The sequence below is a fragment of the Zoogloea sp. genome (genome assembly GCF_028693495.1).
GTDB lineage: Bacteria > Pseudomonadota > Gammaproteobacteria > Burkholderiales > Rhodocyclaceae > Zoogloea.
In genome coordinates, this window is sequence record NZ_JAQUVG010000017.1 from 1 (window position 1) to 40,396 (window position 40,396).

Here is a 40,396-nt window from a genome sequence, read left to right on the forward strand (position 1 = left end):
GCCTGACCTTCGTGTGGTTTTCGGCTCCCGACCTGGCGCTGACCCAGCTTGCCGTGGAGGTGGTCACCGCAGTCCTCATCCTGCTCGGCCTGCGCTGGCTACCCCGGCGGGACGAACGGTTCCGGGAAGGAAGGCCCGAACCCCTGCGCTTCCATCTGCGTCGCCTCCGCGATCTGCTGGTTTCGATCACAGGGGGGGCCGGCATCGCCGCACTGACCTACGCCGTGCTGAGCCGGCCCGACATCGACGGCATCTCACCCTTCTTCATCCGGGAATCCCTGCCCCAGGGAGGAGGGCTGAACGTGGTCAATGTGATCCTTGTGGACTTCCGAGGCTTCGATACCTTCGGCGAGATCACCGTGGTCGCCATCGTCGCCCTGACCGTATTCGCCCTGCTGCGCCGTTTCCGCCCGGCCCCGGAGAGTATTCCCCTTCCAAGCCAGCAACAGGAACAGGAATCCCCTGCCGCCGATACCGAGGCCCCGTTGCCCTCCGGTTATCTCATGCTGCCCGCCGTTCTGGTACGCCTGCTGCTTCCGCTGGCCATGCTCATCTCCCTGTTCTTCCTGCTTCGCGGACATAACGCCCCCGGTGGTGGATTCGTCGGCGGACTGATTTTTGCCACCGCAATCATCCTGCAGTACATCGTGGGGGGCACCCTGTGGGTCGAGTCGCGACTGCGCATCCATCCGGTGTACTGGATGGCAGGGGGCCTGCTGCTGGCCGCCGGAGCCGGCATCCTGGGGAGTTTCAACGGAGAACCCTTCCTGTCCAGCCAGGCAGTGCACGCCAGCCTGCCGGTGGTCGGCGAGATCCATCTTTCCACCGTGCTGCTCTTTGACCTCGGCGTGTACATGCTGGTGGTCGGAGCCACCGTGCTCATGCTGGTCGCGATTGCCCACCAGTCCCTGCGCAGCCAGACCCGCAGGAGCAACACGACCGGAGGACGCGCATGGAACTGATCCTCTCCCTCGCCATCGGAATCATGGCGGGCTCAGGCATCTACCTGATCCTGCGCCCCCGCACCTTCCAGGTGATCATCGGCCTGTCCCTGCTCTCCTACGCGGTCAACCTGTTCATCTTCGGGATGGGACGCCTGCGGGTCGGGGCGCCGCCCATCATCAATCCGGTCCTGGGCAGCAATCCAGCCCTCTACACCGATCCGGTTCCCCAGGCGCTGGTGCTGACCGCCATCGTCATCGGCTTTGCGACGACGGCCCTGTTCCTGGTCGTACTGCTCGCCTCCCGCGGCCTCAGCGGAACAGACCATGTGGATGGCGTGGAGCCGGACAACGAGTAACAACGACCCGAACGACCATGAATCCCTGGCTGAACCACCTGCCGATCCTGCCGGTACTCCTGCCGATGCTCACCGGGACCGTGCTGCTGCTGTCCAGCGACAGCCGCCACGGACCGCGAACCGCCCTGGCCCTGTTCGCCACCCTGGCCCAGCTGGTGGTGGCCCTCGCGCTGCTCGCCCTGACCGATGGCCAGCTGGACGGCTGGCCTGGCGGGGTGGGCTTGTACGCCCTGGGCAACTGGGCGGCCCCCTTCGGCATCGTGCTGGTGGTGGACCGGCTCGCCGCAGTGATGCTCACCCTCACGGCCACCCTCGGCCTGGCCGCACTGGTGTATTCGCTGGCTCGCTGGGAGAAGGCGGGCGTGCATTTCCTGCCCTTGTTCCAATTCCTGCTGATGGGCCTGAATGGCACCTTCCTGACCGGCGACCTGTTCAACCTGTTCGTCTTCTTCGAGGTGATGCTGGCGGCCTCCTATGGCCTGGTCCTGCACGGTTCGGGAGGACCCCGGGTCAATGCGGGCCTGCACTACATCGTGGTCAACCTGGTGGCGTCCCTGCTGTTCCTCGTCGCCGCCGCACTGATCTACGGCATGACGGGCACCCTCAACCTGGCGGAGCTGCCGGTACGGGTAGCATCCCTCACGGCCGGCGATCGCCAGCTGTTCGACCTGGGGGCAGCCCTTCTGGGCATCGTGTTCCTCACCAAGGCTGGAGCCTGGCCGCTCAACTTCTGGCTTCCTGCGGCGTACGGGATCGCGGTTCCCCCGGTGGGTGCCATCTTCGCCATCCTGACCAAAGTCGGTGTGTATGCACTCCTGCGCATCAGCGTACTCCTGCAGGATGGCGGCGTGGCACCGGCGCCCTTCGGTGGAGACTGGCTTTTTTATTGCGGACTCGCCACCCTCGGCGTGGGTACCCTGGGCCTGTTCAGTGCCCAAAAGCTGAGCAAGCTGGCCGCCTTCCTGGTGATCGTGTCATCCGGCACCCTACTGACCGCCTTCGGCTTCACCGGCACCCTGCTCACCGGCCCTGCCCTGTATTACCTGATCAGCTCGGTGCTGGGCAGCGGCGCCTTCTTCATGCTGGTGGAAATGGCGGAACGCAACCGCACCCAGGTAGCCGATCTGCTGGCGATCAGCTTTGAGGCCTTCGGCGTGGAGTCACGCCATGACTCCGAGCATCCGGACGCCATGGTCGGCGTGGCCATTCCTGCGGCCATGGCCTTCCTGGGCCTGTCCTTCGTTTCCTGCGGGCTGCTCCTCACCGGCCTGCCTCCCCTCTCGGGATTCGTCGGAAAATTTGCGCTGCTCGGTGCCTCCCTCGACTCCCTGCCCAATGCGCCCGTCCTGCATGTGGGGCTGTTCATCGGGGCACTCCTCCTGTCGGGCCTGGCCGGGATCGTCGCCCTCTCGCGCCTGGGCATCCGCGTTTTCTGGGACGTAGCCCGCCCGACACCCCATCTCCAGTGGCTGGAGGCAGGCCCTGTCGCGGCCCTGCTGCTGATCTGCGTATGGCTGGCCGCCAATCCGGAGCCTGCCATGGCTTATCTGGCCTCCACGTCGGACTCCCTTTACGACGTCAATGCCTACGTCCGGACAGTCCTTCCGATTCCACAGACCAGTACGCCATGAAACAGCACTTCCAACCCATGCTGCCTGTGGTGCTCCTCGGCCTGTGGCTGCTCCTCAACGACTCGCTGGCATGGCACCAGTGGCTGATCGGCGCAGCCCTCGCCCTGGCCATCCCAAAACTGGCCAACACCCTGCGTCCACTTCCGGCCCGCCCACGGCGGCTGGTGGTGGCCATCGGACTTGTCTGGCACGTGCTGCTCGACGTAATCCGTTCCAACATCGCCGTAGGGCGGATCATCCTCGGCACCGTGAGACAGCAGCCGCAGGTCGGTTTCCTGAAGATTCCCCTCGACATGCGGACCCCCCATGGCCTGGCGGTGCTCAGCATCATCATCACGGCAACGCCCGGCACGGTCTGGGCCGGCCATGATCAGGACAGCAACGAGTTGACCCTGCATGTGCTCGACCTGCAGGACGAAGAGGTCTGGCTACGGACGATCAAGGAACGTTATGAGCGCCCTCTGATGGAGATATTCGGATGAACGGAATTCTGGACTGGGCCATGCACTTCGCCCTCGCCTGCTTTGCCACAGGCATGGTCTGCGCAGCACTTCGCCTGCTGCGCGGGCCTTCCGCCCAGGACCGCATACTGGCCCTGGACACCCTCTACATCAACGGGATGCTGTCCATCCTGTGCCTGGGCATCGGGGTCGGCGCAGCCATCTACTTCGACATTGCACTACTGATCGCCCTGTTCGGTTTCGTCGGCTCGACCGCCATGGCCAAGTTCCTGCTGCGCGGCGAGGTGATCGAACCATGACCCCAGCAGAGCTTCCCCTCTGGGCCGCCTTACCCGCATCCCTGTTGCTCGTGACCGGTGGCCTGCTGGCCCTGCTCGGCTCCATCGGCCTGCTGCGCTTCAACAACTTTTATGCACGCATTCACGCACCAACCCTGGCCAATACCCTGGGCGCGGGTTGCGTGCTGCTCGCATCCATGCTGATCTCCTCGGTGAACGCAGGACGGCCGGTGATCCACGAAATATTGATCACCCTGTTTCTGGTGCTCACCTCCCCCGTGACCACCATGCTGCTGATGCGGGCTGCCATGTTCCGTCGTGCGACCGGCCGGGATCACAAGGGGACCGAAGCCCCTCCCCCAGCCCCGGAGACTGACCGGCCATAGATGGTCAGCCCTGCTCAAGGCGCTTGTCCACCAGCCGATCCAGGACCGCCATCACCTCCAGGCTGCCGTTTGCCATCCTCCAGACCGGCGACGATCTTCTGCTGGATCAAGTCACAGCCATGAATACTCCCCTTGCCGACACGGTCAGCGCCTCTCCTCCACGACACTCCCCCTGGTCCGAGTACGCGGTCCTGGTGGTGGACGACGAGACCGGCGTACGCAACTTCCTGGAACGGGCCTTACGCGCCCGCGGGTGTAGGGTGGATGTGGCCGGATCCGCCGAGGAAGGCGCCCTGCGCCTGCAGGAGCATCACTTCGACGCCATTGTCCTCGACATCGCGCTGCCGGGCCGTTCGGGCATGGAATGGCTCAAGAATCTCCGGAACGGGGGCTTCGGCGGCGACGTCATCCTGATCACGGCCTTCGCGGACATAGAAACCGCCATCGATGCCCTGCGCGCAGGCGCCTCTGACTTCATCCTCAAGCCCTTCCGGGTGGACCAGATCATCAACTCGCTCCAGCGCTGCTTCGAACGGGCCCGCCTGGACCGGGAAAATTTCGTGCTCCAGCGGCAGCTCGCCGGCCTGGGGGGACAGGTTGAGGGCCTGATCGGGCGTTCCGTGGCCATGCTCCAGTTATCCGACCTGATCCGGCGGGTAGCACCAACACCCGCCACGGTCCTGATCCTCGGGGAATCCGGCGTGGGCAAGGAAGTCACCGCCCGCGCCCTGCACCGGGAGAGCCCGCGGGCCGAGCGCTCCTTTGTCGCCCTCAACTGCGCGGCAGTCTCGGCCGAACTGATCGAGAGCGAGCTGTTCGGCCATGTCCGGGGCGCCTTCACCGGCGCCCGGGAAGCCCGTCGGGGCCTGTTCCATTACGCCAACGGGGGAACCCTCTTCCTGGACGAAGTGGGAGAACTACCGCTTCCCATGCAGACCAAGCTTCTGCGGGTGCTGGAGGAGCGTCGTATCCGGCCGGTGGGCAGCGAAGCTGAAATGCCGGTGGACGTCCGGGTCGTGGCCGCCACCAACCGGGATCTGAAGGCCGAAGTGACCGCCGGGCGATTCCGCCAGGATCTCTTTTACCGGCTGGAAGTCGTCACCCTGACCATTCCCCCCCTGCGACAGCGCCCCGAGGACGTGGCGGATCTGGTCCTCCATTTCAACGAGCAGCTGGCAAGCCGTCTGGGGCTGCCTCCCCTAACCATCACCCAGGGAGATCTCGCCCGCCTGGCGGCCTACGCCTGGCCGGGCAACGTACGCGAACTGCGCAACCTGATAGAACGCTCCCTGATCCTGGGCAGCCTTCCGGTGAACAACCAGGTTCAAGGCATGGCCGACCCCCTGCCGCTCTCCCTCGCGGAAGTGGAGAAACGCCACATCCTGACCGTGCTCGAACAATGTGGCGGCAACAAGACCCGGGCAGCAACCCTCCTTGGCGTCTCGCGCAAGACCCTCGAGCGCAAGGCCGTGGAATGGGGCCTGGGTTGAACCGGTGGCCTTGATACCCGCGTTCCCCCAGCGTATCGCCTGCTCGGTCCGAAGCAAGCTGCTCGCCATGGTGCTGGCCCCCCTGCTGCTGGGGGTGCCGATCCTCCTCAGCCTGGTGTGGATATGGGGAAACGAAGGCTACCACCGGCTGATGAGCTACAAGGTCGGCTCGGATCTGGTCACGGCCCACGAATACTTTGCCCGGATGCGCAACAACGTGGCGGTGGATATCGGGGCCCTGGCCGGCTCACGCTCCCTCGCCCAGGCCCTGGACAGCCGTGATCCAGAACAGTTGCAGAACTACCTGGAACAGGCCCGCAGGGAAACGGGCCTGGACTTCCTGTTCCTGCTCGACACCCGGGGCGAGCTCCAGGCTCCCCGGATCTCCCCATCCCACGCCCGGCGCACCCACTGGCCGGTGGTCGTGAGCGCCCTTGCCGGCGAGGCGAGCACCGCCATCGACGTATTCGACGCTGACCATCTGGCCGCCATCAATCCCGTTCTGCGGCAGCGTAGCCGCCTGCCCCTGGTCCCGACTCCCAACGCCGCCCCCACCCCCGACCGGGAAGAAACCCGCGGCCTGCTGATCCACTCGGCCATTCCGGTGCGGGACGAGCACAAGCGCCTGCTGGGCGTTCTTGAAGGCGGTGTGCTCCTGAATGGCAACAGTCAGCTGGTGGACCAGCTCAACGCCATCCTCTACCGGGAGGGCACCCTTCCCCTGGGCAGCCAGGGCACCGCCACCCTCTTTCTCGGCGATGCCCGGATCGCCACCAATGTCCGCCTGTTCCGTGGAGAGAGAGCCCTGGGGACTCGTGCCTCCCAGGTCGTCCGCGACCATGTGCTGGGCGCCGGCCACACCTGGCTGGACAGCGCCTTCGTGGTGAATGACCATTACGTGTCGGGCTATGAACCGGTCGTGGACAGTTTCGGCAAGCGGATCGGCATGCTCTACGTGGGTTTTCTGGAAGCCCCGTTCCGGGGTGCCCTGTACGGAGCCATGTTCGTCCTGTTCGCGGTATTCGTGGCGATCAGTGTGGCGGGCTGCGTACTGTCCCTGCGCTGGGCCCGAAGCATCTTCAAACCCCTGGAACAGGTGGATGCCACGATTCGGAGGATCGCCAGCGGAGAAGCGGATGCCCGGGTCGGCCCGGTGGCGAGCCAGGATGAAATCGGCCAGTTGTCCGCCGCCTTCGACAAGCTTCTCGACACCCTGGCCGCCCGCCGGGCGGAGCTGCAACGCTGGGGAGATGAACTGGATCACAAGGTGGCGGAACGCACTCTGGCGCTGGAAGATGCCCACGCGACCCTGGAAAAGGCCCAGCGGCATCTGGCCATGACCGAGAAGCTGGCTGCCATCGGGGAGCTCACGGCAGGCGTGGCCCATGAGATCAACAATCCGGTGGCCGTGATCCAGGGCAATCTGGACGTGCTGAAGGAAATCCTGGGTCCCGACGCCGAACCAGTGAAGGAAGAGATCCGGCTGATCCATGAACAGACCCACCGGATCTGGCTGATCGTCACCAAGCTGCTGCAGTTTGCCCGACCCGGCGAGTTTGCCGGCTACACGGAAGGCGTCGATCCCAGTGCAGCCATTGCCGACTGCCTGGTCCTCACCCGCCATAACCTGGAGCGGCGGAACATCGAGGTCCGGACCGACTACCGGGCCCAGCAACGGGTCGAAGTGAACACCAGTGAACTCCAGCAGGTGCTGATCAACCTGATCGTCAATGGGATCCAGGCCATGCCCGACGGTGGCATCCTGTGCCTGAACAGCATCGACTGGGAGGAGGGTGGCCAGCCCATCGGCGCCATCATCGAGGTATGCGATACCGGCCAGGGGATTGCCGAGGACGACCTGTCACGGATCTTCGACCCCTTCTTCACCACCAAGAAGGGGGCAGGCACCGGGCTCGGGCTGTCGATCAGCTATGCCATCATCGAACGTTACGGAGGCAAGATCACGGTACGCAGCCAGCCGGGCGAGGGCGCCTGCTTCACCATCCACCTGCGCAGCGAAGCCTGCTATCAGGCCAGCCCCAGCGCCCCGGGCTTCGCAGCACGCTGGATCGAGGGCCCCAGCCGGACATGACCGGAGCGAACCATGGCGTTATGATGAAGCGGCACCGCTATCCCTCCCCTTCACAGAGCATGTCATGCGGACCCTTCTTCAGCACGCACTGTCCGGCCTCCCTGCACTGGCCCTTTGCCTGACGGTCGGCCTTGTCCTGCCGGGCACCGCCCTGGCAACACCGCAGCTGCTCTGCACGGTGAGCCAGAGCGGTACGGAGCGAACCCTTTCCGCTACGCCGACCCGGAATCCCTATGGCGTGCCTGCGACCGACATCCAGGGGCACTTTCGCTTCAAACCCGTCGTGGTCGGCGATGCGAACTCCATCGAATACGTCAGCATCCAGACCTACGTCCAGACCCCCAGGGGTCCGGTGCTTCTCCATCAGGTAGGCTACACCCACCCACCTCTCCCGGAAGGGCCGGATTCAACACTTCCCCTCGGCGGTATCCATGCCGTCTACGCCCCCGGACTCGGCCGCGAGCTGCGCTATGCCTGCATCCTGCGGGAGGCAAAACCATGAGGCAGCTCCTCCTTGCCCTGACGACCGGCCTGATGTGCTGGGCCGGCGGAGCGGCCCACGCCGGGCATCCCCTCCCCGAGGGACACGTCTCCCTGGTATTCGTGGGGGATATCCTGCTGGCCGAGACCCCAGGACGGCTGGTCCGGACCGGGCGGGACCCCTTCGCACCCTTTGCACGGCTGTTGGACGCCGCCGACGTACGGATCGGCAACCTGGAATGCGTTGTGGCTACCCGGGGTACACCGGAACCGGGCAAACCCTACACCTTCCGGGCACATCCACGGGTCCTCCAATCCCTCGGACGCCACTTCGACGTGGTAGGACTGGCCAACAACCATTCCGGTGACTACGGGTCCGACGCCTTCACGGAAATGCTGACCCGCCTCGACCGGGCCGGTATCGCCTATTTCGGCGGGGGACGCACCCTGGAAGAAGCCCATCGGCCCCGGATCATCGAGCGCAAGGGGCTGCGCATCGCCTTGCTGGGCTACAACGAGTTCTTTCCGCGGGCCTTCGAAGCGGACTTCGACAAGCCAGGCGTGGCCTGGAGCGAAGACGAACAGGTCCGCCACGACATCCTCCAGGCACGCAGCATCCACCGCGCCGATCTGGTGATCCCCGTGATGCACTGGGGCTGGGAACACGAACCCGTGGCCAGCCCCCGACAACGGCAGCTTGCCCGGCTGATGATCGATGCAGGTGCCGACGCGGTGATCGGCGGTCATCCCCACGTGGTTCAGGACACAGAACACTACCGGGGCAAGCCGATCCTCTACAGCCTCGGCAACTTCCTGTTCGACGGCTTCACGGACAAGGCCAGCACTACCGGCTGGCTTGTCCGCCTGGAAATGGACCGGGATGGGGTGCGGCACTGGCGCAGCTTCACCGCCCGGATCGACCACCAGGGCGTCCCCCATCCGGCCCCCGGCAGCGACGGCATGTGCTGGAACCGGGGCGAGGAAGACGCACGTCCCTGCCCTAACGCCCCTGCGCCACGTTCAAAAACCGTGCGTTAGACAAGACCTCACCCCGCCGCTGACACCCGCTTGCTCCGGCGGTAGTCCCACGGCGCCACGGGACGGGGATCGGACCACAAGCCCCGGCGTGCCTGCCGGGCCCGCAGTTCGTCCAGGGCATAGACAGTCCAATCCACCAGCGTCTGATCCCGGCCGTAGGCCCGGTAATGCCAGGCCAGACCCGCCGCCACCTGAGCCTGGTTCACATCGACCCCGTCGAGCTCGATGCGGCACAACCAGCGCTGGTAACGATCCCGCTTGAGACAGCGGGCAGTGACTTCCTTGCCCATCGTCCGGCGGGCCAGATGTTCCCGGGAGACACGACCGAACGCCTGTGCCCGCTCCGGCGCATCGATGCCCAGGAGACGGATCTTGTACTGGCTGTACCTGCGATCGAGCAGGGTCAGGGTATCACCGTCGGCCACCGCAACGACCTGGCCGGCAAGGGTCCGCGGCCGTGCCTTGGCATCCGCGTCCTCAGCGGACAGCAGGAACACGGTCATGATCAGCAGGAAAAAAGGCTTCATCGCTTGAAGAGACAAAAAAGGGCGTCATTGTGCCGCAATGCAGCATCCGTCGGCCCTGACTTCTGGAAATGGAGACATTTTGTCCATCCACCAGACGAAATGTCTCACCCTCTCCCAAGCCGGCTCTCCAAGGCATTGATTTCACTCGCCGTGCTCCCTGGCGCGGGGATTGCATGAAAGCAAGACGCTCCCTATCCATTACAAACCCAGGAGGAAGAGTCACCATGCAACTCTCACGGCGCCAGTTCTTCAAGGTGGCCGCCGGGGGCTTGACCGGATCGAGCCTGGCTGCGATGGGCTTCTCGCCCACCGCAGCCCTCGCCGAAGTCCGGACCTTCAAGCTCGCGCGCACCACGGAAACGCGCAACACCTGCCCGTACTGTTCGGTCGGGTGCGGCATCATCCTGTACAGCCTGGGCGACAGGGCCAAGAACGCCCACGCCGAGATCATCCATATCGAAGGGGATCCGGACCATCCGGTGAACCGTGGCAGCCTGTGCCCCAAGGGCGCTGGCCTGCTCGATTTCGTGCATAGCAAGAACCGCCTCAAGTATCCCGAGATCCGGGAACCCGGCAGCAAGGAATGGAAGCGCATCAGCTGGGACGAGGCCTACAGCCGGATCGCCAAGCTGATGAAGGAAGACCGGGACGCCAACTTCATTGCAAGGAACGCCGACGGCGTGACGGTGAACCGCTGGCTGACCACCGGCTTCCTCGCAGCCTCGGCCTCCAGCAACGAGGCCGGCTACATCACCCACAAGGTGGTACGCACTCTGGGAATGCTCGCATTCGACAACCAGGCACGTGTCTGACACGGCCCGACGGTGGCAAGTCTTGCCCCGACGTATGGCCGCGGCGCGATGACCAATCACTGGTCCGACATCAAGAATGCGGACGTGATCCTGATCATGGGCGGTAATGCCGCCGAAGCCCACCCCTGTGGGTTCAAATGGGTGACCGAAGCGAAGGCGAAGAACAAGGCCCGCCTCGTGGTCGTGGATCCGCGCTTCACGCGATCCGCCGCGATGGCCGACCTCTACGCGCCCATCCGCACTGGCACCGACATCGCCTTCCTGGGCGGGGTGATTCATTATCTGATCACCAACAACAAGGTGCACATGGACTACATCAAGTCCTACACCGACATGACCTTCCTCGTGAAGGAGGAGTTCGCCTTTGTGGACGGCTTCTTCTCGGGCTACGACGTGGAGAAACGCAAGTACGACAAATCCACCTGGGAATACCAGATGGGCGAGGACGGCTACGTCAGGACCGATCCCAGCCTGGAAAACCCGCGCTGCGTGTGGAACCTGATGAAGGCCCACTTCAGCCGCTACACACCTGAGGTCGTGGAGAACATCTGCGGGACACCAAAGAAAACGTTCCTGCAGGTAGCCGAGCTGCTGGCCTCGAGCCACACGCCGGACCGGGTGATGACCATCCTGTATGCCCTCGGCTGGACCCAGCACTCCACGGGCTCCCAGATCATCCGCACCGCCGCGATGGTGCAGCTCCTGCTGGGCAACATCGGGCGGGCAGGTGGCGGGGTGAACGCCCTGCGCGGCCATTCCAACATCCAGGGCCTCACCGACCTGGGCCTCCTCTCCAACCTGCTCCCCGGCTACATGAGCCTGCCCGGCGAGAAGGAGACCGACTACGACACCTACATCGCCAAGCGGGCACCCAAGCCCATGCGGCCGGGCCAGATGTCCTACTGGCAGAACTACGGCAAGTTCCATGTCAGCCTGATGAAGGCCTGGTATGGCGCAGCTGCGACGAAGGAGAACAACTGGGCCTTCGACTACCTGCCCAAGCTGGACAAGACCTACGACGTCCTGCAGGTCTTCGAGCTGATGCACCAGGGCAAGATGAATGGCTATGTGGCCCAGGGCTTCAACCCCCTCAACTCTTTCCCCAACAAGGCGAAGGTGAGCGCGGCCCTGTCCAAGCTGAAGTTCCTGGTCATCATGGACCCACTGGCCACCGAAACATCCGAGTTCTGGCAGAACTACGGCGAGTTCAACGATGTGGATCCGGCCCAGATCCAGACCACCGTGTTCCGCCTGCCCACCACCTGCTTTGCCGAGGAGGACGGAGCCATCGTCAACTCAGGCCGCTGGCTGCAATGGCACTGGAAGGGTGCCGAACCCCCCGGTGAAGCCAAGCCCGACACAGAAATCATGGCGGGCCTGTTCCTGAAACTGCGGGAGCTGTACAGGAAGGACGGCGGCGCCTTCCCCGACCCACTCCTGAACCTGGCCTGGAACTACAAGCTTCCCCACGAACCCTCGTCGGAGGAACTGGCCAAGGAGTACAACGGGAAAGCCGTGGTGGATCTGCTGGATCCAAAGGATCCCACCAAGGTCATCAAGAAGGCCGGCGAACTGCTCGACGGCTTTGCCCAGCTCCGGGACGATGGTTCGACCGCCTGTGGCTGCTGGATTTTCTCGGGCGCCTGGACCGAGAAGGGCAACATGATGGCCCGGCGCGACAACGCCGACCCCTGGCACAATGGCCAGACCCTGGGCTGGGCCTTCGCCTGGCCAGCCAACCGGCGCATCCTGTACAACCGGGCCTCGGCCGATCCAGCCGGCAAACCCTGGGACGCCCGGCGCAAGCAGGTGTGGTGGGACGCAGCCAGCAGCAAGTGGGTGGGTTCGGACATCCCCGACTTCAAGGCCGACTCGGCCCCCGAAGAGGGTATGGGTCCCTTCATCATGACCCCCGAGGGTGTAGCACGCTTCTTTGCCCGCGGCATGATGAACGAAGGCCCCTTCCCAGAGCACTACGAGCCCTTCGAGACACCCATCGGTGTGAACCCCATGCACCGCAACAACCCCAAGGCCACGTCCAACCCGGCCGCACGGGTGTTCAAGGGTGACATGGAAGCCTTCGGCACAGCCAAGGAGTTCCCCTACGCCGCCACAACGTATCGGCTCACCGAGCACTTCCACTACTGGACCAAGCACGTGCAGTCCAATGCCGTGATCCAGCCGGAACAGTTCGTGGAGATCGGGGAGGCCCTGGCTGCAGAAAAGGGCATCCAGGCCGGCGACAGGGTCAAGGTAAGTTCCAACCGGGGCTATATCAAGGCCGTGGCCGTGGTGACCAAGCGCATCAAACCCCTGCAGGTCGACGGAAAGACGGTGCACCACGTCGGGATCCCGCTCCACTGGGGCTTCAAGGGGGTGGCCAAGAACGGCTTCATCACCAACACCCTGACGCCTTTTGTCGGAGACGGGAACACCCAGACGCCGGAGTTCAAGTCCTTCCTGGTCAACGTCGAGAAAGCCTGAGGAAATCACCATGGCACTGCAATCACTAGATATCGCCAAGCGCTCGGCCACGACCACCGAGCCGCCCCAGGCGCGTCAGACCCTGGAAGTCGCCAAGCTCATCGACGTCTCCAAGTGCATCGGCTGCAAGGCCTGCCAGGTGGCGTGCATCCAGTGGAACGACCTGAAGGAAGAGGTCGGGAACTGTGGTGGCACCTACGACAACCCCACCGACATGACCGCCAACTCCTGGACGGTCATGCGCTACGCTGAGGTGGAATCGGAGGAACGGGGCCTCGAGTGGCTGATCCGCAAGGACGGCTGCATGCATTGCGAGGACCCGGGCTGCCTGAAGGCCTGTCCATCGCCGGGCGCCATCATCAAGTACGCCAACGGGATTGTGGATTTCCATCAGGAAAACTGCATCGGCTGCGGCTACTGCGTGACTGGTTGTCCCTTCAACGTGCCGCGCATCTCCAAAAAGGACAGCAAGGCCTACAAATGCACCCTCTGCTCAGACCGTGTCGCGGTCGGCCTGGAGCCGGCCTGCGTCAAGGTCTGCCCCACCGGCTCCATCACCTTCGGCTCGAAGGAGGACATGCAGGCGCTGGCCGACGAACGCATCACCGAGCTCAAGGAACGGGGTTTCAAAAATGCCGGCCTGTACGACCCGGCCGGCGTGGGCGGCACCCACGTCATGTACGTGCTCAACCACGCCGATAAACCGAGCCTGTACAGCGGCCTGCCCGCCGACCCGACGATCGCCCCCACCGTCTCCCTGTGGAAAGGCTTCACCAAGCCCCTGGCCATGGCTGGCATTGCCGCTGCAGCCCTGGGCGGCCTCTTCCACTACGTGATGAAGGGTCCGAACGAAGTGTCCAAGGAAATCGAGGCCGAAGTCGAAAAAGAACTGGAGGCTGAAAAATGATCCGCGATCCAAATGACCTGCAACGCTACACCGCGTCCGAAAGGGCCAACCACTGGGTCGTGGGCATCTGCTTCATCCTGCTCGGACTCTCCGGCCTGGCCCTGTTCCACCCGGCCCTCTTCCCGCTGACCCAACTGTTTGGCGGCGGTGTGTGGACCCGGATCCTCCACCCCTTCATTGGGGTAGTGATGATGCTGTTCTTCGTGGTGATGTTCTTCCGTTTCCAGCGCCTCAACCACATGAGCCCAACCGACTGGGAATGGGTCAGGCGGGCTCGGGAAATGGTGAACGGAGATGACCACACCATGCCGGAGATGGGCAAGTACAACGGAGGGCAGAAGCTGCTGTTCTGGTTCCTCGGCCTATCCATGCTGGTCCTGTTCGCATCCGGCATCGTGATCTGGCGGGCCTACTTCTCCCAGTACTTCCCCATCGGCGTGATCCGCATCGGGGCCCTGGCCCACGCGGCCTTCGGTGCGCTGATGATCATTGCGATCATCGTCCATGTGTACGCTGCCCTCTGGGTCCGGGGCACCATCCGGGCCATGCTCTACGGTACCGTGACCCGCGCCTGGGCCAAGCAGCACCATCGGGCCTGGTACCGCCAGATGACCGGCAAGTAAGCCCCACCGGGGCCGGGTTCCCCGGCCCCTCCCACAGCCCGCTCCCGATTTCCCAGACGCCATGCAGAACCTCCTCTCTCCCGAAGAAATCGCCACCCAAGCCGGGGGCGAGACCAGTCCCAACCGCCTGCCAGAGAGCCGCCTTTTCGCCCACCGGGGCCAGCGCCTGGGCACCCTGGCCGAAGGCCATGCCATGGGTGATTTCCTCCGCTTTGCCGCCGGCCTCTGCCATGCCCAGCAGCAGCGCCTGGACAGCCTTCCCCTGGCCAGGCGTCCCGACCTGGCCTTACTGACCCGCTGCCGCCAGCACGGCATGCCTCCCCTGGATGCCCCGGGTGGCGATCTCCCCGACGCCTGGCAGGACACCCTGCGGACCCTTGCCGCCACGGTGTCCGGTCTGGCACCAGCCAGCCTGCAGGACACTCTTGCCACACTATCTGACATTCCGGCCCAGCGCCTCGATACCCTGGCACGGTCCATCCTGAGGGCAGAGGAGGACCTCTCCGACCCGCTGGAGCTGGCCCTTGCTCCCTTGATCGGAGCCAGCCTCCAGGTGCTGTGGACCCACCGGCTGAGCTCCCTTCAGGCGGAAGACATCCCCACCGGCTTCGAGGGCAGCCTGTGCCCCGCCTGCGGCTCCCACCCGATGGCCTCTTTCGTGCGCATCGGAGATGCCGGCCACGGCGTCCGCTATGCCACCTGCAGTCTGTGCGCCTGTGAATGGCACGTGACCCGCATCAAGTGCGTGTCCTGCCACAACACCCGTGGCATCACCTACGAAGGTCTGCAAGGCGAGAGCGGTGACCTGCACAAGGGAGTGAAGGCCGAAACATGTCCCGAGTGCCACGCCAGCCTCAAGATCATCTCCATGGAAAAGGATCCGCTGGTGGACGCCTTTGCCGACGATCTGGCCACGCTTGCCCTGGACATGCTGGTGGATGAGGCCGGCTTCCACAGGGCCGGCCGCAACCTCTTCCTGTTCATGCCCTGACCCTGCTCCAGAAACAATCGCCCCCAATACCCCTTTACCGGAGATTCCCCACGATGGCGTCCATGGTCCATGGCACCTCGTCCGACGACAGCATCGCTTACCGCGCCCTGCCCAGTCTCGACCGACTTCTCACCGCCGCTGCCAGCCTCATCCGCACCTACGGACGGGACGAAACCATCCGGGGCCTCCGCCAGGGGCTGGCCGACGCCCGATCCCGGATCGCCCAGGGTCAGCCTGCACCGGATTCGCCCACCTTGCTCGCGGCAGCAGAAAGCCTTCTGGCCGACCGGAACAGGCCCCGACTGCAACGGGTGTTCAATCTCACGGGTACCGTGCTGCACACCAACCTGGGCCGCGCCGTGCTCCCCGAAGAAGCCATCACGGCCATCGTGGATGCAGCACGCTCCCCCTGCGCGCTGGAATACGACGTGATCACCGGGGGCCGGGGCGACCGGGACGACGTGGTGAATGAACTGCTCCAGGAGCTGACCGGCGCCGAAGCAGCCACCGTGGTGAACAACAACGCAGCGGCGGTCTTCCTCCTCCTCAACACCCTCGCCCAGCGCAAGGAGGTCATCGTCTCCCGCGGCGAACTGGTGGAGATCGGTGGCGCCTTCCGCGTTCCGGACATCATGAAGCGGGCTGGTGCCAAACTGGTCGAAGTCGGCTGCACCAACCGCACCCACCCACGGGATTTCGAGGAAGCCATCAGACCCCGCACGGGCCTGCTGATGAAGATCCACACCAGCAACTACGCCGTCGAGGGGTTCACCGCCAGTGTCGGCCAGACCGACATGGCACGCATCGCCCACGCCCAGGGCCTGCCCTTTGTCGAAGACCTGGGCAGCGGCACACTGACCGAGCTGGAACGCTGGGGGCTGCCCCACGAACCGACGCCACGGGAGGCCATCGCCAACGGCGCCGACCTCGTCACCTTCTCTGGCGACAAGCTCCTGGGCGGCCCTCAGGCCGGCATCCTGGTCGGCCGCAAGGACCTGATCGGCAAGATCAAGAAGAATCCCCTCAAACGCGCACTGCGTGTCGGCAAGATCACCCTTGCTGGGCTGGAAGCGGTGCTGCGCCTCTACCGGGATCCGGACACGCTAGCCGAACGACTGACCACGCTGCGCCTCCTGACCCGTTCCCGGGACGGAATCCTGGCCCAGGCCGAGCGCCTCCAACCTACCATCGCCCAAGCCCTGGCTCACTGGCCGCTGACGGTGAGCATCGCACCCATGCTCTCGCAGATCGGCTCCGGCAGCCTGCCGGTGGACCGCCTGCCATCGGCCGGTCTGGTATTCCATCCACAAGGACGCAAGGGCGGAGCGCTCCATCGCCTCGAAGCCGCCCTGCGCGGCCTGCCGCTGCCAGTCATCGGGCGCATCGCGGACAACGCGCTGCACCTGGACCTGCGCTGCCTGCCCGAACGGGATGAAGCCACCTTCCTCAGCCAATTCCGCCAGGGGTTCAAGTCATGTTGATTGGCACTGCCGGCCACATCGACCATGGCAAGACAACCCTCGTCCGCGCCCTCACCGGCGTGGACACCGACCGCCTGCCTGAGGAAAAGCGCCGGGGGATCACCATCGAACTGGGTTATGCCTACCTCCCGGTCTCAAGCCCCACCACCGGGGGGGACGAGGTGATCGGCTTCGTGGATGTACCGGGTCATGAGAAGTTCATTCCCACCATGCTGGCGGGCGCCAGCGGCGTAGATTTTGCCCTGCTGGTGGTGGCAGCCGATGATGGTCCCATGCCTCAGACCCGGGAACACCTGCAGATCCTCCAGTTGCTGGGCTTGACCCGGGGCGCGGTCGCCCTGACCAAGGTAGACCGGGTGGATGGAGAGCGACTTTCCGAGGTCACGGCCCAAGTCCATGCCCTGCTAGCCACCACCGGCCTTGCCGGCGCGCCCGTCTTTCCCGTCTGCGCCCTGAACGGCACGGGAGTCGCAGATCTGCGCCAGTACCTGCAGGCCGTCGCCTGCCAGCAGATTCGCCACACTGCCCCCCACGAATCATTCCGACTCGCGGTGGACCGGGTCTTCACCCTACCGGGGGTGGGAACCATCGTTGCCGGAAGCATCCACACCGGACAGGTGCGCGTAGGGGACACGGTTCACCTCGCTCCCGGTGGTCAGGGCGCCCGGGTCAGGAATCTCCATGTCCAGAACCGCAAGGCCGGGCAGGGCCATGCCGGACAACGTTGCGCCCTCAACCTGGCAGGCCTTGGCGTGGACGAGGCAAAGCGCGGCGACTGGCTCACCAGCGAACCGGCGCTACCCTCCACCCAGCGCCTGGACATGGACCTGACGCTCTCCGGCGATGCCTCCCGTCCGCTCGTTCACGGGGCGGCCATCCAGCTTCACCATGGCACGCGCCACCTGCTGGGCCGGGTCGCCCTGCTCGATGCGAGGCTGGAGAAGAGCGGCCTGGCACCCGGCCAGCGCGGTCTCGCCCAGATCGTTGTGGACAGTCCCATGCACGCCTGCCGGGGCGATCTGGTGGTGCTGCGGGACGGTCATGGCCAGCACACCCTGGGGGGCGGTCATATCCTCGATCCTTTCGGTCCCTCCCGTCACCGCCGCTCTCCGGAACGGCTGGCCCAACTCTCGGCCCAGGCCATCCCCGATGCGACGGAACGACTCCCCAAGGTGTTGGCCCTGGCGCCTTTTGGACTTGAACTCAGTCGGCTGGCCGCCGCCGAAAACCTGGCCAGCAACAACCTCCTGGCCCTGCTGCCGGACAGCCGTTCCCATGCACAGGCGGACTGGATCATCTCTTCCGCTTGCCTGGAAGATCTGGCCGTCCGGGTAGAAAAACGTCTGACCGAGCATCACGAGAACAACGGGGACGAACGTGGTCTGGAACGGGATCGCCTACGCCGTATGATCGCTCCGGCCCTCCCCCCTGCTGCCTTTGCGGAATGGCTGGAAGAATGGCTGGCCAAAGGTCGCCTGGAGCGCAGTGGCAGCGCCTGGCATCTCCCGGGCCATCGGGTTGAACTGGAAGGTCGGGATCGTCTGAGGGCCGACCGGCTTCTACCCTGGCTGCTGGACGCCCCCTTCGACCCTCCCTGGGTACGGGACATCGCTGCCCGGCTTGGAGAACAGGAAGCCCAGACCCGGGAACTGCTCAAGCGCCTTGCAGCACAGGGGGAGGTCTGTCAGGTGGTCCGCGATCTTTTCTATGCCCCTGCTGCCATACGCAACCTGGGCCAGATCGCCTCCGGACTGATGACCGAGGAAGGCTGCATCCGTGCAGCAGCCTTCCGGGATCGCAGCGGCCTGGGCCGCAAGCGGGCAATCCAGATTCTCGAATACTTCGACCGCATCGGGTTCACCCGGAAGGTCGGGCGGGGTCACGAAGAAAATCACCGAATAAGAGGCGATCTTCCGGTAAATTGACAATAAATTGCGATAAAATAAAAAATCCGGATTTATCATGAAATTCGGTAAACCATGGAAGGGATGCGTCCCCCGGTGGGGCGACTGGTCTTCAAAACCAGGAGGAGCCGTCAAGCGGCTCCTGGTGGGTTCGACTCCCATTCCCTTCCGCCACTTTTTCGGCGAGTACCCGTGATGCCCCAGTTGCGCGGCTGCGAATTTCCGGAACACCTTCTTTACCACGCGGAGAGCCACCTGTGGTTTGCGCCGCTGGGCGAGGGGCGCTTCCGGGTAGGCGTGAGCCAGTTCGGTATCGCCCTATCCGGGGAAATCCTGCTGTTCACCCCCAAACCCGTGGGAGTGGAACTGGATGCCGGGCGAGGCTTCGGCCTGCTGGAGGCTGGCAAGACGGTCTTTCCGGTCAAGACCCCCTTTCCTGCGCGCCTGCTGAAAACCAACGAGGGCCTGGACCCCTCCGCCCGGGCCATGAATCACCAGCCCTTCGATGCCTGGCTGGTAGAGTTGCAGGCCCTCACCCCTCCCATACCCCGCCTGCTTCTCCCCTGGACGGAAGCGGAGGGGGAGATCCTGAAGATCATGGAACGGCATGCCTTCCGGGATCTGGCCGACTTCACGACGCCCCTCTTCCATGAGGACGACCGTGAGTTCTGATCGCCCCACCGAACAGCTCGCCATCCTGGTCTGGGCTGCCGACCCCAGTCGGCCGGAACTCTGTGCCACACCCTTCTACTTTGCCGCAGCAGCTGCGGCGATGGACGTGAACGTGGAAATGTATTTCACCGCCCGGTCGGTGGAATTGTTGCGCGAGGGCACGGCCGAAAGCCTCGAAGCAGCCAGGAACCGCGGCAAGTCGGTCGCCGAGTTCAGGGAGGAAGCCCTGGCCATGGGCGTACGCATGTTTGCCTGCCCCACGGCACTGATCAGTCATGACATCCCGGCCGGAGAACTGATCCCCCGGCTGGCAGGCCAAGCCGGGGCTGCAGCCTACCTGGGACGGGCCCTGGACCCAGCCTGGCGGACACTGGGCTTCTGAACATGGAGACCCGCCAGATCACCGGACTCCTGCTGGCAGGTGGCCTGGGCACCCGCATGGGAGGACGGGACAAGGGGCTGGTTCCGCTTGAGGGCCGCCCTCTGGCGGCACAGGTACTGGAACGGCTGTCTTCCCAAGTCGGATCGCTCCTGATCAACGCCAACCGAAATGCTGACCGCTACGGCCAGCTGGGGCCGGCAAGCGTGATTCCCGATCGCCTCCCCGGCTTCCTGGGACCCCTGGCCGGGCTGGATGCGGCGTTTCACTGCCCCCAGTGGCATGGGGAGTGGATCCTGACCAGCCCTTGCGATACACCCCGTCTGCCTGCCGATCTGGCCCATCGGCTGCTCGCTGCGGCCCTGGCAGAGCAGGCCGACCTGGCGCTGCCGGCGGTCCATGGACAACTGGAACCTGCATTCCTGCTTGCTCATCGGCGCCTGGCCCCGTCCCTCGCCCGCTATCTGAAAGAAGGAGGGCGACGGATCCAGGGCTGGACAGGAAGCACAAGGCATGTGATCGTGGATTTTTCCGATCAGCCCGGCGCCTTCATCAACATCAACACACCGGCAGAACTCGACGCCCCCTGATACCGGCTCAGGAAGCCACCTTTCGACTGCGCCGCCGCCCCGTCTTGGGAGGTTCAACAGCGGCCGTTTCCACAGGCTCTGCGTCCGCGCTGCCCTCACGTACCTCCACTTTCTTGCGGGGGCTGCGTTTGCGGGGTTCGGGCACAGCCTCGGTACGGACTTCGGCTGAAGGAACAGACTCCACAGGCGCCTCGGTCTTGCGGCTGCGCTTGCGAGGCTTCTTGACGGCACCGGTGTCACCCGATTCGACGGGGTCTTCCCGCTTCTCATTTCCGGGGAGGAGAGCAACGACCGGCATATCCATCGGCTCCGGAACGGATACTTCTCCTTCAGTCTCCGGCAATGACAGACCAGGCTGTTCCTGGGGAAGCGCGGCATCGACACGGCTCTTGCGGCCATTGCGACGACGACTCCCCCGGCGGTTGTCCCCTTCGTCACTGGCGAGAACCTCCTGCACAGGCACTTCCAGTGCTGGCAGCGTCTCCAGTGGGAAAGCCCCTTCTGCACGGTTTTCACCCCGCACCTGAGCACTGCGCATCACGAAGGTACCGGATTTGTCATCCCGACCCACTTCCAGGAAGCCCCGGGTCTGGGCTTCATCCAGCAGGTTGCCAAAGGCCTTGAAACCGTAGCGGGTCTCGCTGAAATCGGGCTTGCGGCGCTTGACCGCCTCCTTCAGCACGGAGGCCCAGATCTTGCCGGTATCTCCCCGCTCGGCCAGCAGAGCCTCGAAGGTTTCCGCGACGATATCCACCGCACGGCTGCGTCGGGCATCCTGCTCTTCCCTGCGACGCTTCTCTTCCTCGGGCGTACGGCGCTGGGCCTGCTGGGTTTCGCGGGGCTCCCGTTTGGCTGCGGTCTGGCGGGTTTCACGCACAAGATCGTCGTAGAAGATGAACTCATCACAGTTGGCGACGAGGAGATCAGAGGTGGACTGTTTGACGCCGACTCCGATTACCTGCTTGGCATTTTCCCGCAACTTGGACACCAGGGGCGAAAAATCCGAATCACCCGAGATGATCACGAAGGTATCCACGTGGCTCTTGGTGTAACAGAGGTCGAGGGCATCCACGACGAGCCGGATGTCCGCCGAGTTCTTGCCAGACTGGCGCACATGGGGAATCTCGATAAGCTCGAAATTGGCCTCGTGCATGGCCGCCTTGAAGCCCTTGTAACGGTCCCAGTCACAGTAGGCTTTCTTGACGACGATGCTGCCCTTGAGCAGAAGGCGCTCAAGAACCAGCTTGATGTCGAATTTTTCGAATTTGGCGTCGCGCACACCCAGGGCCACGTTCTCGAAATCGCAGAACAGGGCCATGCTGACGTTATCGGGGGATGAGGCCATCAGGGGCTCCAGCAAAACAGGATAAGGGCGGCTTGGCCGCGGATGCCCGGCAGGGTACGCCCAAACCGTACCCGTGGGAAAGAGCTTCAGGCTTCCCGCTCACTTTCAGCCGGAGGGGCTACCTTGACGACTTCCTCCAGCGTGGTCAGGCCCGCCGCCACCTTGAGTGCCCCAGACAACCGGAGGGGTTTCATGCCCTCGCGCATCGCCTGCTCCCGAACCCTCGCCAGGTCCGCTTCCCCAGTGATGGTCCGACGCAGCTCAGGGGACATCAGCAAAATCTCATAGAGGCCAATTCGCCCCATGTAACCGGTCATCCGGCATTCCAGGCACCCCACGGCCCGGTGGAGGGTAGCAGGGCGAGGGGCTTTCCAGGGGCTGACAAGATGATCCCAGATAATCTCCTGCTCGGGACTCGGTGGGTGGGCCTCCTTACAGTGTGGGCACAGGATCCGCACCAGCCGCTGGGCCATGATGCCCAGCAGCGTGGCATTGAGAAGATAGGCCGGCACCCCCAGATCAAGGAGCCGGGTGATCGCCGATGGGGCATCGTTGGTATGCAGGGTAGACAGCACCAGATGTCCGGTAAGGGCGGCCTGGATGGCCATTTCAGCCGTTTCAAGATCACGGATCTCGCCCACCATGATGATGTCCGGATCCTGGCGCATCAAAGCCCGGACCCCATCGGCAAACCCCAGATCGATGGCCTGATGAACCTGCATCTGGTTGAAACTGGGCTCCACCATCTCGATGGGATCCTCGATGGTGCACACATTCACCTCAGGGGTCGCAAGCTGCTTGAGGGTGGAATACAGGGTGGTGGTCTTTCCTGAACCGGTCGGACCGGTAACCAGCACGATGCCATGGGGTCTGGCCATCATCGATCGCCAGCGGGTCTCGTCCTGCTCGGAAAATCCCAGCTCAACCAGATTGCGGACAAGTACCTCCGGATCGAAAATCCGCATCACCAGTTTTTCGCCAAAGGCAGTGGGCAAGGTGGACAGGCGCAGCTCGACCTCCTTGCCGCTGGCCACCCCGGTCTTGATCCGGCCATCCTGGGGCCGGCGCTTCTCCACCACGTCCATCCGGCCGAGAATCTTGATCCGGCTCGTCATGGCAGTCAAAACCGGCATCGGCATCTGGTACACCTGATGCAGCACCCCATCGATCCGGAAACGCACGAGACCCAGGTCGCGCCGGGGCTCGATGTGGATATCGCTGGCCCTTTGCTCAAAGGCGTACTGCCACAACCAGTCCACGATGTTGACGATATGACGGTCGTTGGCATCAAGCTGACGATGGGTCTGGCCCAGTTCCACCAACTGCTCGAAACTGGAAGGCCCTCCTCCCTGGGTGGTGGAACGGACCGCGTTCTTGACGGACCGGGCCAGATTGTAGAACTCAACCAGGTAGCGGGCCACATCAGCCGGGTTGGCAATCACCCGGCGAATCTCCTTCTTCAGGATGCCGGCCACTTCCTTTTCCCATTCACGCAGGTAAGGCTGGGTAGTGGCCACCACGACCTCCCGCGGACCCACCTGGACCGGCAGCACACCGAAACGGGTGGCATAGGCCGAAGACATCACCGCAGTCACCGCAGCAAAATCGATCCGGAGAGGATCGATCCGGTAATACTCGAGTCCCACCCTGCCCGCCAGCCACTCGGTGAGCTCTTCAAGGCTGAGCACGCGCTGGCCAGGCAGGCGATCCAGCCATTTCTGGCTGGCGATGATGATCAGGGGATGGGTGTCAGAGGGTTTCCGGGCATTGCTCAAGCGCAGGAAATCAGCATCCACCGCATTCACCCGTCCGTCCAGGACCAGCAAATCCAGCACCTCCGCCAGGTTCAGGCGGTGTTCGCGGACGGCATCGGCAGGCGGAGCATGAAACATGTATGCAGGCCGTCCCTGGGACCGGCCACGGTTGTTCTTCGCAGACCTTGAGAATAAGCGCAAACGCGTGCCGCCACGACCCCTTTTAGCGGTGTCCCCATCCCCTGCGGTGATCCCCACCCCAACCAGATCCCGGTCCGGGCACTGGCGGAACCCCCATCATCGGAGGTGCCACGTAGGGATGATGGGCACGCCCATAGCCGCCGTGATGATTCGCTGGCAGGACAATGCAGCCCCCCAGGGTGATGGACAACAGGACAAGGGACATCCAACGCTTCATGACAGCTGCTCCAGACGGGTCTGGCTGTTCTAACGCAGCAGCCTGAACTCGGGTGGTCAGACAATTGTCTCGAGATGTTGCAACATTCGTTGACAATGACAATTGGCTTAACTATTAATTACATTGTCATCACACCCGGAGACATCACCATGAAACACATCCTGTCCTTCCTCGGCCTCTCCATCGCCGGCATCCAGCTTGCACTGGCCGCAGTCAACATCAATACGGCAACCCAGTCCGACCTCGACGGCGTCAAGGGGATCGGGCCCTCCAAAGCCCAGGCCATCATCGAATATCGAACCAAGAACGGTCCCTTCAAGAACCTGGATGACCTGAAGAACGTGAAAGGCTTCGGGGAGAAAAGCATCGATAAGCTCAAGGGTGAGCTGACCGTGAGCGGAGGGGACAGCAAAAAATAGGTATTCCGGAAAATCAGGGCTTCTCCCGGGGATTCTTCACCCGGGGCAAGCCCTGATCCACAACACCGGATAAAACACAGGATCCCCCGGCACCACCATGAAACCGGGAAATCTCCAGGCTTCGACTTCAGCCGTGCAGCAAGGACTCCAGGGCAGCCAGGCACAGGGTAATGTTGGCCTGCCTGCTGGAATGCCCCATCAGGCCAATCCGCCAGACCCTTCCGGCCAGAGCGCCCAGACCTGCACCAATCTCGATGCCGAACTCCTGGAGAAGACGGGTTCGGACAGCCGCCTCATCCACACCGTCCGGCACCCAGACGGTATTGAGCTGGGGTAGCCGGGCATTTTCCCGGACCACAAAACTCAGGCCAAGAGCTTCCAGGCCACTCCGCAAACGCAGGTGGTTGTCCCGATGACGCTGCCAGGCGTTCTCCAGACCTTCTTCGGCCAGCATCACCAGAGACTCATGAAGGCCATACAGGGGATTGACCGGTGCTGTGTGGTGATAGGTCCGCTTGGCTCCGCTCCAGTAACCGAGCACCAGTCCCAGATCCTGGAACCAGCTGGGACAGGGCACCTTACGGGCCTTGATGCGCTCGACCGCGGCCACCGAGAAGCTTACCGGCGACAGACCCGGAGTGCAGGAAAGACACTTCTGGCTCCCAGAATAGGCAGCATCAATGCCCCACTCATCCAGCAGCACCGGCACCCCCCCCAGGGAGGTGACGCAATCCATGATGGTCAAAGCACCGAAACGACGGGCAATCGCCGCCAGACTAGCGGCATCGGACAGGGCACCCGTAGATGTTTCTGCATGCACAAAGGCCAGGATTACCGCATCCGGATGAGCCTTGAAAGCCTCCTCGACCTTGGCCGGGTCCACCGGATCTCCCCAGCGATCTTCAACGATCACTGGAGTACCGCCACATCGACGTACATTCTCGGCCATGCGCTGACCGAAAACACCATTGATACAGACGACGACCTTGTCCCCAGGGCTCACCAGGTTTACGAAACAGGTTTCCATGCCCACTGAACCGGGGGCAGAAACGGCAAAGGTCAGCTCGTTACCGGTCTGGAAAGCATAGCGGAGCAAGCCTTTCAATTCATCCATCATGCCAACGAAAGCCGGGTCCAGATGCCCGATCGTCGGACGGGCCAGGGCACTCAGAACCCGGGGATGAACATCAGACGGCCCTGGGCCCATCAAAGTCCGGATAGGAGGCTGAAAAGAAGAAATCTCGGGTTTTGCAACCAGCATGGTGTCTCCTGAATTTTTCTGGATAAGGGCCCAGGCTGACCTACTGAGGCCGACCATTGAGGGCGATCATACGAATAGCACGGGCGGTGTCCAGATCCGACTGCCGGTAAGCTGACTTGACGAATTCCGAGACCTGCACCCCCTCATTGCTGGTAATCCCCTCCGGCAGGGAGGTCTCATAGGTAAACCGCAGAAAGATCTGCCCATCCTCCGGCTCTTCGATCCGGATGGTGAGTTGACCACCAGCGTGCTCCCCGTTGGCAGCCGACTCGAAGCACAACCAGACCTGCTCCATGAAGGTCACCGTATCGCGGATACTCACCTGCCCGAAATGCAGAAGACGCTCTACCCGGGCAGCAGACGAGGAAAGGATCTCGCACCGTTCAAGACCTGGCAGAAAAATGCCAGGTTCATGCACCCGGTAAAACAACGCATCCCATACCTGACGGCGGTTGAGGGTCTCGATCAGCGGATTATGGGGATCATTGATCTCGATGAGATGTTCAAAATGCAAGGCGTACTCCAGCGCTAGGCCCCGCAGTCTAGCGTTTCTTGAAGCCAGTCGTCAGCCAGATGCCACTCAGAATCAGCCCAATCCCGAAAAAATGATAGATCCGGGGGATTTCATCCAGGAAAAACATGGCCAGGAGGGTACTGAAAGCGGGCATCAGGTGAATGAAGAGCCCGGCAGTGGAGGGTCCCACTTCTCCCACCGCCCGATTGTAAAAAACGTATCCCAGGAAAGCAGGGAAAACACCCGTGTAGACCACACCGGCGACTGCGCCAGGTGTTAACTGGACAGGTCGTCCCTCCATCAGCTCCCAGACGCACAGAGGCGCCAGGAGCATCAGGCCGATCGCCGTAAGCACCGCAAGCAGGGCCATTGGGTGTAAGCCAGCTGGCCGCCATCGTAGCCCGATTGTGTAAAGCGCCCAGGACAGGACGGCTGCCAGCATCCACAAATCCCCCGCGTTCAGGCTGAGTCCTGCCAGAACGGTCATATCTCCCCGGCTGATGATGGTCATCACTCCGGCAAACGACAAGGTAACGCCAATGGACTCCAGGGCGCTCGCCCGATGTCCCATGAACCAGCTGATGGCAATGATGGCGATGGGGATGAAGGAGTTCAACAGGGCGGCATTGGTTGCCGTGGTATGAACCAGGGCAATGTAGGCCAGGGTGTTGTAGGCACCGACACCAAGTACGCCCAGCACCATCAGGATGGTCCACTTGCTCCTCGACAGGCCTTTCAGTGTGTGGAGATGGGGCCAGGCGAAAGGAAGGGTCAGCAGGAAGGCCAGAATCCACCGCCCGAGGGCCAGTGTCATGGGAGGTACGACTTCCCTGAGTCCTCGCCCCACAACCATGTTCCCTGACCAGAACAGTACGGTGAGGGTTAACAGTAAGTAAGGATGAGTCAGGAAACGAGGATGGCAACGTTCGGACATGACAGAGCCTGAAGGCTGGATGGCTCTTGATTATGGCCGAGCATGCTTGTCTTTGATCTTGGGAGCAACCCTTATGGCGGACCTGCCCGTGGCATCCATCTGTTTCAGCTTGTTTTGTATATGTTTTTATTTATATATATAAGACTATGTTAACTATGCACCTGACTTTTCTGTGGATAACTACTTAAATTTCTTTTAATTCAATAGCTTAATAACTGTAAAAAGCTCTGGAAAAGGATCGGGACAAGCTTGGGAGGAAATGGGGAGGATTTTTTGCCCAGGTGCTGAAACGACAGTTGTCCACATTTTGCTGGACAGTAAACGAGCGGCTTATGCACAGATTCAGTTTCAGCAGAATGTTGGCAGAAGTGTCTTTGCAACGGGATCGGGGTATTCCTGCCTGGTGTGTGAAGAGATCAGTTCAGACCTTTTCAGGGTTTCTGGGGCCCGTCATTGATTCAATGTGTTTGTGTACTTCTTTTATGTATACATAAATACTGTTAACAACAATGCTCGGGCTGTTTCTGTGGATAAGTAGTTTTTTTTAAATAAAATCAATTGTTTAAATCGTTGATAAGGCTGTCGGAAAAGGGTGGGACTGGATGTGTGTGATTTGTTGAGGAAATTTTGCCTCGTCTAAAACAGGGGCTTTGTGCACAATTTGAGTGCTTTCTTTTCCCAGATTTATCCCCAGACGTGTCATTCCTCCGGTCATCCTTGCCTCCCGTGATGTCCTTGCAACCCCGTTGGGACATTTTTTGTCCGGTAGTGGATAATTTTGGCGACGTAGGTGTCTGCTGGCGCCTGGCGCGTCAGCTGGCCCGGGAAGAAGGGATTGCACCGCGCCTGTGGGTCGATGATCTGGCCAGTGCCCGTCGTCTGATTCCCTCGCTGCCTTCCAATGCCCTCTGTCATCTGGTGGAAGGGGTGGAAATCCGCAGCTGGCAGACCTGCTTTCCCCTTGTGGAGCCGGGTCCAGTGGTCATTGCCGCTTTTGCGGCGACGCTTCCGGAGGGTTTCCTGGAGGCCATGGCGGGCTGTGTACCGCCGCCCCGCTGGATCAATCTGGAATACCTGAGCGCCGAGGATTGGGTTGCCGGTTGCCATCGTTTGCCCTCTCCCCACCCTCGGCTGCCTTTGGTGCAGCACTTTTTCTTTCCAGGTTTCGATCGTTTCACCGGTGGCTTGCTGAGGGAAGGGGACTACGCCTGGAGACGTTCGGCCTTCCAGGAGAGTGTTTTTCTAAAGGCTGGGGGCATTCCCTCACGTCAGCCTGGTGAACTCTTCATTTCATTGTTTTGTTATGAAAATCCTGCTCTTCAGGGGCTGCTTTCAGCCTGGGGCCAGGGGCCAGGGCGGGTCACCTGCCTGGTCCCCGAGGGGCGCGCCCTGCCAGATATTTGCGACTTTTTTGGTATCAGTGCTCTGAAGGCTGGGGACAGGCTCACGAAAGACCATCTTGTGGTTCATGTCCTGCCCTTTGTCGAACAGACCCGATACGACGAGTTGTTATGGGCCTGCGACCTGAATTTCGTGCGTGGTGAGGATTCCTTTGTGCGTGCCCAGTGGGCTGAAAAGCCCTTTGTCTGGCACATTTATCGCCAGGAAGACGAGGCCCACCTGAAAAAGCTGGCTGCTTTCCTGTCCCGGTTCTGCGCAGGGCTTGACCCGGAAGTGCGTTCAGTACTGCAAACCTTCTGGGTAGCCTGGAATCAGGGGGACGGGCAGGCCGTGGTTGCATCCTGGCCTGCCTTCAGGAAAGCCTTGGCTGCTCTTGCCGCTCATGGAGAAGCCTGGTCGGCCCGTCTTCAGCTTATGGAAAGCCTCTCTGCTCAGCTGGTGCGTTTTTGCAAAGATGGGATAGAATGAGAAGTTAACTATTTACCGTGGCACGTGCCGCGCAATCAACAGCTCAGCAGGAAAAAGCATGAAAACCGCAATGGAACTCCGCTCCGGCAACGTGATCATGGTGGGTAGCGATGCCCTCGTGGTGCAGAAGGCCGAATACAACAAATCCGGCCGTAACGCTGCCGTCGTCAAGATGAAGCTCAAGAACCTGCTTACCGGTGCGCCGTCCGAGTCGGTTTATAAGGCTGATGACAAGTTCGAAGTTGTGGTTCTCGATCGCAAGGAAGTGACTTACTCCTACTTTGCTGACCCGATGTATGTGTTCATGGATGCCGACTACGAGCAGTACGAAGTCGAGGCCGAAAACATGACCGATGCCCTCAAGTACCTGATTGACGGGATGCCTTGCGAAGTGGTGTTCTTCAACGGCAAGGCCATCTCTGTAGAGTTGCCTAATTCGGTGGTCCGCGAAGTGGAATACACTGAACCTGCAGTCAAGGGTGACACGTCTGGCAAGGTTCTGAAGCCTGCCCGCATTGCCCCGAGTGGCTTCGAGCTTTCCGTCCCGGCTTTCGTCGAAATTGGTGACAAGATCGAGATCGACACCCGCACTGACGAGTACCGGAACCGCGTCAAGTAAGCTGTTTCCTGTCTGCTGGCACCTGAAGGGCCCTCATCGGGCCCTTCAGATTTTTGGGTTTGTCATCTTTCCTTATCCCGTCTGCGTTACTGTAAGACGACCATTCCCCACTTTTTCAGGAGATTTCCCAGATGACTACCCGTGTTCTCGTCCTTGCTGCCCTCATCGCCCTTGGTGTAACTGCCTGCTCCAAGAAGGAAGAAGCGCCTGCTGCAGTACCCGCTCCGGTTGTCGATGCGGTCAAGGAAGCAGCCAGCAAAGCTCAGGAAGCTGCTGAGGCAACCAAGGAAGCCGCGGGTGCAGCTACTGAAGCAGGCAAGGAGGTTGCAGCCGAGAAGGCTGAAGTGGCAAAAGAAGCTGCCCAGGATGCTGTCGCCGCTGCCAAGGAAGCGGGCAAGGAGGCAGTTGCTGCCGCGGCAGATGCCACCAAGGAAGCCGCAGAAAAAGCCAAGGCAGCCGTCGGCAAGTAAAATCCGGCTGGCCTGCTCTGTAATCCGGGCCTCTGGCCCGGTTTTTCGTTCACTGACCGGATTTCACCCATGGCTCTTAAATCCACCATTTTCCGTGCCACTCTTGCTGTTTCCGACCTGGATCGCGGCTATTTTGGCGAGCACGTGCTGACGATTGCCCGTCATCCCTCGGAAACCGACGAACGGATGATGATCCGGGTACTGGCTTTCGCCCTGCACGCAGCCGAGTATCTGGAGTTTGGTAAGGGAATCTCGTCTGAAGACGAGCCAGCCCTGTGGCAAAAGGATGATACCGGCCGGATCCTCCGGTGGATCGAGGTGGGTCTGCCCGATGAAAGACTCCTGAGGCGGGCAGCAGGGCGGGCCGACGAGGTCTTCGTACTGGCCTATGGGGGGCGGGTTGTGGATATCTGGTGGCAGAAGGATGCCGCCACTCTGGCCAGGCTCGGTAACCTCAGGATCATGTCGATCAGCCAGGAGGATTCGCGGGCTCTGGCTGCCCTGGCTGAGCGCAACATGAGCCTCAGTTGCACCATTCAGGATGGTCAGATCTGGTTTTCAGCCGGGGAGACCACCCTCAGCCTGACCCTGCAAACGGTGTATCCGCCTGCCTGAGTTTCCTTTTGCTTCCGCGTGAGCGGCATCGTTTATTTTCACTTGCCCCGCAGTTCTGTCACCCGGGTCTGGAGTATCTCCAGGCTGACGGTTGAAGGATTCAGGGCAGGTCCGCCGATCAGTTCGATCTGGTTAAGCAGACCACACCTCGGCAACCGCCTGGAGGCTGAGCCGTCCCCTCGGGAAAGCGTGCTGCGCCACAGGCCGCGCAGTGCCAGGGGCACGACAGGCACCGGGTTGGCCTTCAGTATCCGGGTGATACCCGGCTGAAAAGGGCCGATTTTCCCATCGGAAGTGATCCTCCCTTCCGGAAAAATCCCTACCAGTTCGCCTGCAGCCAGAGCTGAGGATGCTTCGGTGAAGGCGGCTTTCATCATTGCCGGGTCTTCCTTGGCCGGGGCGATGGGTATGACACGGCTGTGGCGGAAGAAAAAAGCAAGTATTGGCCAGCGGAAGATCCTGTGGCTCATCACGAAGCGGATTGGCCGGGGGCAGGCTGCGGTGATCACCAAGGCATCCACGAAGCTCACGTGATTGCACACCAGGATGGCGGGTCCCTCCGCCGGGATATGTTCGAGGCCCCGGGTGCGCAGACGGTACACGCTGTGGATAAGTAGCCAGACAATGAAGCGCAGCAGGAATTCAGGGGCCTGTCTGTAAATGTACAGGGCCACGGCGGCGTTCATCAGGGCTGCTATCCCGAACAGTATCGGCAGTGAAAGACCGGCGCTCAGCAGGCTTCCTGCTGCCAGGGCTCCAGCGACCATGAACAGTGCGTTCAGGATGTTGTTGGCGGCAATGATCCGGGCCCGCTGTTCAGGGGCAGAGCGGCTCTGCATCATGGCGTAAAGTGGGACGATGAAGAATCCTCCGAAAACTCCCAGCATCATCAGGGCAACCAGAATCCGGAGTGTTCCAGGCCCGGCGAGTACATCCCCGATGGCCATGGAAGTGACGCTGGGTATGACCGTGGGGGATGCCCACGCCAGATCCAGTCCGAACAAGGTCAGCCCGATGGAGCCAAAGGGCACCAGTCCGATTTCCAGATGCCCTCCGGAGAGTTTTTCACAGAGGAGGGAGCCCACTCCAATACCCACTGTGAAAGTAGCCAGGAGCAGGGTGACGGTGCCTTCCCCCCCGCCCAGCAGGGTCTTGGCGTAGGCCGGAAACTGGGCCAGGAACAGGGCACCGTAGAGCCAGAACCAGGAGATGCCCAGGATGGCCAGGAATACGCTGCGGTTCTGCCGCGCAAAGGCGATGTTCCGCCAGGTCTCGGTCAGAGGGTTTGGATTGATTTTCAGGCCAGGCGCAGGGGCTGGCGCTGGCGGAATATGCCGGCTGCTCAGGTAGCCGGCCACGGCTACGGTCATGCCGCCACCGGCGATCCATAGCGCCCCCTGCTCTGCTGCCGCGAGCAGACCACCAGTCAGGGTTCCGAGCAGGATCGCCACGAAGGTGCCCGCTTCTACCAGTGCGTTGCCTCCCACCAGTTCGTCCGGCTTCAGGTGCTGGGGCAGCAGGGCGTACTTAACTGGCCCGAACAGCGTCGAGTGGCAGCCCAGCAGGAACAGTGCGCCGAACAGGATGATCAGGCTGTGGGCGAGGAAGCCTGTCAGGGCGACACCCATGATCCCGATTTCCAGAAGCTTGACCAGCCGGGTCAGTGCCGCCTTGTCGTACTTGTCCGCCAGTTGCCCGGCGCTGGCCGAGAACAGGAAGAAGGGAAGGATGAAGATCCCGCCAGCCAGATTGGCCAGGAGTGCGGGATCCAGGGGTGTCCAGCGGGCCGCCTGGAAGGTGAGCAGAACGACCAGCGCGTTCTTGAACAGGTTGTCGTTGAAGGCTCCCAGAAACTGGGTAAGGAAGAAGGGGCGGAAGCGGTGGGTGGCCAGGAGCCGGAATTGATTGGTCATGGCTTTCAGGCTCCTTCGGCCCACGTCTTCAGGGTGACATAATCGGTCTTGCCCGTCCCCAGCAAGGGGAGTCCATCCACCGGGATGATTCTGCGTGGTACTGCGATCTCCGGCCAGCCACCGGTTCGCGCGGCGGCCTGGAGGGTTTCCCGGGTCAGATCAGGGTCGGTACTGAAGAGCAGGATGCTCTCGCCCCGGGAGGGATCCGTCCGGGTGGTGGCGCCGTGGCTGGCGTGGGGTGAGGCGCTGGTGGCCAGTTTCTCCACGGACTCCAGGGAAACCATCTCGCCTGCCACTTTGGCAAAACGCTTGACCCGGCCAACGATCTTCACGAATCCCTCGTCATCCACTTCGACCACATCCCCTGTTTCGTACCAGCCCTCTCCGACGGTAGATGCAGGGGGATGCAACAGGCCTGGATCCTCCACCCGCAGATAACCCGACATCAGATTGGGTCCCTTCACGTGAAGCATGCCGCCGCTGGCAATGCCAGGGACCGGAAGCAGTGTTGTCTGGATGCCCGGCAGGAATTGGCCTACGGTACCGCTGCGGTAGGCCATCGGCGTGTTGACGGCCAGTACGGGGGCCGTTTCGGTGGCTCCGTAGCCTTCAAGGATGCGCAGACCGAATTTCTCGAACCATAGATCCCTGACTGATGGGGACAGTTTTTCGGCACCGGCGATCACGTAGCGCAGGCGGTAGAAATCGTAGGGGTGGGCAAATTTCGCGTAGTTGCCCAGGAAGGTGCTGGTCCCCAGCAGAACCGTGCAGTTGCGATCATAGGCAAGCTCGGGGATGACCCGGTAATGGAGGGGCGAGGGGTAGAGGAAGACCCGGGCACCCGTCAATACCGGTAGCAGGCCGCCGGCCGTCAGTCCGAAGGAATGGAACAAGGGGAGTGCATTGAGGATCTTGTCGTCGATGGAAAAATCCACCACTGCGCGAATCTGGGCCACATTGGCGAGAAGGGCCCGATGGGAGAGCACCACACCTTTGGGCTTGCCTTCCGACCCCGAGGTGAACAGCACCACGGCGGGATCTTCCGGGGAGCCCAGCCCCAGGGCCAGGCCGGGAAAGGGAAGTGCCCACAGCATCAGCCACAGCCTGTCGCCGATGGACAACGCTGCCCGCAGGTCCTCGAGCCACAAGATGCGTACGTTTTCGAGTGCAGCCAGCTTGTCTCCCAGTTTCGCTTGTTCCACGAAGGCCCGGGAAGTGATGATGGTCCGGATCCGGGCCGCCGTCAGGGCTGCCTGAATGCCGTCTACTCCGGCGGTGTAGTTGAGCATCGCGGCGGTGCGGCGGTGGGCCGACAAGCCGAAAACCAGCGCCAGGGTCGGTGCGAGGTTGGGCAGCAGCAGGCCGACGGATTCCCCGGGCTGGCTTTGTCGGGCGCTCAGTCTGCCCAAGGCCAGGCTCATCTTGATCAGGTCACGATAGCTGTACTCCGTCTGCCGGAGATCCTCCAGCAGCCGGCGGCTCCTTCCCTGGATTCGGGCCGCATCAAGCAGTGTCTCGAACAGGGTCAGGTTCGGACGTGTGGCGAAGATCATTTCCTGCATCAGCCGGCGCATTTCTTCCCCCGCCTTGCGGCGGCGCTGACGGGCGGACCCAGCAACGGGCATGGGAATGTGGGTGCTTGGCAGGATGGACAGGCTGATCCGGGGGAACAGACGACGGGGCACGTGGGCCGACAGACGGGAGAAATAGGTCCTTGCTGCGCCGTCGATGCGCACGGGCAGGATCGTCGCTCCGGTCTTGGCGGCTACAAAAGCGGGGCCATCGTAGGTTTTCATCAGGCTGCCGGTGGTGGTGATGCGTCCTTCCGGGAAGATCACAACGGGTCGGCCAGCCTCGATCAGCCGGATCACCTTTTTCATGGCCATCGGGCTGGTGGGATCCACGGCCAGATAATCCACCAGCGACAGCACGGCCTTGAAGAGTGGATTGCCCAAGACCCCCGTATGCACCACAAAAACCGGATCCAGGGGCAGAAAGAGGCCCAGGAGCAGTCCGTCCAGAAAGGACTCATGATTGGCGACCACCAGGAGGCGGGGGCTCCGGCCCGGAATCTGGCCCTGCATCCGGACCCGGAACAGCAGGGAAGCGGCGATCCGCAGGATCGTCTTCAGGAGAGTCCGCAGCATGTCCAGGTTCAGAGATCGTTGTGAAGGTAGGTGGTCACGCGAACGAAGGCTTCCTCCAGGAAGTGCTTGTTCACCGAGTAGTAGATCTCCTTGCCCTCCCTTTCGGAGCGCAGCACGCCTGCCTGCCGGAGAACCTTCAAGTGATGGGAAACCGTTGAGCGAGCGAGTGTGGAGACCTGGGCGATCTGTCCCACGTTGAGGCGTTCGCCAGGCTCGAAGGTGAGCAGCATGCGCTGACGGTGTTCATCACCAAGGGCTGTGAAAACGGCTGCAATGTCGCGCCAGGCGCTGGGGATTGATCGAGAGTAATCCTTATTCATATCGATCATCTTCGATATGTATTTTTGGTCTGTCAAGCAGGTGGCTCGAAGGCTGGAATGGAAGCCTGCTGGATCAATGCCCTGTCCCGTTTTGTTGCAGTGCCGCGATGATTGACATTCCTGCGGTTAACCCCTACCATCCACACGTTTTTAGTACGGCGGACGGCGCATTACCCGGCGTGCCACGCAGAGAGCCATGTTTAAAGCGGTATACCTGCAGATAGGCGCGACAATACTGGCGGCAGCGATCGCCGGATTGATATCAGGGACGCGCGGTGCGTTGTCGGCGGCGTTGGGAGGCGCAGCCTGTACACTTCCCAATTTGCTGTTCGCCATTCGCCTGTCTCTGGTTTCCAGAAGGCCGGCTGCGTCGTACCCGATCGAGTTTTTCGTTGGCGAGTTCTTGAAGATCGCGTCAACCGTAGGATTGTTGGCGACCGTTCAATTCGCGTATCCAGACGTCCATTGGTTGGCGTTGTTTGCCGGGTTGATCGTGGCGCTTAAGGCGAATTTGTTTGCATTTTTGGTGAAGACCTGACCATGAGCACTGGTACCGAAGCACACGCCCCGACCGCGGGTGAATACATCGTCCACCACCTGACCCACCTCAACTCCACCGGTCACGCGCAAACCGCGATCATCGACTGGAGTGTCTGGAACCTGGATACCCTCTTCTTTTCCATTGGCCTGGGTGTCGTCACCCTGCTGATCCTGATCAAGGCCGCCAATGGTGCGACCTCCGGTGTTCCTGGTCGTTTTCAGGCTGCCATCGAGATTCTGGTCGAGATGGTGGCTGATCAGGCCAAAGGCATCGTCCATAGCGCTGAATCCCGCAAGTTTGTTGCTCCTGTTGCCCTGACGGTGTTCTTCTGGATCTTCCTGATGAACTCCATGGACTTCCTGCCGGTTGATCTGCTGCCGCGTATTGGTGAGATGTTCGGTCTGCATTACATGCGCGTCGTTCCCACCGCTGATCTCAATGGCACCCTCGGCATGTCCATCGGCGTGCTGCTGATCTGCCTCTACTACAACATCAAGATCAAGGGCTTCGGCGGCTGGATTCACGAACTTTTCACCGCCCCCTTCGGCTCTCACCCGTTGCTCTATCCGATCAACTTCCTGATGCAGATGATCGAGTTTCTGGCCAAGACCGTTTCCCACGGCATGCGACTGTTCGGCAATATGTACGCCGGTGAACTGGTCTTCATGCTGATCGCGCTGATGGGCGGTACCGCCACTGTGTTCGGTTTCCTCGGTCACATCGTTGCCGGGTCCATCTGGGCGGTCTTCCATATCCTGATTGTCGCCCTGCAGGCCTTCATCTTCATGATGCTGACCCTGGTATATATCGGGCAGGCTCACGAAAGCCACTAAGTAGTTTCAAGGTTCAAGCAGTCGTTTCGGTTTCAATTTAAATCATCTCAACTAAAGGAGTAGTCATGGAACACGTTCTCGGTTTTGTTGCTCTGGCCGCCGGTCTGATCATCGGTCTGGGTGCTATCGGTGCCTGTATCGGTATCGGCATCATGGGTAGCAAGTACCTGGAAGCTTCTGCTCGCCAGCCCGAGCTGATGAATGCCCTGCAGACCAAGATGTTCCTGCTGGCCGGCCTGATCGACGCCGCCTTCCTGATTGGTGTCGGTATCGCCATGATGTTCGCGTTCGCCAACCCGTTCAAGATCTAAGTTTCGCGGCTCAACCTGACTAAAGGAAGATAACCGTGAATCTGAACGCAACCCTGGTAGCCCAGCTCGTTGTGTTCTTCATTCTGGCGTGGGTCACGATGAAATTCGTGTGGCCCCCCATTGTGAAGGCACTTGACGAGCGCGCGAAGAAAGTCGCTGACGGGCTTGCGGCTGCGGACAAGGCGAAGAATGACCTCGCCCTCGCCGAGAAGAAAGTCGTTGAAGAGCTGCGCAAGGCGCGCGAGTCCGCTACGGACGTGCGTGCTTCTGCTGAAAAGCAGGCTGCAGTGTTCCTCGATGAAGCTCGTGCCGAAGCCGCCCGAATCATTGCCCAGGCCCGCGAAGCCGCCGAAGCCGAAGCTGGCGTCGCTGCCCAGCGTGCCAAGGAAGCCCTGCGTGATCAGGTCGCCCAACTCGCTGTCGCTGGCGCCGAGAAGATTCTCCGTAAGGAAATCAATGCTCAGGCCCATGCGGACCTGCTGGCCAACCTGAAACAGGAACTTCAATAAGCCATGGCCGAGAACGTCACCATCGCACGCCCCTATGCTGAAGCGGCATTTCAGCTCGCTTCCGCGGGCAATGCGCTGGGGCCTTGGTCGGAAGCACTAGGTCGGCTGGCGGCTATCGCCGCCGATCCGCAAATGGGGGATTGCATCAGCGATCCCAAGCTCCAGCCTGCACAACTGGCCGGGCTTTTCCTCGACGTCGCTGGAACCACACTGTCTGCTGAACAGCAGAACTATGTGCGTGTTCTGGTCGAAAACGAGCGTCTGCAAGTGCTTCCCGAGATCCGTGACCTGTTCGTTGCCCTAAAGAACGAACATGAAGGTGTCAAGGAGGCGAACATCGCCTCCGCTTTTCCCATGGACGATGCCACGCTGAAAACGCTCGTTGCTGACCTGGAAGCTCGCTTCAAGGCCAGACTCAACGTGACTGTCAGCGTCGACCCCGAGTTGATCGGTGGGGTCAAGATCGTCGTTGGGGATGAAGTCATCGACGCCTCGGTCCGCGGCAAGCTCGCGAACATGGCCGCCGCGCTAAAGAACTAGGAGCATAAGCTATGCAACTCAACCCCTCTGAAATCAGTGACCTGATCAAGAGTCGGATTCAGAACCTGCAGCTGTCCGCGAATGCCCGCACCGAGGGTACCGTGGTTTCAGTGACCGACGGTATCTGCCGTGTTCACGGCCTTTCCGATGCCATGCAGGGCGAAATGCTGGAATTCCCCGGCAACGTCTTTGGCCTCGCCATGAACCTCGAGCGCGACTCCGTCGGCGCCGTGGTCCTGGGTGAATACGAAGGCATCTCCGAAGGCGATACCGTCAAGTGCACGGGCCGCATTCTGGAAGTTCCGGTTGGTCCGGAACTGCTCGGTCGTGTGGTCAATTCCCTCGGCCAGCCGATCGACGGCAAGGGTCCGATCAACGCCAAACTGTCCGAGCCGATCGAAAAGGTTGCTCCCGGCGTGATCTGGCGCAAGTCGGTGTCCCAGCCGGTGCAAACCGGCCTGAAGTCGGTGGACGCAATGGTTCCCGTTGGTCGTGGCCAGCGTGAGCTGATCATTGGTGACCGTCAGACGGGCAAGACTGCCGTCGCTGTTGACGCGATCATCAACCAGAAGGGCGAAGGCGTCCTGTGCATCTACGTGGCAGTCGGCCAGAAGGCTTCGACGGTTGCCAACGTGGTGCGCAAGCTTGAAGAGCACGGCGCACTGGAATACACCATTGTCGTTGCTGCCACCGCTTCCGAGTCCGCTGCGATGCAGTACATCGCTCCGTACTCCGGCTGCACTATGGGCGAGTACTTCCGCGACCGCGGTCAAGACGCCCTGATCGTTTATGACGATCTGACCAAGCAAGCCTGGGCTTACCGTCAGGTTTCCCTGCTGCTGCGTCGTCCCCCGGGCCGTGAAGCCTACCCCGGCGACGTGTTCTATCTGCACTCCCGTCTGCTCGAGCGCGCTGCCCGCGTGTCCGAGGAGTATGTCGAGAAATACACCAACGGTGAAGTCAAGGGCAAGACCGGTTCGCTGACCGCGCTCCCCGTGATCGAAACCCAGGCCGGCGACGTTTCCGCGTTCGTTCCGACCAACGTGATCTCGATTACCGACGGCCAGATCTTCCTGGAAACCGACCTCTTCAACGCAGGTATCCGTCCCGCCATCAACGCGGGTATTTCGGTGTCCCGCGTGGGTGGCGCTGCCCAGACCAAGGTCATCAAGAACCTCGGCGGCGGCGTGCGTCTGGCTCTTGCCCAGTATCGTGAGCTGGCTGCGTTCGCGCAGTTCGCTTCCGATCTGGACGAAGCAACCCGCAAGCAGCTCGAGCGCGGTCGTCTCGTTACCGAACTGATGAAGCAGCCGCAATACGCTCCGCTCAAGGTTTCGGAAATGGCGATCACGCTGTTCGCAGTCAATAAGGGTGCTTTCGACGATGTCGAGGTCAAGCGTGCCCTGGCTTGCGAAACTGCGCTGCACCAGTTCGTGAAGACCAAGGCTGCCGATCTGGTTGCCAAGATCGAGTCGACCAAGGTTCTGGATGGCGAAGGCGAGAAGCAGCTCTCGTCCGTCATCGAAGAATTCAAGAAGAGCTGGGCTTAACGCAGGCATACGGAGAGCGAAATGGCTAGCGGTAAAGAGATCCGTAACAAGATCAAGAGTGTCCAGAACACTAAAAAGATCACCAAGGCCATGGAGATGGTTGCTGCGTCCAAAATGCGGAAGGCTCAAGACCGCATGCGGGCAGCCCGTCCCTACGCCGAGAAGATCCGCCGTCTCGCCGCGAATCTGTCTGCAGCCAACATCACCGACTACAAGCATCCGTTCCTCGTCTCGAAGAACGATGTCAAGCGTGTTGGGCTGATCGTCGTAACGACCGATAAAGGTCTGTGCGGCGGCCTCAACACCAACACCTTGCGCACTGGGTTGAACGCGCTCAAGGATTGGGAAAGCAAGGGTGTCACCGATATTCGTGTGACCTGTATTGGCAACAAGGGGCTGGGTTTCATGCAGCGCCTGGGTGCCAAGATCGTCTCGCATGTCACCCAGCTCGGGGATACCCCCCATCTGGAAAAGCTGATCGGGCCTGTCAAGGTCATGATCGATGCCTTCCAGAATGGTGAGCTGGACGAAGTGCACCTTGTCTACTCCCGCTTCATCAATACGATGAAGCAGGAGTCCCAGCTTGAGCAGCTTCTCCCGCTGACCGGCGAGCGTCTCGGAACCCCGGAAGGGAACTGGGATTACCTCTACGAGCCGGATGCGCAGGTGGTGATCGACGAACTCCTGGTGCGCTATGTAGAAGCGCTGGTGTACCAGGCGGTCGCCGAAAACATGGCATCCGAACAGAGTGCCCGGATGGTGGCGATGAAGGCAGCCTCCGACAATGCAGGAAGCGTGATTGGTGAACTCCAGCTGGTCTACAACAAGACCCGCCAGGCCGCGATCACCAAGGAACTGTCCGAAATTGTCGGCGGCGCAGCCGCGGTGTAACGCTTTAACAAGTTTGGGGAAACGACGATGAGTCAAGGAACGATCGTTCAATGCATCGGCGCCGTGGTGGATGTGCAGTTCCCGCGCGACGCGATGC

The 40,396-nt window shown here is 61.8% G+C and carries 40 protein-coding genes and 1 tRNA gene; 32 read left to right on the forward strand and 9 right to left on the reverse strand.

What is annotated here, in order from left to right; translation table 11 throughout:
* From mbhE to PHD22_RS04725, 10 genes are all read left to right on the forward strand, one after another.
* On the forward strand, positions 1-962 hold a 962-nt coding region (gene mbhE, locus PHD22_RS04680), incomplete at its 5' end, for a hydrogen gas-evolving membrane-bound hydrogenase subunit E (protein WP_299862989.1).
* A complete protein-coding gene (locus PHD22_RS04685) occupies positions 953-1,300 on the forward strand; it encodes a Na+/H+ antiporter subunit C (protein WP_299862992.1) in 348 nt (115 codons plus the stop codon). The genes mbhE and PHD22_RS04685, both read left to right, overlap by 10 nt.
* Positions 1,301-1,317: 17 nt before the next feature.
* On the forward strand, positions 1,318-2,931 hold the full coding sequence (locus PHD22_RS04690) for a monovalent cation/H+ antiporter subunit D (protein WP_299862995.1): 1,614 nt from the start codon (positions 1,318-1,320) through the stop codon (positions 2,929-2,931).
* Positions 2,928-3,413: a Na+/H+ antiporter subunit E gene (locus PHD22_RS04695; RefSeq protein WP_299862998.1), complete on the forward strand. Its 486-nt coding sequence runs from the start codon at positions 2,928-2,930 to the stop codon at positions 3,411-3,413. The genes PHD22_RS04690 and PHD22_RS04695 overlap by 4 nt, the downstream gene beginning before the upstream one ends.
* Complete coding sequence (locus PHD22_RS04700) at positions 3,410-3,691, forward strand: K+/H+ antiporter subunit F (RefSeq protein ID WP_299863001.1); 282 nt, start codon at positions 3,410-3,412, stop codon at positions 3,689-3,691. Before PHD22_RS04695 ends, PHD22_RS04700 begins: the two co-directional genes overlap by 4 nt.
* A complete protein-coding gene (gene mnhG / locus PHD22_RS04705; RefSeq protein WP_299863004.1) occupies positions 3,688-4,056 on the forward strand; it encodes a monovalent cation/H(+) antiporter subunit G in 369 nt (122 codons plus the stop codon). The genes PHD22_RS04700 and mnhG overlap by 4 nt, the downstream gene beginning before the upstream one ends.
* A 119-nt stretch (positions 4,057-4,175) precedes the next feature.
* Positions 4,176-5,546 carry a sigma-54 dependent transcriptional regulator gene (locus PHD22_RS04710; RefSeq protein ID WP_299863007.1) on the forward strand — a complete coding sequence of 457 codons (1,371 nt, stop codon included), beginning with the start codon at positions 4,176-4,178 and terminating at the stop codon, positions 5,544-5,546.
* Positions 5,547-5,550: 4 nt separating this feature from the next.
* Positions 5,551-7,638, forward strand: coding sequence for a cache domain-containing protein (locus PHD22_RS04715; protein ID WP_366520680.1), 2,088 nt, complete (start codon positions 5,551-5,553; stop codon positions 7,636-7,638).
* 64 nt (positions 7,639-7,702) lie between these two features.
* Positions 7,703-8,140 carry a hypothetical protein gene (locus PHD22_RS04720; RefSeq protein WP_299863009.1) on the forward strand — a complete coding sequence of 146 codons (438 nt, stop codon included), beginning with the start codon at positions 7,703-7,705 and terminating at the stop codon, positions 8,138-8,140.
* Positions 8,137-9,156: a CapA family protein gene (locus PHD22_RS04725; RefSeq protein WP_299863011.1), complete on the forward strand. Its 1,020-nt coding sequence runs from the start codon at positions 8,137-8,139 to the stop codon at positions 9,154-9,156. The genes PHD22_RS04720 and PHD22_RS04725 overlap by 4 nt, the downstream gene beginning before the upstream one ends.
* Before the next feature lie 8 nt (positions 9,157-9,164).
* On the opposite strand, the gene PHD22_RS04730 is transcribed toward PHD22_RS04725, so the two are convergent.
* Complete coding sequence (locus PHD22_RS04730) at positions 9,165-9,683, reverse strand: thermonuclease family protein (RefSeq protein WP_299863014.1); 519 nt, start codon at positions 9,681-9,683, stop codon at positions 9,165-9,167.
* Between the two features lie 224 nt (positions 9,684-9,907).
* Here PHD22_RS04730 and fdnG point away from each other — a divergent pair, with 224 nt between their 5' ends.
* From fdnG to mobA, 10 genes are all read left to right on the forward strand, one after another.
* Entirely contained in the window at positions 9,908-12,979 is a 3,072-nt protein-coding gene (gene fdnG, locus PHD22_RS04735) for a formate dehydrogenase-N subunit alpha (RefSeq protein ID WP_299863017.1), read from the forward strand.
* Between the two features lie 10 nt (positions 12,980-12,989).
* Entirely contained in the window at positions 12,990-13,886 is an 897-nt protein-coding gene (gene fdxH / locus PHD22_RS04740; protein WP_299863020.1) for a formate dehydrogenase subunit beta, read from the forward strand.
* Positions 13,883-14,509, forward strand: coding sequence for a formate dehydrogenase subunit gamma (locus PHD22_RS04745; protein ID WP_299863023.1), 627 nt, complete (start codon positions 13,883-13,885; stop codon positions 14,507-14,509). The genes fdxH and PHD22_RS04745 overlap by 4 nt, the downstream gene beginning before the upstream one ends.
* A gap of 61 nt (positions 14,510-14,570) precedes the next feature.
* Positions 14,571-15,500, forward strand: a complete 930-nt coding sequence (gene fdhE, locus PHD22_RS04750) for a formate dehydrogenase accessory protein FdhE (RefSeq protein ID WP_299863026.1) — start codon at positions 14,571-14,573, stop codon at positions 15,498-15,500.
* A 53-nt stretch (positions 15,501-15,553) separates the two neighbouring features.
* On the forward strand, positions 15,554-16,981 hold the full coding sequence (gene selA / locus PHD22_RS04755; RefSeq protein ID WP_299863029.1) for an L-seryl-tRNA(Sec) selenium transferase: 1,428 nt from the start codon (positions 15,554-15,556) through the stop codon (positions 16,979-16,981).
* Entirely contained in the window at positions 16,975-18,906 is a 1,932-nt protein-coding gene (gene selB, locus PHD22_RS04760; RefSeq protein ID WP_299863031.1) for a selenocysteine-specific translation elongation factor, read from the forward strand. Before selA ends, selB begins: the two co-directional genes overlap by 7 nt.
* Positions 18,907-18,962: 56 nt before the next feature.
* Positions 18,963-19,059, forward strand: a tRNA-Sec gene (locus PHD22_RS04765).
* 21 nt (positions 19,060-19,080) lie between these two features.
* Positions 19,081-19,557, forward strand: coding sequence for a glycine cleavage system protein H (locus PHD22_RS04770; RefSeq protein ID WP_299863034.1), 477 nt, complete (start codon positions 19,081-19,083; stop codon positions 19,555-19,557).
* On the forward strand, positions 19,547-19,939 hold the full coding sequence (locus tag PHD22_RS04775) for a DsrE family protein (RefSeq protein ID WP_299863036.1): 393 nt from the start codon (positions 19,547-19,549) through the stop codon (positions 19,937-19,939). The genes PHD22_RS04770 and PHD22_RS04775 overlap by 11 nt, the downstream gene beginning before the upstream one ends.
* 2 nt (positions 19,940-19,941) lie before the next feature.
* The gene (gene mobA, locus PHD22_RS04780; RefSeq protein ID WP_299863039.1) at positions 19,942-20,526 is read left to right on the forward strand and encodes a molybdenum cofactor guanylyltransferase MobA; all 585 of its coding nucleotides are present in this window, start codon (positions 19,942-19,944) and stop codon (positions 20,524-20,526) included.
* Positions 20,527-20,533: 7 nt separating this feature from the next.
* On the opposite strand, the gene PHD22_RS04785 is transcribed toward mobA, so the two are convergent.
* The gene (locus PHD22_RS04785) at positions 20,534-21,871 is read right to left on the reverse strand and encodes an NYN domain-containing protein (protein WP_299863042.1); all 1,338 of its coding nucleotides are present in this window, start codon (positions 21,869-21,871) and stop codon (positions 20,534-20,536) included.
* A gap of 86 nt (positions 21,872-21,957) precedes the next feature.
* Positions 21,958-23,763 (reverse strand): GspE/PulE family protein, encoded by a 1,806-nt coding sequence (locus PHD22_RS04790; RefSeq protein ID WP_299863044.1) that lies wholly within the window; start codon positions 23,761-23,763, stop codon positions 21,958-21,960.
* A gap of 429 nt (positions 23,764-24,192) precedes the next feature.
* On the opposite strand from PHD22_RS04790, the gene PHD22_RS04795 reads away from it, so the two are divergent.
* Positions 24,193-24,462 (forward strand): helix-hairpin-helix domain-containing protein, encoded by a 270-nt coding sequence (locus tag PHD22_RS04795; protein WP_299863047.1) that lies wholly within the window; start codon positions 24,193-24,195, stop codon positions 24,460-24,462.
* Positions 24,463-24,589: 127 nt separating this feature from the next.
* Here PHD22_RS04795 and PHD22_RS04800 read toward each other — a convergent pair whose 3' ends face one another.
* From PHD22_RS04800 to PHD22_RS04810, 3 genes are all read right to left on the reverse strand, one after another.
* On the reverse strand, positions 24,590-25,579 hold the full coding sequence (locus PHD22_RS04800) for an alanine--glyoxylate aminotransferase family protein (RefSeq protein ID WP_299863050.1): 990 nt from the start codon (positions 25,577-25,579) through the stop codon (positions 24,590-24,592).
* 184 nt (positions 25,580-25,763) lie between these two features.
* Positions 25,764-26,237 carry an SRPBCC family protein gene (locus PHD22_RS04805; RefSeq protein ID WP_299863052.1) on the reverse strand — a complete coding sequence of 158 codons (474 nt, stop codon included), beginning with the start codon at positions 26,235-26,237 and terminating at the stop codon, positions 25,764-25,766.
* Positions 26,238-26,265: 28 nt separating this feature from the next.
* A complete protein-coding gene (locus PHD22_RS04810) occupies positions 26,266-27,171 on the reverse strand; it encodes a DMT family transporter (RefSeq protein ID WP_299863055.1) in 906 nt (301 codons plus the stop codon).
* Positions 27,172-27,900: 729 nt separating this feature from the next.
* Here PHD22_RS04810 and earP point away from each other — a divergent pair.
* From earP to PHD22_RS04830, 4 genes are all read left to right on the forward strand, one after another.
* Positions 27,901-29,040, forward strand: a complete 1,140-nt coding sequence (gene earP, locus PHD22_RS04815; protein WP_299863058.1) for an elongation factor P maturation arginine rhamnosyltransferase EarP — start codon at positions 27,901-27,903, stop codon at positions 29,038-29,040.
* A gap of 58 nt (positions 29,041-29,098) precedes the next feature.
* Positions 29,099-29,659: an elongation factor P gene (gene efp, locus PHD22_RS04820; RefSeq protein WP_299863062.1), complete on the forward strand. Its 561-nt coding sequence runs from the start codon at positions 29,099-29,101 to the stop codon at positions 29,657-29,659.
* Between the two features lie 131 nt (positions 29,660-29,790).
* A complete protein-coding gene (locus PHD22_RS04825) occupies positions 29,791-30,129 on the forward strand; it encodes a hypothetical protein (RefSeq protein ID WP_299863065.1) in 339 nt (112 codons plus the stop codon).
* Between the two features lie 69 nt (positions 30,130-30,198).
* A complete protein-coding gene (locus PHD22_RS04830) occupies positions 30,199-30,744 on the forward strand; it encodes a YaeQ family protein (RefSeq protein ID WP_299863068.1) in 546 nt (181 codons plus the stop codon).
* 38 nt (positions 30,745-30,782) lie between these two features.
* Here the strand turns inward: PHD22_RS04830 and PHD22_RS04835 are convergent, their stop codons facing one another.
* Genes PHD22_RS04835 through PHD22_RS04845 form a run of 3 tightly spaced genes read right to left on the reverse strand, consistent with a single transcriptional unit; the run spans position 30,783 to position 35,124 of the window.
* Complete coding sequence (locus tag PHD22_RS04835; protein ID WP_299863071.1) at positions 30,783-32,657, reverse strand: MFS transporter; 1,875 nt, start codon at positions 32,655-32,657, stop codon at positions 30,783-30,785.
* A gap of 5 nt (positions 32,658-32,662) precedes the next feature.
* Positions 32,663-34,804, reverse strand: coding sequence for a bifunctional acyl-ACP--phospholipid O-acyltransferase/long-chain-fatty-acid--ACP ligase (aas, locus tag PHD22_RS04840; protein ID WP_299863074.1), 2,142 nt, complete (start codon positions 34,802-34,804; stop codon positions 32,663-32,665).
* Positions 34,805-34,812: 8 nt separating this feature from the next.
* Positions 34,813-35,124: a metalloregulator ArsR/SmtB family transcription factor gene (locus PHD22_RS04845; protein ID WP_299863076.1), complete on the reverse strand. Its 312-nt coding sequence runs from the start codon at positions 35,122-35,124 to the stop codon at positions 34,813-34,815.
* Positions 35,125-35,320: 196 nt separating this feature from the next.
* On the opposite strand from PHD22_RS04845, the gene PHD22_RS04850 reads away from it, so the two are divergent.
* From PHD22_RS04850 to atpG, 7 genes are all read left to right on the forward strand, one after another.
* Positions 35,321-35,662 carry an ATP synthase subunit I gene (locus tag PHD22_RS04850; RefSeq protein WP_299863079.1) on the forward strand — a complete coding sequence of 114 codons (342 nt, stop codon included), beginning with the start codon at positions 35,321-35,323 and terminating at the stop codon, positions 35,660-35,662.
* A gap of 2 nt (positions 35,663-35,664) precedes the next feature.
* On the forward strand, positions 35,665-36,498 hold the full coding sequence (atpB, locus tag PHD22_RS04855) for a F0F1 ATP synthase subunit A (protein WP_299863082.1): 834 nt from the start codon (positions 35,665-35,667) through the stop codon (positions 36,496-36,498).
* 65 nt (positions 36,499-36,563) lie between these two features.
* A complete protein-coding gene (atpE, locus tag PHD22_RS04860; RefSeq protein ID WP_079434620.1) occupies positions 36,564-36,809 on the forward strand; it encodes a F0F1 ATP synthase subunit C in 246 nt (81 codons plus the stop codon).
* A gap of 35 nt (positions 36,810-36,844) precedes the next feature.
* Complete coding sequence (locus PHD22_RS04865; protein WP_299863089.1) at positions 36,845-37,318, forward strand: F0F1 ATP synthase subunit B; 474 nt, start codon at positions 36,845-36,847, stop codon at positions 37,316-37,318.
* A 3-nt stretch (positions 37,319-37,321) separates the two neighbouring features.
* Complete coding sequence (locus tag PHD22_RS04870; RefSeq protein WP_299863092.1) at positions 37,322-37,858, forward strand: F0F1 ATP synthase subunit delta; 537 nt, start codon at positions 37,322-37,324, stop codon at positions 37,856-37,858.
* 11 nt (positions 37,859-37,869) lie between these two features.
* Positions 37,870-39,408 (forward strand): F0F1 ATP synthase subunit alpha, encoded by a 1,539-nt coding sequence (gene atpA / locus PHD22_RS04875; protein WP_299863095.1) that lies wholly within the window; start codon positions 37,870-37,872, stop codon positions 39,406-39,408.
* Between the two features lie 21 nt (positions 39,409-39,429).
* Entirely contained in the window at positions 39,430-40,299 is an 870-nt protein-coding gene (gene atpG / locus PHD22_RS04880) for a F0F1 ATP synthase subunit gamma (protein ID WP_299863097.1), read from the forward strand.
* Positions 40,300-40,396: the final 97 nt, after the last annotated feature.

Bases quoted from the DNA above. Each gene is read 5' to 3' on its own strand.
- PHD22_RS04830 (WP_299863068.1), top strand. From the start codon at position 30,199: ATGGCTCTTAAATCCACCATTTTCCGTGCCACTCTTGCTGTTTCCGAC.
- PHD22_RS04835 (WP_299863071.1), bottom strand. From the start codon at position 32,657: ATGACCAATCAATTCCGGCTCCTGGCCACCCACCGCTTCCGCCCCTTC.
- selA (WP_299863029.1), top strand. From the start codon at position 15,554: ATGGCGTCCATGGTCCATGGCACCTCGTCCGACGACAGCATCGCTTAC.
- atpE (WP_079434620.1), top strand. From the start codon at position 36,564: ATGGAACACGTTCTCGGTTTTGTTGCTCTGGCCGCCGGTCTGATCATC.
- atpG (WP_299863097.1), top strand. From the start codon at position 39,430: ATGGCTAGCGGTAAAGAGATCCGTAACAAGATCAAGAGTGTCCAGAAC.
- PHD22_RS04785 (WP_299863042.1), bottom strand. From the start codon at position 21,871: ATGGCCTCATCCCCCGATAACGTCAGCATGGCCCTGTTCTGCGATTTC.
- PHD22_RS04690 (WP_299862995.1), top strand. From the start codon at position 1,318: ATGAATCCCTGGCTGAACCACCTGCCGATCCTGCCGGTACTCCTGCCG.
- fdxH (WP_299863020.1), top strand. From the start codon at position 12,990: ATGGCACTGCAATCACTAGATATCGCCAAGCGCTCGGCCACGACCACC.
- fdhE (WP_299863026.1), top strand. From the start codon at position 14,571: ATGCAGAACCTCCTCTCTCCCGAAGAAATCGCCACCCAAGCCGGGGGC.
- PHD22_RS04730 (WP_299863014.1), bottom strand. From the start codon at position 9,683: ATGAAGCCTTTTTTCCTGCTGATCATGACCGTGTTCCTGCTGTCCGCT.
- PHD22_RS04795 (WP_299863047.1), top strand. From the start codon at position 24,193: ATGAAACACATCCTGTCCTTCCTCGGCCTCTCCATCGCCGGCATCCAG.
- efp (WP_299863062.1), top strand. From the start codon at position 29,099: ATGAAAACCGCAATGGAACTCCGCTCCGGCAACGTGATCATGGTGGGT.
- PHD22_RS04870 (WP_299863092.1), top strand. From the start codon at position 37,322: ATGGCCGAGAACGTCACCATCGCACGCCCCTATGCTGAAGCGGCATTT.
- mobA (WP_299863039.1), top strand. From the start codon at position 19,942: ATGGAGACCCGCCAGATCACCGGACTCCTGCTGGCAGGTGGCCTGGGC.
- PHD22_RS04720 (WP_299863009.1), top strand. From the start codon at position 7,703: ATGCGGACCCTTCTTCAGCACGCACTGTCCGGCCTCCCTGCACTGGCC.
- PHD22_RS04685 (WP_299862992.1), top strand. From the start codon at position 953: ATGGAACTGATCCTCTCCCTCGCCATCGGAATCATGGCGGGCTCAGGC.
- PHD22_RS04700 (WP_299863001.1), top strand. From the start codon at position 3,410: ATGAACGGAATTCTGGACTGGGCCATGCACTTCGCCCTCGCCTGCTTT.
- PHD22_RS04770 (WP_299863034.1), top strand. From the start codon at position 19,081: ATGCCCCAGTTGCGCGGCTGCGAATTTCCGGAACACCTTCTTTACCAC.
- selB (WP_299863031.1), top strand. From the start codon at position 16,975: ATGTTGATTGGCACTGCCGGCCACATCGACCATGGCAAGACAACCCTC.
- mnhG (WP_299863004.1), top strand. From the start codon at position 3,688: ATGACCCCAGCAGAGCTTCCCCTCTGGGCCGCCTTACCCGCATCCCTG.
- PHD22_RS04825 (WP_299863065.1), top strand. From the start codon at position 29,791: ATGACTACCCGTGTTCTCGTCCTTGCTGCCCTCATCGCCCTTGGTGTA.
- earP (WP_299863058.1), top strand. From the start codon at position 27,901: ATGTCCTTGCAACCCCGTTGGGACATTTTTTGTCCGGTAGTGGATAAT.
- PHD22_RS04725 (WP_299863011.1), top strand. From the start codon at position 8,137: ATGAGGCAGCTCCTCCTTGCCCTGACGACCGGCCTGATGTGCTGGGCC.
- PHD22_RS04850 (WP_299863079.1), top strand. From the start codon at position 35,321: ATGTTTAAAGCGGTATACCTGCAGATAGGCGCGACAATACTGGCGGCA.
- PHD22_RS04745 (WP_299863023.1), top strand. From the start codon at position 13,883: ATGATCCGCGATCCAAATGACCTGCAACGCTACACCGCGTCCGAAAGG.
- PHD22_RS04710 (WP_299863007.1), top strand. From the start codon at position 4,176: ATGAATACTCCCCTTGCCGACACGGTCAGCGCCTCTCCTCCACGACAC.
- atpB (WP_299863082.1), top strand. From the start codon at position 35,665: ATGAGCACTGGTACCGAAGCACACGCCCCGACCGCGGGTGAATACATC.
- aas (WP_299863074.1), bottom strand. From the start codon at position 34,804: ATGCTGCGGACTCTCCTGAAGACGATCCTGCGGATCGCCGCTTCCCTG.
- PHD22_RS04810 (WP_299863055.1), bottom strand. From the start codon at position 27,171: ATGTCCGAACGTTGCCATCCTCGTTTCCTGACTCATCCTTACTTACTG.
- PHD22_RS04845 (WP_299863076.1), bottom strand. From the start codon at position 35,124: ATGAATAAGGATTACTCTCGATCAATCCCCAGCGCCTGGCGCGACATT.
- PHD22_RS04790 (WP_299863044.1), bottom strand. From the start codon at position 23,763: ATGTTTCATGCTCCGCCTGCCGATGCCGTCCGCGAACACCGCCTGAAC.
- PHD22_RS04695 (WP_299862998.1), top strand. From the start codon at position 2,928: ATGAAACAGCACTTCCAACCCATGCTGCCTGTGGTGCTCCTCGGCCTG.
- atpA (WP_299863095.1), top strand. From the start codon at position 37,870: ATGCAACTCAACCCCTCTGAAATCAGTGACCTGATCAAGAGTCGGATT.
- PHD22_RS04800 (WP_299863050.1), bottom strand. From the start codon at position 25,579: ATGATGGATGAATTGAAAGGCTTGCTCCGCTATGCTTTCCAGACCGGT.